Genomic DNA, 57,671 nt, shown 5'->3' with positions numbered 1-57,671 from the left:
GATTTCTAGTGGTTCTATAGTTACAATTAATGCAGGTAATAGTTTAGATTTTAGAATAACAAATATAGAAACTGGAAATTGTAACGAACTAAGAGTACGTGATGTACTAGTGTCAAATACAGCAGATTTTGATGGAGGACTGAACAATGTTAATGGTGGAGTTAAACCAGCACTTTGTAATTTGAATAGTAATCAACAACGTTACCAGCTAGATTTTGAGGTGGAAAATATTAATTCTAATTGTACCACTACAAGCAGTACATTAGTTACTATACGTGTTCGTGATCAAGCAGATTTTGTTTTTACTTTAGAGGTAAATACGGCACCCAAAATATATATAGTTGGGAGTAATAATGGAGATATAAACCATGGCGATATTACAACTTCAGATACCAATGGGACTTCTTTTGGAGTTGTAGAAGAAGGAACATCTGCTACAAGAACATATACTATTAATAATATAGGGAGCTGTCCTTTGGATGTAACATCGGTTTCCAGTTCTAATAGTGATTTTGCAGCGTCTGGTTCGCTACCTGCAACAATTCAACCCAATGATATTGTAACTATTTTAGTTACGTTCACTGCGCCAATGGGAGGGGTTGGAACACAAACATCTATTATAAGTATTAGTAACTCTGATAATACAACATTTAAGTTTACTGTGGGTGCCGAAATGTTTAACGAAAATATTCCTGGTCCAGGAGGTGTTACTGCAAACTTTAAGTTGTGGTTAAAATCTACTAGAGGTATCGTTGAAACAGGGTCTAAAGTTTCAGAATGGCAGGATTTAGGAACCAATGATAAGGATGCTATTCAGACTGACCAAGCAAAACAGCCAACATATTTAGATACCGCTACAGATAATATTAATTTTAACCCAGTTATTAAATTTGAAAACGATGGGGCTTCTTTAGAACAGTATTTGTATAACGATACAAATGGTTTTTATACACAGGACATTTTTATTGTTATGACTCCTGATGCTGCTATGTCGAAATCGTCGTTAAGAAACACTATTTTTTCTGGAGTTTCAACGGGAAATATAGGAGATATTACAGGGATAGGGTTTGGAGATTATACCACAAAATTTACTAATGAAGCTTTGACATGTTTTATAGGTGATGAGGACATTAGCTATTTTATTAGAGCAGGTATTGGTATATTTTCAGGAGCAGGAATAATAAATTTTAAAAATAATGCGGCGGCCTCTCCATCCCGTGAAGATGTTTTGTATAATGCTTCTACTTTATCAACAGGAGCGGCCATAGCTGGTCCTTTTGCAAATGTAGATGGGTCTCCATATTGGATTGGTGGAAATATTGATAGACAAGGCAGTTTAAATGGACGTATTGCCGAGATTTTTACGTTTTCTGAGCTTCTAGATGCTGATGATAGACAAAAAATAGAATCGTATTTGGGAATAAAATATGGTATTACTTTAGGCAGCCGTTCTAGCAATGAGGCCAATAAAAATTATGTCAACTCGTTTGGTACAACAATATGGGATGCTACAGCTAATAGTGGATTTAATTATTTTGTAGCTGGGATTGGTAGAGATTCTAATTCCGATTTAAATCAAAAACAATCAAAATCTTTACACAATGGATATGAAGTAACCATTGGTTTAGGAGATATATATGAAACTAACAGTGCAAATAATAACGAGTTTGCAAAAGATGGCGATTTTTTAGTTTGGGGAACTAATAAAGGTACCTTTTCGGGGACTAATACTAATATTGTAACAATAAGCTCTGGAGTTACTACATCTTTAACTCGTATTGATAGAAAATGGAAAATAGTTGAGTCTAATGAAGATGTAGATGGGGATGTGGAAACAGTGAAGATATCTATTTTATCAATTGTACTTAACTCATTATTTACTAAGTTGGAAACCGAAGAATATGTTTTAATCGTAGCAGATGATCCTAATTTTACAGATGGGAGCATTATTGATGTTTTACCACTTACGTTTGATGGAAACTCTAATTTTGAAACATGGTATGATTTTGATGGGATAAAGTATTTTACTTTCGGTAAAGCAGCTAATTTAACAGAAAATCATGCTATAAATATAGCTTCGGGTGATTACTTAGTTGGAGAACGTAGTGTTAATTTAGAAGGGAACTCATTTTCAATTTCTGCTTGGATTAATTGTGCTGCTAATGCAAGTCATAGAACTATTATGGCAAAAGGGGAAAAGTTTCAAATACGATTGAATACCTCTGGAAATGTTGAGGTATTAGTAGATGATACAACTCCAAAATACACATCGAATATGGATGTTGATGATGGTAAATGGCATCATATAACATTTATATATGATAGTGGAACCATATTGTTATATGTAGATGGGATTTTAGATAAATCGGTACAGAATGTTGTAAGCCCATCTCCAAATGCCAATCATTATGCCATAGGTGCTGTTTATATTGATAAAAATACTATTATTAACCCGCTTTTAGGAGAAATTGATGAGGTTTGTATTTGGGACATCGTGCTTTCTCAAGATCAAATAAGATATTTGATGAACCAGGAAATGGAGCAATTTAAGAGTAACGGAACCAATTATACAAATGGTAAAGTAATACCTCAGGCTATTTTAAAAAATGAGATAGCTAATATACCGTGGGGTAGTTTAAGGGCGTATTATGATTTTAATTCATTATATGGCACATCTGTTAATGATTTATCAGCTAATCAACTTTTTTTACGTTTAAATTGTTTAAACAAAGATAAAACAATAGTAGGAGAACAAACAGCTCCATTGCCGTATACTTCAGCAACTAATGGAACGTGGGACTCTAGTGCTACTTGGAGTTATGGCACAGACCAGATGTTACCAAACTCATTGGGCTTAGATGGTGTAACGATGATAGATTGGAATATTGTTGAATCATTGCATGATATTACTTCAGGAAACAGAAATATTTCGCTTTTAGGATTAAAAAGTAATTCAGGCACTTTAACAATAGCAAACCCCAATGATACCCAAGATGAAACAAATTCAGGACAGGGACTCGTAATCTCACATTATTTAGAATTAGATGGTGTTATAGATTTAGTGGGGGAGTCTCAATTAATACAAACAGAGGGTAGTATTGTTGATGCCGATAGTGGAGGCTATATTGAAAGAGACCAACAAGGTACTGCAAATTCGTATAATTACAATTTTTGGTCATCTTCGGTTAGTACAATAACAGGGAATGCAGCTACAAGAGGAACGGGAGTTCCTAACACTAATTCTAGTTACACAGTATCAGATATTTTAAATGATGGTACTACATCTTCATCATATAAAAATATAACTTTTATGCCGTCTCCCCATGCAGCAGATTCATCTCCAACAGACCCTATAACAATTAGTACATACTGGTTGCTTAAATTTTATGGACCTAATTATGATTATCATTCATGGGAATATATTGATGAAAAACATACCTTGCTACCAGGAGAAGGTTATAGCATGAAAGGGACTTCTAATATGGTATCACTTTTAACCTTACAAAATTACGTATTTAAAGGAGTGCCAAACAATGGAGATATAATGTTAAAAATTGATAAAACATCAGGAGATGTGGATCGATTAATAGGTAATCCATATCCTTCAGCTATCGATGCAACAAAATTTATATTAGATAATATGAGTACAACCGTTGGCGGTAATAATACCACAGGTACTATATTTAATGGCGCTTTATATTTTTTTGATCATTTTGGCGAAGTAAATACACATGATTTAGTAGATTATGTAGCTGGATATGCTACGAGAAATATAATAGGAGGTGCTGTTGCCATTTCAAATGATCATAGAATTAATAATAATCAGGATAGAGGGACGAAAATTCCAGGGCGATACATTCCTGTAAATCAAGGATTCTTTGTAAGTACAAGCATCGAAAGTTTTGAAGATGGAAATGGAAATCCTTTAGCAACTATTGATGGAGGAGATATTGTATTTAATAACAGTCAGCGTGTTTTTGCTAAAGAATATGGTTCGACGTCTTTATTTATAAAACCTTCAAAAGATAAAAAGAACGAAAGCTTTAGTGATAGCAAAGAAAATAATACACCAATAATACGATTAGCGTATGGCTCTCCTTTGGGATATCAGAGACAGTTGGTTTTAGGTTTTGATATGAATGCTTCTGATGGTTTTGATTTAGGATATGACGCCTTTATGGCTGATGTTAGTGAAGAGGATATGTATTGGAATTTTGCAGAAAATAAGTTTGTAATTCAAGGAACAGATTATTTTGATGTTACAAAAGAGTTTCAATTAGGTTTGATTGTTAAAGAATCTGGCCTTGTAAAAATTAAGGTCGATGCTATTGAGAATTTAGATCCTGATGTTCCGCTTTATATTAAAGATAAGCTTACAGGTGAAACCTATAAAATTAATAACACGCCATTTGAGATTTATTTAGATACGGGTGAATACAATGACAGATTTAAATTGGTTTTTCAAAGTAATTCAGATCAGTTGTCTACTGGCAGTATTGATGAAAATACGAATGGATTGTTTATTTATTATAACTCGAAAACTTCTGAAATTAAGGTGATAAATAAGAATAGAATACGTATTTCGGAGATCTCGTTATATACTATCCTTGGTCAGAATATAAAAACAGTAAAATTGAATACAAACGAAGAGAGCTTTTCGACCCCAATGAGTGTTGGTCAAGGTGCTTATATTGTTAAGTTGGATACAGACCATGGTATTATAAATAAGAAGATTATACTGGAGTAGTACGAGACTAAATTTATAAAATATAAAAGATTAGTTTTTAGATAGTAACTCCGATTTCTTTTTTTGCAGATAGCTTTTTTCGAGTTTATTGTTTACCTTGTTTATAGCATAATCAATATTCTTAATGGCTTCTTTGTGGTTGTTTGTAGCGTAATAGTAATCTGATAAAGTACCATAGTATAAATATGCTCTTTGGGAGAAATTGTCTGGTTTAATTTGGCTAAGATATTTTTTAGACGTTTTGTAGTCTTTGTTTTGTAAACAAACAACTGCCATAGTTAATAGATGTGTTGGCATGGGTTGGATGGCATGAAGACATTCATACCAATGAAGTACTTTATTCCAATTAGTATCTTCAAAACGAGGGGCTCGTAAATGTTCAGCAGCAATAGCCGCTTCATAATGGTAACAAGAAAATGTGGATGTGTCAACAGCTTTATTCATCATGGTGTTTCCTAGCTTTATTAAAGGGAAATGCCATAGGCTCCTATCTTGGTTTTTTAAATCCAATAACTCATTCTCAGCATTCGTTTTAGCTTCGATACGTGCCGAATGAAAACACATTAACGCAAATAAGGCGTAAACTTCTGGTGTACGTGTATGTTTGTTTTTTAGAAGCATTTTGCATAAACGCATGGCTTCTCCACACAATTCTTTGCGTACAAGTGTTTCTTCTTTATTGGAATGAAAGCCCTCATTAAAAATGAGATATAGTACTTCCATGACACTTTCTAAGCGCTGAGGTAATAAGTCTCCTTGTGGAATTTGGAATTTTAATTGGGATTGTTGTATGGCTTTTCGAGCACGAGTAAGTCGTTTTTTTATACTGTCTTCTTTTGTTAGTAAAGCAGAAGAGATTTCTTTAATACTAAACCCCGAAACCGTTTTTAAAGCAAACGAAATGCGATCTCTAGGATCTAATTTTGGATGGCAGGCTGTAAAGATCATACGAAGTTGGGCATCCTCAATTTCGGTATCTAAAAAGAGTTCGTGTATTGCAATGGCATTGGTGCCATAAATAATATTAGGTAGGTGTTTTTTTTCGGTATTCAGTTTCCTGAAAATATCTAAAACTCTATTTTTAGCAGCTTTAGTTAACCACGCTTCAGGGTTATCGGGGTGTTTGGTACGCCAAGAAATACTTGCTTTTATAAAAGTATCCTGAACAGCATCTTCAATGATACTAAGATGAGAAAGTCCAAAAATTCGAGTTAAAACGGAGACCATTTTTCCGCTATGGTAGCGGAATAAATGGTCTATAAGTTTTGTTTCCATTAACGATCAAATACCATGATTTCACGAATTTCTACAGTACCTCCCAGATCATAATCAGGATAATCTTCAGCAATTTTTTGAACAGCATCAAAATCGGTCGTCTCAACTATATAGTAACCACCAACAATTTCTTTAACTTCTGCCGAAGTAAGATCTGTTACTGTTCTGTTTGCACCAACAACACGTCGGATAGCAGGAGTTAAAGCATTTCCTCCACGAAGGACACCCGCTTTTTCCATTTTGTCGTTCCAGGAAAACCATTTCCCCATTCTGTTTTGAAGCTCTTCAGGAGATAAACCAAGATCGGTGTAATCTGCTCCCACGAAAATCATCATAAATTCTTTCATAATTATAATATTTTTAATTGTTATATAGTTAAGACGTTTGCTAAATGAGAAAGGGGGACATTATTTTCAAATTTAATAAATTTCTGCCTTTCTTTCGCTCAAGATAAACTTTGGCAGGAATCTTTTATTGGTTTCAAATGCAGTTATAACTATATGCCTTAGTGCATGTCGTTTTCAGCTTCTAAAAACTTTTGACACGAATTTCACCAATTTACAGGAATTCAATTTTACAATGTTTATTATTTTATATTTCGATATTTCACGAAGCAGACTTTCAGCCTGTCAAAACGAATCTATGGACTTTCTGCCCATAGATTCGTTTAGCTAACCTTAGTATAATCGATGCCATTTGACGTACTTCAGTATTTAAGATGGTGAAGAAAATACTTTTTTGAGAATAGTCTGTTCCGACACATCTCTTTTGGTGTTATAGTTTTTATTTCAGAATTAAGGTTAAGAAACTTATCCTTCAATCCAGCCCATAATGGCATTGGCAACAAATCGCGGTTCTGGTGGTAATGAGTAAATATCTTTCTCGTAGTTTTTATTGTATGGCGAAATATTCATAATGTTACCATCAACAACCAAGGTGCTACTACCTCCAGGATCGAAGCCCATGGCTTTATCCATACCGTATTTTAAAAGAATATCTACCATATCAAAATGGGTAGCACCAACAGATTCTCTAATGCGTCCGTTTACCATAAGTACCATAAGTTTACCCGCTTTAGTAATACCTACAGCTATTTTTGGACCGCGCATATCTGTAAAGTCTAATCGGGCCGCTTGTGTTTTAATAGAGTTAGCCGTTTTCCAACCTTCATCTTCCATATTTAAAATTTGCTTGCCACCATCAATTAACATCGGTCCTGCTTCAATAGCATACGATATCTCATCCCATTTGTAAGGGTTTGTTTCTGGCTCTAATAACTGAATATCTAATGGCATGCCTTCTTCAAATTCCCCATTAGCAAACACTTCTAAAGGTATAGACAAGGTAATCCCCACTGGAATAACGGGCACAACTTCATTTGCTTTTGTTTTAATAATTTGCTTTACCGTATGGCCTGCTATTCTTAAAATAACATGACCATCACCTTGTATGGTCTCTTCGGGATAAGACAAATCGTAAAAACAAGGTTCGGTATTGCTGTGTGTATTATAGTGGCTTGGAGCAAATAGGATGTTTTGTTTTCCTTTTACAATAAAGCCTGCTTTGCTGTTTACCTTTCGAATATCTACATCGCCATTTTTATAAATAATGAATGCTGGTTTATTAAAAAGTGGCGGACAAAACACAGTGTTATTCATAATTAATAGACCTAAAGGGGAGCCTATATAGGTTTCTGGCAATCCTAGTTTACCAACCAATTCTGGATTTAATATGTAGCCTCCATTCCAGGCTAGCTCTATTTTATTCGGGTTTTTACTTGCCTTCTTATACTCATTGATAAGGGCAGGTACATTTTTAGGTTCTTTCTTGGCAATATGGGCTGCGAACTTCCAGTTATCTTTTTTGGTATCAATTTCGGCTAATACACCGCTCCAAGGTAAACCATCTTCATAAACGCCTCCAGCAAATGACGCTGTTACTTTTTCAACGGTTTTAGTGTCTTTTAAGTTTTCATTTATTTGCTCTAACAGCTTCGCTATGGGGGTGCCGTTTTCAATAGCATCTTTAGATATAAGTTGCAACAATTCCTTTTCGCCAAGTATTTTTTTAAGCTTTTTATATAGTTTGCTTTTTAAAACATTATCAAAATCTTTGGCTGTTTGTATGGGGGTAGGAAATGCTAAAGTGGTTCTAACTGCTGCTGGTACAAATTGTATAAAACCACTATCCTTAGGGATTCCCATAATCTTAGCAGTCATGCTATGCTGTACCTTTCCTATGTGGAAATGATCTATTTCTATAATGTCGGTCATCATTGCCGCATACTCGCCATTGGTAATTATAAAACCGTTAGATTCTTTAATGTTTCGTAAAATCTTAATTGCTTTGGCTCCCATTTGTGGAAAATGAACCCCTTCAGACCATTGTTTTGTTTTTATTATCTGAACAACGCCTGTTTTAAATAACAACCCTAGTTCAGGTTCCTTTCCACTTTCTAAATACTCCTTAATATTGGCATTTGAAAACCATTTTGTGATTCTTGGTTCGTGTATAAAAATATAGACTTTTTCTAATTCTTTACCTTTTTCTTTAAGGACATCTGCAGTAAGTTCTTCTTCTATTTTAAGCTCAAGTTGTGCCCGAATAGGTTGCAATACAAAATATTCCAATTCATGCTTAATATAACGTCCAGGAAAGTACCCTTTAGGAACATTGTTTTTTAATTTTTTTGTTAAAATTTTTCGATCATCAATTCCTAAAAATTTACTATTGGTTAATTGAAATAATGCCAATTCCCAATCAGCAAAAAATTGTGGTGCCAAAGTTAAATCTGGTAGGTTTTTTGGATTAAAAACATCGCTATAAATCATATTAACCAAACCTGTTACCTCATGATAAGTAAATGCTTGATAGGCATATTGTTTTTTGTTTCTATGCCTGTATGCCAAGGCATGATCGTGTCTTATTGTTAATTCTCCATCTACATATTTAAAAATATCATCTATGGCATTATAATATTTGTGGATTAAATTAAGATTAGTATTTACTAAATCAGGAATGTCATTTTCCATCATTCTGGCATACCCCATTACTTTTCCTTTTATGAGCTGTTCTTCTACTCTAAAAAAACTAGGATCTATTAGAGATTTTAAATACGTCATAAACGACAATCTGCCATAACCAGGTAAGTAATGTCTCGTTTTTTTATTAAGTATAGCATGAAGGTCTTCATTTTCAAAATGTACCATATTTTTGTATGCTTCTAATAAATTAACCACTTGTGGGTTAACGGTATTAGAAATAGCTCCTAACTGCAAATGCAGTCGACCTAGAATATATTGCATGTTTTTTTGCAATGCTTCTATACTATAGCGCTTATTAATAACGCTTCTATTATGTGTAACATCAACCATTCTGTTTTGAGGATAAAACACATGATCACATATTTTTTCCGCCAATCGTTTAGGGATTTTAGAGCCTTTAAATTCTAAAACGTTTAAACGTAAAGACTGATCTAAATGACGACCAATAACTTCATCATAAACTTCTCTTGGTTCGTACTGTCTACAAAATATGGGTGTGCCACAAGCTGCAGCTTCAATAATAGGTAAGCCCCTGCCTTCGGTTTGACTTGGTAATAAAATTAAGGAAGCCACATCATACAGTTGCTCAATATCTAATGGCTTTTTATATTTTTTCTTAAATTCATTTTTATCGAACTCACTAAATAAAAACCCAAGAAGGACTCTTGATTTGAATGTTTTTGGAAGTGCCTTAAGGAACTTTTTAAAATCTTTTTTTAAATCGTGATAGTAATTTTGTTGACCATGTGGGATAGGTCCAGAAACAATTAAGGATAGTTTTAATTGTGGATTTGTGATGAATTTTTCGGCAAATGAATCATAAGAAAATAAGCGCTTAATCAATTTAAAATTAAGCTCGATAGATTTTCTGCTAATTACCCGTGTAGGCTGTAAGAAAACAATATTGTTGTTTACAAAATCAAATTTACGAATGGTTTTATAACCTAATAATATGGGTTTTAATGACCGTTCACTATCGGTATGATGTGCGGCTGTATGAACTGTTATTGTATCTTTTTTGTTAGCAAAAATAGTAGACACTTGCATAAACGCTTTTATAATGTCGCGCTTACTCATTTGATGCATTTTGGTATCTACCGCTGTTCCTATGAGCGCCACATTGGCTGGGTTATGACCATTAATATCTATTAGATGGTTTTGTTGAATTTTATTAATATTTACATGCATCCAAGACCGACTTTCCCATGGGTAAATCATTTCTATGACTGAGAAAAACTCCCCGACATGGGCATTATGAAAAAAGAAATCTCTTGGCCCTTTTTTCAGGCCTTTCTTTTTAATTTCTACTTTTCTATTACCACCTTCCCAATAAAAATCATGATTATTATTAATGACAGGAATTCCTAAATATTCTGAAATTAATACGGTAGCCAATGCCAAGGAAACATTACCAGGATTAGAGCACACATTGATTAAATACAACAGCGAAATATCATTTTCTTCAATATAACGACCCAATTTTTCTACTAATACTAAAACCTCTTTCCAGAACTTACCAATAAGGTTATTGTAGGCTTCACTACCACGTTCCATTTTTATTCTAAAGAAATCATCGTATAACGGCCAGGCATCAAAAGCTTCCATTTCTGGAAATACTTTTTTAAAAGCGTCTTTTGGAATTAATTCATCGGCCTCTTGTTTAATATCTCCTGCTATAAAATGAATGGGAATATTAGGGTAAATCTTCTTAAAAGTTTTGGCATACTTTTCTGTTTCTACCGTAATACCATCTATAGTGAAGTAAAATGTTAAAAAAGCAATGCCTCCTTTTTCAATATGAGCATCAAATGACGGTGCATCACCTTTAAAGGCTGATTTTGAATTTTGTTCTTTAAATCTATCAATAAATAAACCTAAATCAAACCAGGTGTTTATTTTTTCATTTTTAAGTTCATTTAAAATATTCGTGATTTTCGCTGTCTTAGTCATTTGTTCGTTTCTTAAAATGTAAATAAGTTATTTAATTTTTCTTCAAGGACATCAAATGAGAAATATTTTTTACCAAGGTTAAAGTTATATGCGCCAATTTCTAAACATCGTTTTGGATTGTATATGATGTCTGACATTTGTTGAACACTTTTAGTCGTGAGATGTCCGTCTTCTATCATGACTGTTTCAAACCCTTTATTGCCAATGTCTTGCATATATACAGGCTTGTAGTTATTTACAAATATGGGTTTTTTTGCAAGTACAGTTTCAACAAAAGCATTTCCAAAACCTTCATAAGTACTAAAATAAGTACAGGCTCTACCGTGTGCATAAACATCAGATAAATCTTTATGATCTAGTACCTTGTGCGCTGCAAATATGATTTGATTTGATAGATTTAGTTCGTGAATCTGATCAATTAATTCATTATAATATTCTTTATTTTCGTCATCATTATTATTTCCAGTAATAACTAGTTTTAGTTTTTTATCATCTAGTTTATCAATTAAGGAGATTGCTGTTTCAATACCTTTACGCCTAACGATACGTGTTACTTGTAATAATGCAATTTCGTCTTCTGTAATGCCTATATCTTTTAGGAAGAACTGGTTTTCTGGAGTTGGAACACCGTAAACCCGATTAAAATCCATAACATTAGGTACCAAAGTAGCATCTATATTAAATCTGTTTTTAAAGGTTTCTACTCCAAAGGTATTTATGACTGCGTGTTTTACATTGGGTAGTAACAACGGGAAATTATCATCTATATATTGGTTAATTTCAGGGTGTACTGAAACATAACGCTGCCCGCGTTCCCAATGAAAATCATGATCGTGAGTTACTATAGGCAATCCAGTATCTTTAATTAGTTTTTTTATAGCAACCCCCATAGATAAATGACAGGGGAGTGCTGAAGCGTTTTCTGAAAGTATAGCGTCTATTTTTTTATCTGTAACCCATTGAAGCATGGCTTTATAAATCATGTTGGATGCATTTTCAACATGATCTAGTAAAGGGGCTGGGTCTTTATCAGGTTCATAAAAGGCTTTACGTTGTCCCCACTCGGCTTCAACCGAAAAAAAGGATAAGGGAGGAAAGAGATAATCATGCTCATAATCCATATCCCAAGATTCGAATTCTCCAGACATAATAAAGACTTTATGTCCTAATTTTTTTAATACTTCTATCCATTTTTCGGTTTCAAGTGCTACGCCATCTACGCCACCAATTCTACCAATAATAATACCTATTCGCATGTAAATTAAATAAGGGTTCGTGTACCTAAAGATACATTTTTATAAAAAACATGAAAGGTTTTGGAAGGTTATTTGTAATAAATTACCACTTCAAAAATTTTAAGAATATTTAAAAATGAGTTGTGAAATTTACAGTGGTTATTTTGTCAAATCGATAACCCGAAAGTTTCTTTTAATCAAGAAATCGTTCTTTTTAAGTTCTTTAGATGCTGTTTTAACGCCAAAAGTAATGAGAACTACTTTTTTTTCTTTTTCACTATTATTCGTTGCGTAATGGTGCTAATTAAAAACCCTGATTTTTAATAAATTCCCGCTTTTGGCTTCGCTCAAGATAAACTTTGGCAGGAATCTCTTATTTTAATTTTAGTGTAACTGATGTGATTTGAAGTGATTCAATTCTAAATGTGGGTGAAGAAATGATTAATGATTTGGGATAGATATAATAGTTTTTTTAGGATTTTTGTTCGTTTAACGTGTTCCTTTAGTTTGTGATAAATATATTTAAATAGAGAAAGAGGAGAACTATAACGTGTTTTAGAATTACAGGTCCTTTGCAGTGGTTAAACGAGGAACGCCTTATGTGGTTCTTCAACAGCATTCGGCATAAAAAAACTAATTTATTAGGATTTGATCTTGGAATACGTATATGGTTTCGTTGCGATATCACTAAGTTAGCAAAATAAACAAAACCCTTTGTTCAGAAGCGACAGAAATTCCGAATAGGAGTTTCCAAGCAATGAACTATACACGTTAGCCACTGTAATAGTTGTTTTACAGTTAATTTATAATGTTAAAAACATGTTCAAAAGTTTTTCAATTACATACTGCTAAAGTCTTGATTATTAATTATATTTACAATAGCAAATAATGCTTTTAATCAAGAGTAATGCTTATATCCTTTAAGTCAATGCTTATTGTTTAGTTTGTGAAAACAAATTATGTCCATTTAGAGCCGCAGGTATGCACTCTTTAGTTCAAGCCGCAGGATTGCACTTGAGAAATTGGTGTACAAGTTAAAAGTATTATATATAATTCCCTCAATTCCAATGAGGATAGATTATTGCCTTATTAGTTTAGCGACTAGTAAAAATTCTTGAGTAGTTTATATTATTCCATCTCAAGGACGATATGCGGACTAAATACAAGGACGTATTCGGAAAGAAATTAGCTTTAAAGTGCTTAAAAGCATCTGAGTCTCTTCAGATGCTTTTTTGTTTTAACTAATTTTTTTGTCAAAATTATTGATTTGAAAGTTCATATTGTAATCCACACGAACCAGGGATTATGCCTAAACACAACTTTTAGGCATGATCCATACTTTATCATCATGATCGACACATTTATCTCTTTCACAGTTACAAAACCCTTCATAAGCGATATCGGAACGACTAATCCAATATCCGTTGTCAAGTTTAATCATATCTTCAAGTGAATCACGATTAATCTCGTTATTATTTAAGAAACTTTCTATATCTATCTTACTTAAATGATTAAGTTCCATTGCTACTGCAATTTTTGATAAGAGTTTATCTTTATTTGCATTGCTTGTGAAGTTCTTAAAACTTTTTCTGCTTTCTTAATTGTTCTATTCAATATGAATGCGTAAAGTGGAACACAATTTAAAATAGAACTCCCTTTGTTTTGATTACATACTAGGTGTGCAGGAAGCCAATTTTCAAACCCATTTATTCTGAATTTATCATTCAATCCATATATTTCAAATACTTTCTTCTTTTTCTTTTCATCATCGAGAAGTGATTCTGGTAAAATATGATCAATTGTGGTTTCATCTATCCTTAAAGGTTCTTTACAAAGCCAACATCTTTTTTCATGATTTAGCCAAACTGCATACCTTTCATGATATTTATATTTTGCCATGTAGTTTTTTATTGTGGCTAACGATATGATATGAAATCGTTTTAATACTGAAACAAGTTCAATACAGGTTGTTTTATATCTAATGTTAAACGAAGTACGATAATTTTTCTGACAAATAGAATAGTCTCAATCACAAAAGTTTACAAAACAAAAAAGAGACTGTCTTAATTTTAGACAGCCTCTTTATATAAGTTTCTCTACTATGAGATTCCTTCCTTTGGAGGAATTATTCCCCCAAAAAAGGATAGCGATAATCCGTAGGAGTCACAAAAGTTTCCTTAATCATTCTAGGAGATACCCAACGTAATAAGTTTTGAGCACTTCCAGCTTTATCGTTAGTTCCAGAAGCTCTGGCACCACCAAAAGGTTGTTGTCCAACAACAGCACCAGTTGGTTTATCGTTAATATAGAAATTTCCAGCAGCATTTTGTAAAGCTTCAGTTGCTTGAGTCACCGCGTACCTGTCTTTAGATATAATAGCTCCAGTTAAAGCATATTCACTCGTTTCATCTACTAATTTTAAAGTGTCTGCGTAAGCATCATCTTCGTAAACATAAATGGTAATCACAGGACCAAATAACTCTGTACACATGGTGGTGTATTTAGGATCTGTAGTCACTATAACAGTAGGCTCAATAAAATACCCTTTGCTTTTATCATGATTCCCACCAACAATAATTTCGGCATTAGCATCAGCTTTAGCCTGATCTATATATTTTGCTAGCTTATCGAAAGAACCTTCATGAATCACTGCAGTAATAAAGTTGCTCATGTCTTCTGGAGACCCCATTTTAAAAGATTTTACATCTTTTATAACTTTACTTTTAACATCGCTCCATAAACTTGTTGGAATATAGGCTCTTGAAGCAGCACTACATTTTTGTCCTTGAAATTCGAAAGCCCCACGTACAATAGCGGTAGCTACATGTTCTGGATTAGCAGATTTATGAGCAACGACAAAATCTTTACCGCCAGTTTCTCCCACAATTCTTGGATACGTTTTATAGTTGTGGATATTATTTCCTATTTGTTTCCAAAGTTCTTTAAAAATAAAGGTAGAACCTGTAAAGTGTAAGCCAGAAAAATCTGGACTTGCCAGAACTGTATTCGTAATCATAACAGGATCACCAAAAACAACATTGATAACACCAGGAGGTACACCAGCTTCTTCAAAAACATCCATAATTACTTTAGCAGAGTATACCTGACTATCGCTAGGCTTCCAAACCACCACATTACCCATTAATGCCATACATGCAGGTAAATTTCCAGCAATGGCAGTAAAGTTAAAAGGAGTTACGGCGTATGTAAACCCTTCAAGAGGTCGGTACTCAACTCTATTCCAGGCATCACTTGTACTTTCTGGTTGCTCCATATAAATGTCAGTCATAAACTGCACATTAAAACGTAAGAAATCTATAAACTCACAAGCAGCATCAATTTCTGCTTGATGAATGGTTTTAGACTGCGCCATCATGGTTGCAGCATTTATTTTGGCTCTATAAGGGCCCGCAATTAATTCGGCAGCTTTTAAGAAAATAGCAGCACGTTGTTCCCATGGCATTAAAGACCAACTTTTTCTGGCTTCTAATGCTGTAGAAATAGCATCGTCAATATGTGATTTCTCAGCCAGATGATAAGTTCCGACACTGTGTTTATGGTCGTGTGGAGGAGACATCGTTCTGGTATTACCAGTTTCTATGTTTTTTCCGTTTATATATAATGGAACGTTTATTTTACTATTAAACATTTCTTTATATGTTTCTAGTACTGCTTCGCGTTCGGGAGTCCCAGGAGCATAACTCTTAACTGGTTCGTTAACAGCTACTGGTACATTAAAAAAGCCTTTTCCCATGATTCTTGATTTTTTGTTATTGAATTTTCATTAAATAGGGTGCAAATTTACGAATAATTTAATAGTTGCAAGCGTTAACAATGTTTAAAAACAAGTTAAAATTTATTTATTTTTTGTAAGTTGCTAAACCGTATTTAGACTATAAGTTTTATGTGTACAGTAACAATTATTCCAAAAGCTAATAATGGGTTTGTTTTAACTTCAAATAGAGATGAAGCTCCAGATAGAATATCGATTGCCCCAGATTTTTATATGATTAATGATGTTAAAACGTTATTTCCTAAAGATCAGATGGCTGGAGGGACATGGATTGGTTTGAGCGAAAAAAACAGAGTGGTTTGTGTGTTAAACGGCGGGTTTACATTGCATGAACGAAAATTGAGTTATAGGAAGAGTAGAGGCGTGGTTGCTAAAGATTTTATGGTAACTGATGATATAGAGATTACGATTGATGCTTATAATCTTCAAGAAATAGAGCCATTTACTATGGTTATTGTAGATTGGAACGCCACTTTAAAGTTTTATGAATTGGTTTGGGATGGAGAAAATAAGCATTTTAAGCAACTGGCACATGAACCAAAAATTTGGTCTTCTTCGACATTATATTCTAAAGAGATGAAAAGCGAAAGGTTAAATTGGTTTGAGTCTTTTAAAAAAGAGCATGAATTAGATGCGGTTTCTGCATTAAAATTTCATAAAACGGCAGGGAAGGATAATGATGACTATGGCGTTGTAATGAATCGTGGTTTTGTTAAAACAACGAGTGTCACGCAAATAATAAAAACATCTGATTCTGTAAAAATGCAATATGAAAATCTTCAAAATAAAACGATTACAACTAAAACATTCAATCTGCCAGAAGTTGTAAATGGATAATACAGGTATTATTTTAACATTGGCGTATCCAGATACAGTCGTTATGGTTTCTGAAGAATGGTTTTCGCCTTATTTAAGATTTATAGGTGTTGGTAAAAAAAACTATTTAAGAGCAGGGCATGCCGCTTTAGTATTGATTGATAAAAGAACGGGTGTTTTAGAATATCATGATTTCGGACGCTACATTACACCAGAGCCTAATGGAAGAGTACGGGGGAGAGATACTGATAATGAATTAGGTTTTCCAATTAAAGCAGAGATTGAAAACGATTCCATCAAAAACTTAGACGAAATTTTAGAGTTTTTAGGAACGCATCCTAAGTTAACACATGGTGAAGGTAAACTCGTAGCTTCGGTTTGTAATGCTGTTAATTATAAAAAGGCAAGAACACATATTACCAAAATGCAAGAGAAGCATTTTATTAGGTATGCAGCTTTTATAAAGGAGGGATGTAATTGTGCGCATTTTGTAACGGATAGTTTAATTGCATCGGTTACCAATTTAGATATTAAAAAGAAATTAGAAAACTCTAAATGGTTTACACCTAGTACAGTTGGTAATGTATTGCTTTCAAATACCGAAAATTATGTTTTTGAAGTCTCAGAAACGGGTATGATTTCAGAATTTAAAGGATCCCAAAAAAGTGAAAACATTCGTTGCTTTTTAGATAGGTTAAAAGATCATAAACCTAATTTTATAGGTACACTAGAGCCCAGACCTGTAGAAGGTTTAAATGAAAAGGCGCAGTGGTTATCTGGAATTGCTGCTGGTGCGTGGTTTGAATTGTTCCCCGCAGACAGTGAAATTGAATACAGGTTTAGACGTATTTCTCCTTATGGAAATATTGATGTTGATGCTGTTTTTGTAGTTGATGATGATTCTTTTAATTACAATCAGGCATTTGAATTCGTACATTATTCAAATTGCAAATTTTTTCATGTGAAACAAAGTAAGAAGGTTTTTAGGTTTAAACGAAAAGTTTAATCTTTCCGTCATTCTGAGGAGCGTCAAAAGCGCGACGTGAGAATCTGTATTATGTCGTTTGCCTCAATTTATTTTGAGTTATTAATAATATGTTTGAAAACGCTAAATTATTAGCAAAAAGATTGAATGGTCTAATTTATAGCAAAAGGAGCGCTAAGTTTAAAAGTAGGTATAGTTACTTTAAACTTTTTAGTAGTAGTAAAGTTTATCATACTATAATGACCTTGCATAGCTCCAAAAGGAGAGGTAAGCAAACATCCAGAAGTATAAGTGTGAGATTCTCCTGGTTTCAAAACGGGTTTTTTACCAATAACACCTTCGCCAGAAACTATTTCAACATTATTTAAAGCATCCAAAATCTCCCAGTGGCGTGCATTAAGCTGCACAGAATCTTTACTTTGATTTTCAATAGTTACGGTATATCCAAAAGCATACTGCATTTTATAATTTTTATAAAATGAGCCTTCAAAAGTGGTGATCACTGATATTTTTATGCCTCTTGTAACTTGTTGAACCATGCTAATACTGAGTGTACAAAGTTTTTGTTGGTGCTAAAATAATAAATATTAAGTGGTTAGCGATGATTTTTAACGTCTTTGGTAAAAAAAATAGTTAAAACGCACTATTAATTAGAAATATTGATAGAACTTCCTTCACCAAGACCAATAATTTTGTCGTATCGCGCACCTAAATCTCTATAGTAAACAATCACCTTGTAATTGTTTTCTGTTTGATAGAAGTTTCCACTAATAAAACCTTCATCAATACTTTTATTACTATTTACAACAATATACTTATAGTTATAAAAGCCTTGTTTTAGTAACATATCATTTGTATAAACGTTACGAGATTCATCAAAAATCATTTTGGTACTTTCGTCAATAGCATAATTATTAAAATTACCATATATGTGAATGTCTTTGTTTTTTAAAGATTCCGTAGGAAGTAATGAGAAATGCATCCAAACATAATCTGCTTCAATATCTGGATTTTCTGCATCAAGGTTTAGAATAACGTAGTTCCCATTAATATCTGGGTTATAGGTATAAGGTTTATTCGCTCTCTCAAGGTTTGCGTATAAATAATTATGGTATAAATCTTTTAAATCGATACTTTGTATTCCTGTATTTGCAGCCCGTACATCTTTGTTTTCGAAATACAAAAATTCATTACCACCCCAAAAACTAGTTTCTGTATCGTATTTGTAAATTAACTGATTACCAATAGTATATTGCGGTTTTATATTTGAAATGGCTGTTTTTAGATTGTTGTTTTGAACGATAACAGTTTTTACATTTTGTACAGGATTATTAAATTGCATGGTGTTGGAATCAATAACAATCTCAATACGTTGTTTTTCTTGAATAACTCCGATATCGCGTGAACGCTTAACAATAACACCAACATTAGAGGTGTCTTCATAAATCATGAATTTTCTTGAAAAAACAAGGACATCATCATTATCAAAAATAGAAAGCATATAATTTCCTGAGACTTTTAAACGCCTGGTTTGTGTGTTAGGAATAGTGAGTTTATAATGAGAATAAATTTGATAAGTGTTAAAAGAATTCTCGTAATTTCTAATACGTTGGTTGTCAAAACCATCCATGTATTCAGATTTTATTAAAACAGAAGGTGTCCAATCAGCATTAAAATGCTCCACTTTATAATAAAAATCGTCTTCATCACCATTTAGAACATCAAATTCTAAAACAACATATTCACCGAGTTTTAAAATTGGTAATTGTGTTTCTGGGGTATCACCTTTAAAATTGATAGTTTTAATATGATCTGGTGGATTTATTTCTTCTACCTGAGACAAAAGGACTAAAGGGAAAAATATAAAAAAGATGGTTTGTTTAAACTTTAATGGCATTTGTAAGCAGTTTTTTGCATAAAGATAAGCAAAAATGATGCCCGATTTTTAAGTTCTTCAAAAGCATGTAAATTTCTATCAAAATTATTATGAAAACTGTATTTTAAATTCGTATTTTTGCACCGATTTTTAGACAACTAATTTCAATAAAAAAAATATGTCAAACGACATTCGCATTAAAAAAGGTCTAGACATTAAACTTAAGGGTGAAGCTGAAAAAACCTCAGAAAAGGCAATTTTAAGCAACTTTTATACTTTAAGACCTGAAGATTTCCACGGCGTTACTCCTAAATTAATATCTAAAGTTGGTACAAAAGTAAAAGCAGGTGAAACTGTTTTTTTCGATAAGTCTAACGAAACTATCAAGTTTGCTTCTCCAGTTTCTGGTGAAATTTTAGAAATTTCTCGTGGTGAAAAACGTAAAATTTTAGCAATTAAGATTCAAGCAGATAAAGAACAAGCTTACCAGGATAATGGTACGTTTGATGTGGATACTGCCAATTCTGAAACTGTTAAATCACATTTATTAGCATCTGGTTGTTGGCCGTTTATAAAACAACGCCCATACGATGTTATTGCAAACCCAGATAAAATGCCAAAGGCTATTTTTATTTCAGGGTATGCAAGTGCACCATTAGCTGCCGATTTAGATTTTACTTTGCAAGGAAAAGAACCTGAATTACAAGCTGCTATTAAAGCTTTAGGAAAACTTACCGAAGGCAAAGTACATGTGTCTGTTGGAAAAAATGGAAATTCTCCATTAATAGGTTTAGCAGGTATTACATTGCATAAAGTTTCTGGACCACATCCATCAGGGAATGTAGGAACACAAATAAATAAGATAGATCCAGTAAATAAAGGAGAGGTTGTTTGGACAGTAAATCCTCAAGACCTGGTTATTATTGGTGAGTTATTATTAACAGGAAAGTTTAATGCCGAACGTATTGTCGCTTTAGTAGGTTCTTCTGTTCAAAAGCCAAGGTATTTTGTTACCAAGATAGGAAGCGAAGTTGCTACTATGGTTTATGATAAAGGCATTTCTAGAGATACTAACGATCGTATTATTTCTGGAAACGTATTAACGGGAAAACAAATAAAACCAGATGGTTACTTAGATTATTATAGTAATGTTATTTCTATAATTCCAGAAGGTAATGACTACGAATTTTTTGGATGGACTAAACCTGTTTTTAATAAAGTATCTATATCTAGAGCGCTTACTTTTTCTTGGTTAGCCCCTAAAAAAACATACGATTTAAATACCAATACCAACGGTGAACATCGTGCTTTTGTAACTACAGGAACTTATGAAGAAGTTTTTCCTTTAGATATTTTTCCTATGCAAGTTTTAAAAGCATGTTTATATAAAGATTTAGATGAAATGGAAGCTTTAGGAATGTATGAAGTAGCTCCTGAAGATTTTGCATTAACAGAATTTGTATGTGTGTCTAAGCAACCACATCAAAAAATAATAAGAGAAGGTTTAGACTTAATGCTTAAAGAGATAGGATAATGGGTTTAAAAGATAGTTTACATAATTTTAAGGAAAAGAATAAGGACAAGAAGTGGTTACCTGCATTTTCTGCAATCCACACGTTTTTATACTTACCAAACGAGACTACACATAATGGTACGCATATAAAAGCAGCCGATGATTTAAAACGTACCATGAATACCGTTATTATGGCGATGGTACCGTGTTTAATTTTCGGAATGTTTAATGCTGGTTACCAACATAATTTAGAAATCGGAGATATTCAGGCAGCAGCAGGAAGTTTCTTTAGTTCGGAGTTTTGGACTATGGATAATTTCTTGATTGGTTTCTGGAAAATATTACCATTAGTCATTGTGTCTTATGCTGTTGGTTTAGGAATTGAATTCATATTTGCCATCATTAAAGGGCACGAAGTAGAAGAAGGGTACTTAGTAACAGGTATGTTAGTACCACTTATTGTACCAGTAGATATTCCATTATGGATGCTAGCAGTAGCCATTGTATTTGGAGTTGTAATTGGTAAAGAAGTATTTGGTGGTACAGGAATGAATATATTAAACCCTGCATTAACTATTAGAGCCTTTTTATTCTTTGCTTATCCAACATGGATGTCTGGAGATAAGGTATGGGTTGAAGGTGCTGTGGAAAGAGCTAATAACATTGCTGCAGGAGCCAATCTAGATGCTATTTCTGGAGAAACAATATTAGGAAGTCTTGCCCAAGGAAAAGCTGCAGGTTATGAAGTTATGGACATGTTCTTAGGGTTTATTCCTGGTTCTGTTGGAGAAACGTCAACCTTATTAATTGTATTAGGTGGGTTATTCTTAATCTTTGCAAAAATAGGAAGTTGGAGAATCATGTTATCATCTGCTTTAGGTGCTATAGTAATGGGATTAATTTTTAATCAAGTGGTTGATTCTGGTTGGATTACAGAAAGTAGTAAATTCTACGGACTAATGAGTACAACATGGTGGCATCACTTACTTATTGGAGGTTTTGCTTTTGGTACGGTGTTTATGGCAACAGATCCAGTAACAGCGTCTCAAACCAATAAAGGAAAATGGATTTACGGATTTTTAATTGGTTTTATTTCAATTTTAATTCGTGTATTTAATCCAGCATATCCAGAAGGTGTTATGTTAGCGATTCTATTAATGAATGTGTTTGCACCTACAATTGACCATTATGTGGTTCAAGGTAATATAAAACAAAGAATGAAACGTTTAAAAGCAAAAACAGCTTAATCATGAGTAAAAAAACGGATTCAAACATATATACCATACTTTTTGCCATAATCATGGTAATAGTAGTTGGAGGGGTACTAGCGTTTACAGCTTCTGCCCTAAGACCAAGAATTGATAATAACGAGCGATTAGAAAAGCAGCAAAACATTTTGTATGCTATGGGCGTTAATGCAAACGATGAAAGCAGTGCTATTTTCGTTTCTACAGATGAAGCTCCCGAGTTGTTCTCTAAATACATTACTAAGCAATTAGTTATACAAGGTGATGATGTAACAGAAGACTCTGAAGCCTATTTAATTGATGTGAAAAAGGAACAAACCAGTGCTAAAGCAGGTAATAAAAGACGCTTACCATTGTTTGTTGGTACTAAAGATGGAAAAACATTTTATATAGCACCTATTAGAGGTAAAGGACTTTGGGATGCTATTTGGGCATATGTTGCTCTAGATGCTAATATGGTTGTTCAAGGTGCTTATTTTGATCATAAAGGAGAAACAGCAGGCTTGGGTGCTAATATTAAGCAACGTTATTTTATGGATGATTTTATAGGTGAAGATTTAATGAGCAATGGAAGCTTTAAAGGCATTACAGTTGCTAAAGGAAACAATGATCCAAAGAATATAGATAAAAATGATAACGAGGTAGATGCAATTGCGGGAGCCACCATTACTGGTGACGGAGTTTCTGCAATGCTTAAGTCTGAATTAAGACAATATGTACCTTATTTTAAAACATTGAAATAATTATGGGACTTTTATCAAAAAAAGATGTAGCATTAATTAAAGATCCATTAGCAGATAATAACCCGATTACTATTCAAGTATTAGGTATTTGTTCGGCATTGGCAATTACAGCAGAATTAGAGGCGGCCATAGTAATGTCTGTTTCTGTGTTGTTTGTATTAGGAATAGGAAACGTAGTTATTTCTTTAATGAGAAACATTATTCCGTCAAAAATTAGAATCATTGTTCAATTGATTGTAGTGGCAGCCCTAGTAATTATTGTAGATCAAGTGCTAAAAGCCTTTGCTTACGAGTTAAGTAAGACACTTTCTGTATTTGTTGGATTAATTATTACTAACTGTATTATTATGGGACGTTTTGAAGCATTTGCTTTAGCTAACGGACCATGGCGTTCGTTTCTAGATGGTATTGGTAACTCGTTAGGTTATGGTGTTATATTAATTATAGTAGCATTTTTTAGAGAGTTATTGGGAGCAGGTACTTTATTAGGAATTAAGGTTTTAGGAGATCCTATTGAAAAAACGGGTGTCTACCAATATGGCTATGAGAATAACGGATTTATGTTATTAGCGCCTATGGCATTAGTCGTTGTAGGGATTATTATTTGGATACAACGTAGTAGAAACAAAGCATTAATAGAAGATTAAATTAGTATGCAGTTGGCAGTTGCAGTAAGTAGTTACTGAACACTGAACACTGAGATACTGAATACTAGAAAAAATGGAACATATAGAATTATTTTTCAAATCAATATTTATAGATAACATGGTTTTTGCTACATTCCTTGGAATGTGTTCTTACCTAGCCGTATCTAAAAAAGTAAGTACAGCTGTTGGTCTTGGTGCTGCTGTTATATTTGTATTGGCTATTACGGTACCTTTAAACTGGTTATTAGATCAGTATTTATTACAACCTGGTGCATTAGCATGGTTAGGTGAAGAATATGCAACTTACGATTTAAGTTTCTTATCATTCATCATGTTTATTGCAACCATTGCAACGATGGTACAATTAGTAGAAATCGTGGTTGAGAAATTTTCACCATCGTTATATAACTCACTTGGTATCTTTTTACCACTTATTGCTGTAAACTGTGCTATTTTAGGAGGCTCTTTATTTATGCAATCTCGTGAGATTCCAACTTTAGGATTAGCAACAACTTATGGTATCGGATCAGGAATTGGTTGGTTTTTAGCAATTCTTGCTATTGCAGCGATTCGTGAGAAAATAAGATATTCAAACGTACCGCCAGCATTACGTGGTTTAGGAATCACATTTATTATTACAGGTTTAATGGCCATAGGTTTTATGAGTTTTGGTGGGATGCTAACTGGTGGTGATGAAGAAGGAGCTAAAGAAGAGAAAACAGCTTCTGTAGAGACGCATGAAGGTTTAAAAGGAAACGAAAATGTCACGTTGAGTACTACTTCAAATACGCTCAGTATAAATTCAGTCGAAACATCTGAAGAAAAAGTGATAGCTAACAACATAAAAGTAAATGAGTAATATGATCTTAGCAGCAGGAACATTAGGAACAATTATAGTAACCGTAACAGCTTTTTTAATTATTACATTGTTGTTGGTAGCATTGCTATTATTTGTAAAGCAAAAGTTGTCACCATCAGGTCCAGTAAAAATTACCATCAATGGCGAAAGAGAAATTGAAGTAGCCTCTGGAGATAGTTTATTATCTACATTAGGTGCTCAAAAAATATTTTTACCATCAGCTTGTGGAGGTGGTGGAACATGTATTCAATGTGAATGTCATGTATTAGAAGGCGGAGGAGAAGCACTTCCAACAGAAACACCTCACTTTACACGTAAAGAATTAAAGGAAGGCGCACGTTTATCATGTCAGGTTAAAGTAAAGCAAGACATGAATATTACCATTCCTGAAGAAGTTTTTGGTATTAAAAAATGGGAAGCTACCGTTGTACGTAATTATAATGTGGCTTCTTTTATTAAGGAATTTGTAGTTGAAATTCCTGAGGATATGGGGTACAAAGCAGGAGGTTATATTCAAATAGAAATTCCTAACTGTGAAGTTAAGTTTGCCGATATGGACATTACTGCGCACCCAGAAGAACATGAAACACCTGATAAGTTTCAAGCAGAATGGGATAAATTTAACCTTTGGCCTTTAGTAATGAAGAATACCGAAACAGTTGAAAGAGCCTATTCTATGGCCTCTTACCCAGCTGAAGGGCGTGAAATTATGCTAAATGTACGTATTGCGACACCACCATGGGACCGTGCTAAGAACGGTTGGATGGATGTTAACCCAGGTATCGCATCTTCTTATATATTTAATCAAAAACCAGGCGATAAAGTAACTATTTCAGGACCTTATGGCGAATTCTTCATCAACGAGTCTGAAGCAGAGATGCTTTATGTTGGAGGAGGAGCAGGTATGGCACCAATGCGTTCTCATTTATATCACTTATTCAGAACTTTGAAAACAGGTAGAAAAGTGTCGTATTGGTATGGAGGTCGTTCTAAACGTGAGTTGTTCTATTTAGAACATTTTGAAGCATTAGAAAAAGATTTTCCTAACTTTAAATTTCACTTAGCATTATCTGAACCCATGGAAGAAGATAATTGGAAAGTAAAAAAAGATATTAATGATACAGAAGGAGATGGTTTCGTAGGATTTATTCATAATTGTGTTATAGATAATTATTTAAGTTTGCATGAGTCGCCAGAAGATATAGAATTATATTTCTGTGGTCCTCCATTAATGAACAAAGCAGTTCAAAAGATGGGTGAAGACTTTGGTCTTGCTGACGAGAATATTAGATTTGATGATTTTGGAGGCTAGACAATAACTGTCTTTTCATACTTGATATTAAATCATATAAATTAAACCCAATACGAAAGTGTTGGGTTTTTTCGTTTAAGAGTTTATGAAAAAAAGTTTCTTCGTTATTTGTGTCTTAGTACTCACTATGGTTTTAGTATATCAATTAAAACCTGTTAAAAAGAATGTGACAGCTTTAGTCGCTTCAGTTGAACCCCAAAATTTAATAAACGAAGATAGTTTAACGATTAAATCAAGAGTAATAGTTCCTGAAAACTATAAGCGCGTTACCTATTCTAAAGGATCGTTTCAAGACTATCTTAGAAATTATAAATTGAAACCATTCGGGAGTAAGATTATTAATTATGATAATTCAGAATATTATTGGCAACTGGGACACATTGGTATTTTGGAAATTCCTGTGCCTAAAAATGGATTACAACAGTGTGCCGATGCTTTAATTAGAATAAGGAGTGAATATTTATGGGATAATCAAAGAAAAGATGAGATTGGTTTTAATTTCACCAGCGGGCATTACTGTTCCTGGAAGCAGTATGCAAAAGGATACAGACCAAAAATTAAGGGCAATAAGGTCACGTTTCATAAATCAGCATCCGTAGATCATTCTAAAGAAAATTTTTATAAGTATTTAAACTTGATTTATATGTATTCTGGAACACTCTCGTTGTATAATGAATTACCTAAGATAGAGGATGCAAAAGATCTTGAAATTGGAGACATGTTAATTAGAGGAGGAGCTCCTGGACATATTGTTATGATATGTGATGAAGTTGTAAATAGTAAAGGAGAAAAACTATATTTATTATTTCAAGGTAACACACCTGCGCAAAGTGTTCATTTAGTTAAGAATTTAGAGGATTCGAATATGTCGCCATGGTATCAGCTTAAAAAAGATGCTGTAATTCCTGTTTCAAATTACACCTTTGGGAGTTCTAAATTTGTTCGATTTAAATAATTTTCCTAGCTAAAATTAAAAAATTAAAGGCACACAATATTCGAATACCAATATCAATAATACAACAGCTATTAAATTTAGTACAATACCAACACGTGCCATTTCATGCACTTTAATAAATCCGCTAGCAAATACGATAGCATTGGGGGGCGTTGCCATAGGTAACATAAAAGCACAACTACTAGCCATCGTTACAGGAATTAATAAATAGAGAACAGGAATCTCTAATCCGATAGCAATACCCGCCACAACAGGAGCGAGAACAGAAACTAAAGCAACATTGCTCATTAATTCAGTCATAAATAGCATTAAGATTATAAGTAAAGAAGCCATTAATAAAATACTAATATTACTATTCGCAATAGTTGTAGCAACTAAATCTACAATACCACTTGAAGACATACCTTTAGCTAAAGCTAAACCACCGCCAAATAAAATTAAGATGCCCCAAGCTAGTTTTTGAGTATCACTCCAGACTAAAATAAAGTCTCCTTTTTGTATGTTAAAAGGAATTGTAAAGAGAGCTAAAGCTCCAAAAATACTAATCATAGTATCTGTTAACTCTAAACTAGGAATGAAAGAGTTAATAACAGTCCTGAATATCCAAAGAGCTACCGTAATTCCAAATATAACAAGCACATGTTTTTCCTTTGCCGATGTTTTACCAAGCTTTTTTAATTCTGAATCTATAACGTTATGAGACGTTTTAAACTCTAATCCCGTATTGGGAAACATCCCTTTTACCATAACTAAGTAAATAATGGAGATTAAAAGAATAGAAAAAGGGAGTCCTAAAACCATCCAGTTAAGAAATGATATTTCAATACCATATTCATTTTCAAGTAATCCTATTAAAACAGAATTTGGAGGTGTACCAATAACAGTAGCAATACCACCTGCATTAGCAGAAAAAGCAATGCCAAGCATAACACTAATTGCAAAATTTTGATCCTTCTTAGTGAAACCATCTTCATCATCAATAAGTAATTTTATAACCGACATGGCGATAGGAAGCATAACAACGGTACTTGCAGTGTTGCTAATCCACATGCTCATAAAAGCTGTAGCAATCATAAATCCTAAAATAACTTTATTGGGGGTTGTGCCCGTCCTTTTTATAATGTTTAAAGCAATTCTTTTATGAAGGTTTACTTTTTCTAAAGCTAATGCAAGAACAAAGCCCCCAAAAAATAAAAACACAATAGGGCTCCCGTAATTTGCGCCAACATCACCAATAGGCATTACTTTAAGCAAAGGAAATAGAAGTAAAGGTAGTAATGCTGTTACCGAAATAGAAACAGCTTCCGTAACCCACCAACTAACCATCCATAACGCTATTGCTATAACATGATCTCCTTTTTCGGAAACAAGCTCAAAGGATAATAATTGAATAATAATGAAAAATAGAGGTCCTAAGAATAGACCTATTTTTTTAGAAACCGGAAACTTGATCATTGAGATATTTTAGAGAAGAATTTAATTTTTTTGAATTCATTTGAATTTTAATGATTTATAAAGTTAACCATTTTTTTATTTTAACATAAGTAGAAAAATATTAATTTTGTTACATGAGCAAACCACTTACGAAACAGGAATTACATAATTTAGCTATGAACCATGTTGGAGAAGAGTTAGTGGAACAAGGTTTTGAATTTATAGCTGTAAACAGTAAGCTTAAAAAGCATCCACAGTTTGTTTGTATCGATAAAAACAAGCAGTATTATTTTGTTATAGTAAGAGCTGTAGTATTGCCAGAAAATCCTAATAATTATGATGTCGTTTGGATGGAGTCGTTTAAAAAGCATGCTCGTGAAAAGAACGCAAAAGTTTTATATGCAGGTGTTGGATTAGGTAATGCAAATGGCGAAAAAGGCCCCATATTTTTAGATGAAGAATACCTTTTAGAGTATAATGGGATACAGGTTTTAGAAACAAATTTTAACTAAATGAAACATCTTACAAGTCTATTAATTGTTTTCGTTTTAATGTCTTGTAAAAAGGAACCAAAAAACACAAAACTTTCTGGAACCATTTTTGGAACATTTTATGAGGTAACCTATAGTTCTGATGTGAATTATGAAAAACAGGTTGATAGCTTATTTTATGTGATTAATAAATCGATGTCTACGTATCAAGCAAACTCAGATATTTCTAAATTAAACAGAAACGAAACGATTGAAATTGATGCCCATTTTAGAAACGTATACGACGTTTCTAAAACAATTTATAAAGAAACCGAAGGTGCTTTCGATCCTACCATTGGAGCTATTGTAAATGCATGGGACTTTGGTCCAGAAGGTAAAATTGTAAACTTAGACAGTTTGAAAATTGATAGCTTGATGCATACCGTTGGCTTTAATAAAGTACATAGAGATCATAATACTATTACTAAACCAAAAGGAACATTTTTAGATTTTAATGCGATAGCAAAAGGCTATGCGGTAGATGTTATTGCAAGCTTTTTAGATACTAAACATACTCATAACTATATAGTTAATATTGGAGGGGAGCTTCATGCCAAAGGACTTAATGTTGAAAAGAACAGTGGTTGGAAGGTCGGTATTGAAAACCCTAATTTTGATGATACCCAGTCCCTTTCCAGAACACTTGTTTTAACGAATGAGGCTATGGCAACTTCTGGAACGTACAGAAAGTTTAAAATAGATGAAAATGGAAATCGGTACGCCCATATTATTGATACTAAAACGGGCTATCCAAGTAAAACTAATTTGCTAAGCATTTCTGTTATTGCAAAAGATTGTATAACAGCTGATGGGTATGCTACGGCATTTAAAGCTATGGGTGTTGAAAAAGTAAAAGCGTTTTTGAGATCACATCCAGAATTTAAAGTGTATCTTATTTTTGAAAATGATAAAAAAGAGTTGGAAACCTTATCTTTAAATGGGTTTCCTGAAGAGTAACTGATTTTTAGTTTTATAAAGCGTTAATTAGTAAAAGGAGCCAGCCAATAACTAAAAGTAAACCACCTATTGGAGTAATAGGACCTAAAAACCGCAACTTTTTTCCTTTAGCGTCTGATAATACTAACCCATAAATACTAAAAGAGAATAATATAATTCCCAAGGTAAAACACCAGTAGACCGCAGAAGTTAGGCTGTTAGAATTTAAACCTATAGCTAATAATACAATAGCATGATACATTTGGTATTTTACACCAACTTCAAAACTATGTAACTGTTCGGTAGATAAAATTTTTTTTAAGGCATGAGCTCCGAAAGCTCCAAAAATTACAGATAGCATACCAAATAAAGCACCTGTAGCAATTATAATTTGTTGTGTCATGAAAAAATAGATTTAATATCTTATTATTTATAAACTACGGGAATAATTTCACCTTTTGCTAAACAATACTTTTCAATAGCTTCATTTGAAAGGTTAGCTGTGTAATCTACTTCTTCAACCTTAAAACCAATACTACGGAGTTTATCAAAATAATCACGGCCATATACACGTACATGATCATATTGTCCGAAGATTTTAGCACGCTCTTTTTTATCTGTTATCGTATCATCTTCAAAAGTGTTTTCCCTTGATAAATCTTGTGGAATTTGGAGAATCCCCATGCCTCCAACTTTTAATACCCGATACAATTCTTGCATGGCTTTGGTATCGTCTGGGATATGTTCTAAAACGTGATTACAAAGAATAATATCAAAAGTATCATTTTTAAAAGGCAGATTACAAATATCGGCTTTCACATCAGCCAAAGGAGAATTTAAATCGGTGGTTATATATTCAAGATGATTCATCTTTCTAAACCGTTTGTAAAAGGCTTGCTCTGGAGCAAAATGTAATACTTTTAAAACGTCAGGTTGAAAGAACTTAGTTTCGTTTTTTAAATACAACCACAATAACCTATGACGTTCTAAGGAAAGCGAAGAAGGTGATAGTACATTATTACGTTGTTTACCATAACCATAAGGCAAAAAGCTTTTAAAGCTTCTGCCATCTATAGGATCGGTATATGTGTTGCCTTTTAAAAAATACGCTAAAACAGGACGAATAACGTAACTCAACCTAATGAGTAAAGGTCTTGGGATAAAATTTAGTATGAATTTAAAGAGTTTTTTCAATTTGTTACGCTGAGTTACACAGAGAATTCGCAGAGATTCACTGAGGGGTGTTTATAAATCGTTTAATGCCGTTTTTTAAAAGTTTGGTATGGAAGTTTATTAATAATCCTAAAGGATACTTCCCTAATTTCATATAAGTTAATATTTGAGCAAAATGGACATCGCTAAAAGTTTCAACTGTTTTAAGTTCTACCACAATTTTATTCTCGACTAATAAGTCAATTCTATAACCATGATCTAATTTTAGATCTTTATATATTATGGGAAGAGCCACTTCTTTAGTAACATTTAAACCTAAATATTTTAATTCAAAAAGTAAACATTCTTGATATGCAGACTCTAATAATCCAGGGCCTAAGGTTCGATGCACTTCAATGGCAGCTCCTATAATTTTTTTAGTAAGATCATTATTCATTAATTTTCTCTGTGTATCTCAGTGAATCTTCGCGCATCTCAGTGTAATAACCTATAACACCAAAGCATTCTGAAGTAACATTTAAACCTAAATATTTTAACTCAAAAAGCAAACATAATTTTTTCAGTAAGATTAATTACTATTCATTAATTTTCTCTGTGTACCTCAGTGAATCTTCGCGCATCTCTGTGTAATAACCTATAAGACCAAAGCAGTCTGAAGTAACATTAAACCTAAATATTTAAACTCAAAAAGCAAACATAATTTTTTCAGTAAGATTAATTACTATTCATTAGTTTTCTCTGTGTATCTCAGTGAATCTTCGCGCATCTCTGTGTAATAACCTGTAAACCTAAATATTTAAACTCAAAAAGCAAACATTCTTGATATTCAGACTCTAATAATCCAAAACCTAAGGCTCGATGCACTTCAATACCAGCATCTATAATTTATTACTATCTATTAATTTTCTCTGTGTATCTCAGTGAATCTTCGCGCATCTCTGTGTAATAACCTATAACACCAAAGCAGTCTGACGAAATTCATCCTCCTCATGACTCACAATACCTAAAGCCTCATGTACATAAGCAAAAGTCGATAGTATTTCTGGTTTTCCGTCTACAATAGCCACATCATGTTCAAAGTGGACACTAGGTTTTCCGTCTTGTGTAACAATAGTCCACCCGTCTTTTAATTGTCTTACCTTGTGTGTGCCTCCATTTATCATAGGTTCTATGGCTACTACCATACCTTCAATAAACTTTTTACCACGACCACGACGGCCATAATTAGGCATTTCTGGATCTTCATGCATTTTTCTACCTAATCCATGACCAACTAATTCTCGAACAACGCCATACCCATGCACTTCACAATGCTGCTGTATAGCGTGGCCTACGTCTCCTACGCGATTGTTAATTTTAAGTTCTTTGATACCAACATAAAGAGACTCTTTAGTTATTTGTATCAGCTTTTTAGTTTCAGGATCTACATCACCAATCTCAAAAGTATACGCATGATCTCCGTAAAACTCGTTCATTAAAGCACCGCAGTCGATGGAAACAATATCCCCATTTTTTAAAGGTGTTTTTGTTGGTAAACCATGTACTACAGCTTCATTCACACTACAAAGTAAGGTAGAAGGGCAGTCGTACAATCCTAAAAAACCAGGTAAGGCACCTTGGTCTCTTATAAATTCTTCAGCAAGCTTATCAAGTTGCATTGTGGTAACACCTTCCTTGACTTCTTTAGCAAGCATGCCAAGCGTTTTTGAAACTATTAAAGCACTTTTGCGCATTAACTCTATTTCCTCTTTTGTTTTTACTATAATCATATTTGAAAAATAATGGCAAAGATACTTAAAATTAAGCATTAATATTTTTATGATAATATGACTTTTGACATTTTTTAGGAGTCTGCTAATGAATACATTTATTGTGATAAATAAAACGAGATGTATAAAATTGTTAGTGCAGAAGAAGCCGTTAAAGTCGTTAAAAGTAATGATAGAATTTATATTCAGGCAGCTGCATCAGCTCCGCAATTATTAATGAATGCCTTAACAGAACGTCATCAGGAATTAAGAAATGTTGAGGTTTGTCATTTACATGTTGAAGGCGACACGGGGTATGCAAACCCAGAGTTAAGCGATAGTTTTCATGTAAATTCATTTTTTATTGGAGATAATGTAAGACATACATTAACAGCAGGAAATGGGTCTTATACGCCCGTTTTTTTAAGTGAGTTACCATTATTATTTAAAAGACATATTTTACCATTAGATGTGGCATTAATTCATGTATCTGTTCCAGATAAGCATGGGTATTGTTCGTTAGGCGTTTCGGTAGAAGCTACTCTGGCAGCTATAGATAATGCAAAAATTGTAATCGCGCAAGTAAATGAGCAGATGCCAAGAATTCATGGAGACGGTATTATTCATATTGCAGAGATCGATTTATTTGTTGAATGTAATGAACCGATACCTACACATGTGTATGGGACTCCATCGGCTATTGAAAATAAAATTGGAGATTATGTTGCTAGTCTAATTGAAGATAAAAGCACATTGCAAATGGGCATTGGAACAATTCCTAATGCCGTATTATCTCGTTTAACGAATCATAAAGATTTAGGATTACATACTGAAATGTTTTCTGATGGCGTTATTGATTTAATTCTGAAAAATGTGATTAATGGAAACTTTAAAGGTGTTAATCCAGGGCGTGCATTAGCTACTTTTTTAATTGGCTCTAAACGATTGTATGATTATGTTGATGATAATCCGTTTGTAGAAGTGCGTGCTTCAGATTATGTGAATGATGTTTCTATTATTAAACAAAACCCAAAAATGGTTGCTATTAATTCTGCTATTGAAGTAGATGTAACAGGTCAGGTTTGTGCAGACTCTATAGGAGCTAAAATGTATTCGGGAGTAGGAGGGCAAATGGATTATATAAGAGGCGCATCTTTGAGTGATGGCGGGAAAGCTATTATAGCATTGCCTTCTATAACAAAAACGGGTATTAGTAGGATTGTCCCATCTTTAAAATTGGGAGCAGGTGTTGTTACGACCAGAGCGCATGTACATCATGTGGTGACCGAATATGGTATAGCTAACTTATATGGGAAAACCATTAAAGAAAGAGTTAAAGCGTTAGTGAATATTGCGCACCCAGACCATAGAGAATCTATCGATAAAGCCTATTACCAATTAATTTGAAAAGAAAATCAAGATAGGTTCAAAAGAGCCTACTTTAGAAAACCGAACAGGCCTTTCTTTTTTTGAATTTTAGGAGGGCTTGTATTAGTAAGCATTTGGTATATTTCACCCCAACCTAAAAGCCCTCCAATATTTCTATCGTCAATAAATAAATCAGCATTAATTTTTCTGCTTACATTATTAGTATATTCCTCTTCTGGAAAACTATTGTTTACAGCATAAAAAATGATACCATGATCTTCACAGAATTTAACGGCTTCTTTTAATCTTCTGCCAGATCTGTAAGTCCATAAAATAAGTCGGTGTCCATCATCTTGTAACTTTGTTAAAGTTTCAAAAGCAAACAATATTGGCTTTCCTATTTTTGGGTATGCATCCTCAACAATAGTTCCATCAAAATCTATTGCAATAATAAGTTGGTTGTTAAATTTCATTTAAGTTACAAACTTGGGTTTATAACAAAAGTACAACAAATTATTTTTTTGTTTAAACTAAAGGATGTTGTGTCATAGATTCTGGTTGTTCAATACCTATTAATTTTAAAATAGTAGGAGCCATATCACCCAAAATACCATCTTTGATCGTTTTTAATTCCTTATCTATTAAAATTACAGGAACGGGATTTGTTGTGTGCGCTGTATTTGGTGAGCCATCTGGATTTATCATGGTTTCACAATTTCCATGATCTGCTATAAGCAATGTCGTATAGTCATTTTCTAAAGCTGTAGTGATAACGTCTTCAACACATTTGTCTACTGCTTCGCAAGCCTTTATAGCTGCTTCCATAACTCCTGTATGACCTACCATGTCGCCATTTGCAAAATTTAAACAAACAAAATCAACATCTCCTTTTTGTAGTTCAGGAATCAATGCATCACGTAATTCGTAAGCACTCATTTCTGGTTTTAAATCGTATGTGGCTACTTTTGGTGAGTTTCTTAGGATTCGCGTTTCTCCATTAAAAGGTTGTTCTTGTCCTCCTGAGAAAAAGAATGTAACGTGTGGATATTTTTCTGTTTCAGCAATACGAATTTGCTTTTTATTATGTTTTTCTAAAACTTCACCTAGTGTTTCGGTTAAATTATCTTTATTGAATATAACGTTTACATTTTTATAAGTCTCATCATAATTTGTAAGCGTAACATAATGTAAATCCAATTTGTGCATGTTTTGCTCATGAAAATCGGTTTGAGATAAAGCTTCGGTTAATTCTCTACCACGGTCTGTTCTAAAATTAAAAAAGATAACAACATCACCTTCTTTGATACTTGCTTGAGGATTACCAGATTCATCAACCATGATAATTGGTTTTATAAACTCATCAGTAATATCATTTTTATAACTTTTTTGAATGGTCTCAGTAACGTTAGTAGATTTTTCTCCAATACTATTAACTAATCCATCATAAGCTAATTTTACACGTTCCCAGCGTTTGTCCCTATCCATAGCATAGTAACGCCCCGTAACGGTAGCCAGTTTGCTATTTGTTTTTTCTAAATGACTTTCTAATTCGGTAAGGAAACCATATCCCGATTTTGGATCTACATCGCGCCCATCTGTAAATGCATGCACAAAAGTTTTGGTTAAACCAAAATCGTTAGCAGCATCTAATAGCCCTAATAAGTGGTTTATATGTGAATGCACACCACCGTCACTTAATAATCCTAAAAAATGAACATCTTTGTTGTTAGTTTTTGCATAATTAAAGGCATCTACCAACACTTTTTCGTTATTTAATGTTTTGTTTTTTACAGCTAAATTAACTTTTACTAAATCTTGATAGACAATACGTCCTGCGCCAAGATTCATATGACCAACCTCGCTATTCCCCATTTGACCTTCTGGTAACCCTACATGTAACCCATCAGTTCTCAATGTAGCGAATGGATATTTTTTATAAAGGGAGTCTATAAAAGATGTGTTTGCATGGTCGATAGCAGACACCTTAGGATCTGGAGAATTACCCCACCCATCAAGTATCATTAAGATAACTTTTTTGTTCATTTTTTTAAATTTTAAGACAAAACAAAGATAAAGAAGTTAAATAAAACATCTTTAAAAATACTAGGTTTTTAAAGGCTTTTTGCGAGTTTTTTAGAAAAGAATAGATCGACTAATTATTTGTGAAAAAAAAGTTAAAAATGTGTTATTTTTTCTTTTTTATGTAACAGATTAGAATTATTGTCGTCTCTTTAGTATATCAGAAAACTAAATCAATAAATTAAATCTTTCATCATGAAAAAAACAATCATTATTACAACCATGGCATTATGTTTCTCTATTGTAGCCGTTAATGCCAAAACTATTACAGAAAACACTAATAATACGAATGTTGAGTATGTATTTAAAGTGAACTCATTTTGTGTTTCAATTGCAAAAGGAGATTTAGAAACAGTAAAAAAACTTATTGACAGAGGTGCAGACGTAAATGAAAAGTCTAATGGAATGACCCCAGCAATGTATGCTGCTAAATTTAACAGAACAGATATTTTAAAGCTTTTAATTGCTAAAGGCGCTAATTTAAAAGCAAAATCTGCTAAAAAAATGACAGCATTAAAATATGCAGAATTGCACGGAGCAAAAGATGCTGCAGCAATTATAAAAGAAGCTATATTAAAATCAAAAAAGAAAAAATAATTATAAAATAAATAATTATTTTGAGTTAGTCGCTCATAAAAAAAACCTTGAAAATCAAGGTTTTTTTTATGAGTTCATGCTTCTATTGCATGGCAGGTAAATCCTTCTTTTTGAGGGATCTGGATTTAATCCTTTTTATTTCTGTGTTTTTCTATGGCTTCTTGAATTTTTTCAATTCTATTATCGGGGTCTGGATGCGTGCTTTGAAATTCTGGAACTCGATTAGGACCAGCTGCGGCTTTCAAAATCTCCATAACACCAATCATCTCTTCAGGGTTATAACCAGCCTTAATCATAAAAAGAACACCAAGATCATCACTTTCTAATTCATCATCTCTTCCATTAGTAAGTAGTGTGTTTTGTCCAATACCACTTATCAGTCCTCCCATATCTGCACCAACAGATCCTGCGGTTGTTAGTCCTTGCCAATATTCACTTTCCGCTATTCTTTCTGCACTATGGCGCCCTAAAACATGCCCGATTTCATGTCCTAGTACTCCAGCCAATTGGTCTTCGTTTTTTAATTTAGAGAATAACGCATAGGTTATAAATATTTGTCCTCCAGGTAACGCAAAAGCATTGATCGTGTTTGGATCGGCCAATAAATGAAACTCATATTGGTACGGTGTATCTTTAGCTATACTGTTATTAACTAGTTTGTTCCCAACATTATCAACCATAGCTTGGTATTCGTTCTTAGGGTGTAATCCACCATGTTGCTGTGCCATTTGAGGCGCATTTTGTAATCCAATAGCAATTTCCTTATCAGGAGTCATAGATATGGTTTGGGTTCTTCCTGTGTAAGGATTCACTTCTTGTTGGCTACACTTTTTTAAAACAAAGAATATTGCAATGGCAGCACCAATTAATAAACGGACTTTAAGATTTTTTCCTCTCATTTTTAATCTAAAAATTCTCCGATCCTTGGATCGGGCCTGCCTGGACAGGCTGGGTTTCCAATTCACCTCTCTCCTTTGAAGAGGTCAGAACTGCCTTTTTTTGCAGTTCTGGGTGATGTAAAATACAAAAAAGATTTTTTTATTTAACGCAACTAAAAATATAAAATTTTAATACATATAGCTGGTTCATTTGGAATTAATATAATTCTAAACAAAAACTAATTACTTGTTAGACCCCATATTTTATTACGAGTCACTAGTCGTAATTATAAAAAATAGAATTAATTTTAGGCAGTCGTTTTAAATAAATAATCTATGTCTTTCATATTTAAAATTATAGAAAAAGAAAATATAAATTCTGTTATTCCTTTAGTGTATAAGCTAAATGAAGATAAAGTTCCTTATGCTATTTTAGAACAGCGTTTTTCTGAAATGATTACTCAAAATTATGAATGTGCAGTAATATATGACAATAATAAAATAATAGGAGTAAGTGGTTTGTGGTTTTGCACAAGGCATTATTCAGGAAAGAGCGTAGAAGCAGATCATGTTTATATAGATGATGCTTACCGAGGTAAAGGTTTAGGGAAGCAGTTTTTTGAATGGATCTATAATTATGTTTTAGAAAAAGGTTGCGAAACTGTTGAGTTAAACACATATGTAGGCAATAATCCTTCTCATAAGTTCTATTATAATGAGGGGTTTAACATTTTAGGATATCATTTTTTGAAAAAGTTATAATTTTTTCTTGCATAAGAGTTAACAGTTTGTATATATTTGCACCCAGTAATGCGAGAGTAGCTCAGTTGGTAGAGCGTCAGCCTTCCAAGCTGAATGTCGCCAGTTCGAACCTGGTCTCTCGCTCTTAAAAGCTTCATAGAAATATGGAGCTTTTTTATTTTAAATGGTCTAACTCTGTTTCTGGATTAACCTCATAAGGCGTTTTATTATATTCGAAAATACGCGCAGTTAAATGTCCTTTTAAAATAATCGAATCATTTTTAACTTCTAGCCAGCTACCTTCTCGTAAGCCTATAACAGGCTGGTTGTTAAAGTTATGGAATTCTTTTATTCTAGTTTCTCTGGTTTCACCCATATGCTTACTGCCCTTATCTGGATCTAAATAATGCGGGTTAATGTTGAAAGGAACAAACCCTAAAGCATTAAAACTTGGAGGGTATACTATAGGCATATCGTTCGTCGTTTTTATAGTAAGTCCACAAATATTACTGCCTGCACTTGTGCCTAAATAGGGGATTCCATTTTTTATAGCCGTTTGTAAGGCGCCTATTAAATTGTTTTTATAAAGTTGATTTGTTAAAACAAATGTATTACCACCGCCAATAAAAATAGCTTTGGCTTTTTTTATGGCTTCAATAGGATCTTCATAAGTATGGATGCCTTTTACTTTTTTATTAATTTTTGCAAAAGCATTAGTAACCGTTTTGGTATATTCATCATGAGATATACCACTGGGTCTAGCATAGGGGACAAAAAGAATCTCTTCGGTTTCTTTAAATAAAACGGTTAAATCATCTAAGATGTAATCTAAATAACCGCTACCATGAATTGTTGAAGTACTTGCAATAATTATATTTTTCATATTGAACACATCTTATTTTTTTGTTTTTTAAAGCCTAGTTGTGATAGGCTATGATAATATCCACATCTTTTTAAGTTATTTTTCCTATCGGTTTTATAGAATTTTAATCTATATAAACTACGACTACAAACTAAACTCTGAGCATCAAACTATAATTAAGACACGAATTGCACAAATTTACACGAATAAAATGAGGTCTCTATGTTTATCATAAACACGAATCAGACTTTCAGTCTATGCTACCATGTCTTTGGCTTGGTAAACAGGTAGGTAGAAGAATTAGTGAAATTAGTGTCTGCTTTTTTATATAATATTATTTTTAATTTTGTCTTGTAAAAAGTCTCTCACCTGAACAAATTTTATCTCATTTTCGGTTAATAACAAAAAGAAACGATGGGTTTATTAAAAATTTTGCACGACAAAATTAAATGAAATATTATGTTTAGGAAAATTTTTGTGGCTTTAGGTATTGGAAAGTCTAATAAAAATGGTATTTTCAATAAAAAATAACATGAAAAAAGCCATTTTCTTTTTTGCATTATTATCTACAATGCATGTGATGTCTCAAGGTATTAAGCGCATACAAATTAGCGGAAAAATAATTGTTGAAAGTAGTGATGTTGCTGGTATTACAATTTACAATGCGTCATCAAATAAAGGGACTATTACTGATGGAAATGGTGCATTTACATTGCGTGTAAAGCAGGACGATTTAATAGAAGTAAGCGCCTTACAATATCAAAATATTAATTTTGAAATTAATGAAGCAATTATTCAATCTAAATCCATGAAACTTTTTTTAATTGAAGAAATTTATAAGCTTGATGAGATTGTTGTTTCAACAAAAGGATTATCAGGGAACTTAAATACCGATATACAGAATACCAATACATTTAAACCCAAATTAGATGCTTTGTATTTTGGGGTTAAATACAGTGATAATCTTGATCTTAAGGATGATTACAGACCTAAAACAAAGAACATGACTATGAATACGCAGCGCCAAAGGATGATTAATGGGCTTAATGTGGTAAATGTGGTCGATCAATTATTACTACCATTATTTAGATCTGGGATTGCAGATAAAAAGGGATCGGGTATTCCCGATGTTCCTGTAGAATCTATTAAGTATTATTTTGGGTCGGAGTTTATAGTTGATAATTTTAATATCCCAACGCACCGAGTTGAAGAATTTATAAGGTTTGTTGAAAGTAAAGATTTTGACTTTTCGTTACTTAACTACGGAAAAGAAATGGAGTTTCTTGAATTATTGAATAAAAAAAGTACTGAATTTTTAAGTTTAGATAAGAAAAAATAATAAAACTGTTTTAAGTTTTAAAAGCTGTTTTAACAAAAGTTTAAAACAGCTTTTTATTTTATTTAAGATTTGAAAGCCGTTCTTTATGCTTTAATTTAAGCAGCTTGAAACTAGTACTAACCCCTTTTATATTCATTTTTTTATCACTTTATGCCAGTGGTCAATCAATCGATAGAATAGAAATAAATGGAATTATTCTTTCGACTGATAATGATGTTGAAGCTGTAACAATCTTTAACACGTCATCGAATAAAGGTACGATCACAAATGAAAAAGGCGTTTTTGTTATTAAAGCTGCATTACGTGATATTATTGAGATCTCAGCATTACAATTTCAAACCGTTTCAATTACTATAGATGCAGACGTTATTAAAACGCAACAATTAAAAATACACTTGGTTCAACAAGTTAACCGATTAGATGCTGTTGTACTTTCGTCTGGTCTTTCTGGAAACATATTAACAGATGTAGCAAATGTTAAAACCATTAAACCTATATATATTGATATGGGTAATATGGATGTGGATTTTGAATATAATGATGTTAAAGCATTCGACAATGAGGTTGTTGTTAATCATTTAAAAGCTATAATTAATCCAGAGGCACGTAATTTTATGCCTGATATTGTGAAAATTTTCAAATTATTAACTAAGAAGGATTTGCCTCTTAAAGTAAATCTATTAAAAGAAAAAGTAAAAGAAAGGCCAGAACAAAAAGATCTTTTAGATGTTTATGATCATAAAGCTATAAGTACCATTTTTAACTTGCCCTTAGAACATGTTGGAGATTTTGTGGCTTTTGTGGAGGAAAAGGGGATAAATTCAGAGCTTTTTAAGCGTGAGAATGAAATGTATCTTATCGAGTTTTTAATAAAACAAAACGAATTGTTTTTAAAACTTCAGAATGTTGAAAATTAAACTTTATAGTACCATACTCTCTTTATTTTGTTTTCAGGGCGTTCTTTCTCAAACGGTAGAAATATTCGGAAAAGTTGAAAGTAAGTCGGATATTGAAAATATTCATGTAATTAATAAGACAGCACAAGTTTTTACAATAACAAATAAAGATGGGGAGTTTAATATGGATGCTAACTTAAATGATACTTTAGTGTTTTCATCTATTCAACATAAACTAAAAGAGGTTGTTGTTTCAAAAAATGTTATTTCTACAAAAGTGATTCTAGTAACATTAGACGAGCAAGTTAATGAGTTGGATGAAGTTGTAGTTGGTAAGGTTTTAACTGGAAATATATTTATGGATATTAAAAACATGGAAGGTAAGCCTCCTGTTAATTTTTTTGACTTAGGTATTCCAGGTTATACGGGTAAATTAGCAACACAAAGTGAAAGACGATTGGACGAAGCGCGTGGTGGTGGTATTAAATGGTATCAGCCTTTAACAGGTTCAGTTCCTTTAAATCCTATATTGAATGCGATTTCTGGAAGAACTAAGATGTTGAAAAATCGTGTAGAAATCGAAACTAAAGAACCATTGATGCAAAGTATAAAATCAAGATTATCAAAAGATTTTTTAGCATCAAATCCATTGGAAGAAAATTTAGTAGCGGACTTTTTCTATTTCTGTGCAGATGATGAAAATTTTATTAAGCGTTGTAAAAACCAAACCGATTTTAACATATTGGTTTTTTTAAGATATAAGTATAGACAGTATATGGAAAATTTAGAAGAAGGTAAAGATTAAGAAACTGTTTAAATTTTATCCTTTAGTTTGTTTTGTAGTCTTAAGTGCTCATTCTGCAGCAAAATTTCTTTAAATAGCGATGCTATTCGCATTTATTTTGTGTTGACTTGAGAACTTAATCTTCCCAAACAGTTTCTAATGCTTTTTGGAATGCTTTTTGAAACATATATTACTAAAGCGTATTTTTATTGTGTATTCATTATATGAATGTTATACCACATATTATAAAACAATAAAGACTAAGCAAGTTAAGTACCAAAATAATTACTTTAGCAAAAAATATATAGATGAAATTAATTAAACCCTTTTTGTTCTTTTTAATTATACCATTTTTTGCATTTACTACACTGCATAAATATTATATAAGTGTGACTCAAATTAATTTTATTGAAGAGAAGCAATCTGTACAAATAACAACAAGAATTTTTATTGACGATTTTGAAAGCCTGTTACGAGAACGCTATGACGAAACTATTACGTTAGCAGGTAAAGACGAACCAAAAACAAACGACACCTATATTGATAGCTATTTAAATGAAAAAATAAAAGTTAAGATTAATGATGAAGAAGTCAATCTTGTTTTTATAGGTAAAGAATATGATGCAGATATTATGCGTTGTTATTTGGAAATAGAACGTGTTGATACTATTAAATCTTTTGAAATTAGCAATAAAGTCTTATTTGATTTATTTGAAGAACAGCAAAACATTATAAAAACAAAAATCAATTCCAAACAAAAAAGTTTTATACTGACTTCCCAAAATGATAATTCATTGTTAAAGTTTAACTAAAAATAAGTTAAAGCATTTTCAGATTCATTATTTTCGAACGTTTTTTGTAATAATAATTCAGTTATTATTCAAATATTCAGTTTATTAAATAAAATATAAAATTGATAATGAAAAAGTTTAAGTATTATTTCCTTTCTGTTGTTTTTATTTCTACGACTATTTTTGCACAAGAACAAGAAAAGGCTAAAGTTCAGGGTCACACAGATCAGAACAAATTCAGACAATTGAAAGATGTGTTACCTACGCCAAGTAATACCAGAACAGCTTCAGGAGCACCTGGTTATCAGTATACGCAACAAAAAGTTGATTACGTCATGGATATTCGTTTAGACGAATCTAAAAATCAGATTTTTGGAAACGAAAAAATAACATATCATAACAATTCTAAAGATTATTTAGATTATTTATGGGTGCAGCTTGATCAAAATATGCGAGCTAAAGATTCAAAAACTCCAGAGGTAGAATCAGAAAATTTCAATGCGACATTTAATGGCCCAGTAAATTTCACTAAAACAAATTTAAAAAAACGTTTTGATGGTGGTTTTAATATTGAGGCTGTTAAAAAATCTGATGGTTCAGATTTATCTTTTATGATAAATCGAACGATGATGCGAATTAATTTACCAAAACCATTAGCTCCAGGTGGAGAATTTAAATTTCAAATAAAATGGTGGTATAATGTTAATAATCATGTTGCAGATGGAGGACGGTCTGGTTATGAGTCATTTCCAGATGGAAATAGTAATTATGTAATAGCTCAATTTTATCCAAGACTTTGTGTTTACGATAATGTTGAAGGGTGGCAAAATATGCAGTTTTGGGGACGTAGTGAGTTTGCTTTAGAGTTTGGAGATTTTGATGTTAAATTAACAGTTCCCGCAGACCATAAATTAGAAGCAACAGGTGTATTGCAAAATGAAAAGGACGTTTTAACAAAAGAGCAGATTAAGCGTTTTGAGTTGGCTAAAAAATCATATAAAGATCCTGTCTTTATTGTAACGCAGGAAGAAGCTGAAAAAGCAGAGAAAGAAAGAAGCACAAAAACGAAAACATGGCACTTTAAAGCAAATAACGTTAGGGATTTTGCTTTTGCAACTTCAAGAAAATTTTTATGGGATGCCATGGCTGTAGATATAAATGGTAGAACTGTTATGGCAATTTCATTATATTCTAAAGAAGGAAATCCACTTTGGGAAGAACATTCAACAAGAGTTGTAGCAAATACATTAGAAGAGTATTCTAAGCTTACTTTTGATTATCCATACAATAAGGCTGTTTCTGTACACGCAGAAATGGGAATGGAATATCCTATGATTTGTTTTAACTACGGAAGGCCTAATCCAGATGGAACTTATTCAAAACGACTTAAAAGAGGTATGATTGGTGTAATTACCCACGAAATTGGACATAATTTTTTTCCAATGATTGTAAATAGTGATGAGCGCCAATGGACATGGATGGATGAAGGTTTAAACTCGTTTGTAGAAACATTAGCAGAGTTAGATTACGATCCTAATTATGAAACAGGTAATTTACCTAAAGATATTGTGCCCTATATGGGAGGAGACCAAAGTTATATTTCTCCAATTATGTCGCAAGGGGATTATGTTTATCAATTTGGACCGAACGCTTATACTAAACCAGCGGCTGGTTTGTATATGTTAAGGCAAACCATTATGGGACCTGAGTTATTTGATTATGCTTTTAGAACATACTCAAAACGTTGGATGTTTAAACACCCAACACCTGCAGACTTTTTTAGAAGTATGGAAGATGCCTCTGCTATGGATTTAGATTGGTTTTGGAGAGGATGGTTTTATACAACAGACTATACCGATATAGGAGTTAAAGAAGTTAAGAGCTTTTATTTAACAGATAAACCATCTGAAAAAGATGAAAAAATTGCTAAGCGATACAATATAAACCTTGATGATTATAAGGATAAGCTGATTTATTTTGCCGAAGTAAAAGAAGGGAAAACGCCAGAAGATGCAAAGAAAGCTTCAGATTTTGAATTCTTAAATAATTATTTAAACAGTTTAAGTGATGAAGAAAAAGCACAGTTAGATGATGCTCCAAAATATTTTTATGAAGTTACTTTTGAAAAACCAGGAGGATTGGTAATGCCAATAATTTTAGAGCTAACCTATGAAGATGGTACTAAAGAGAGAAAAACATATCCAGCACAAATTTGGAGGCATAATGATAGTGAAGTAAAAAGGGTTTTCAAAACTCAAAAAGCAATTACTAATATTATGATAGACCCAGATTTAGAAACCGCCGATGTAGATACGTCAAATAATTCGTGGCCAAGAAAAGTAAAGAAAAATGACTTTGATCAATTTAAAGAAAAGGTTAAAGGATAAAAAAAGAATATTTAAATTAAAAGCCGATTTTATAATCGGCTTTTTTTTATTCTAACAAAACAACTCACTATATTTGCATTGTGATACAATCAGCTACATTTTTATTTATTAGTGGTGCCGAAATAGCAGTTATACTATTTGTTGTTATTATGGTTTTTGGTGCAGATAAGTTGCCAGAAATAGCTCGTGGTTTAGGAAAAGGGATGCGTACTCTTAAAGATGCTACCAACGATATTAAGCATGAAATTACTAAAACTGCTGAAAAAAATGGTATTGATACGAGTATCAAAGACGATGTTAGTAAAGAACTTAACAAAGTTAAAGACAATTTAGATGATTTTACAGGCTCAGTAAAGCGTAAATTTTAATTTACCCCCTGTAGCCTTTTATTTCACACCTTACCTATAAACGTTTTAATTAGTGTTTTCATCGAATATTTTCAATTTCTCATACATTGAAAAATATATTGCGTTACCAAATCTAAAACCCTAACCAAATGAAAACGAGCCTACTTGTATGTTTTCTATGTATTATAACTTCCTCTTTTTCTCAAGACGAGAAAGATATTATTTTTCAAATTGATAGTTTAAATTCAAATGCTTTGATGTTTTATGATAACAACGAAATAATAAATTCGTTATTATCAATTAAGCAATCTAAAAACTTATCCGAATCAATTAATGATATTTATGGTTATGCTTTAGCAAATTTTATTCAGGGACAAATTTATAGTTCTATGCAGGAGTATGATGCAGCCGAAAGGCGATTTGTTACATCGCTTAAATCTTCGTTAGAAATTGATGATAATTATTTAATAGCAAATTCCTTTTTAAGCTTAGGAAAGTTATATAAACAAAAGAAATCATTTGATGAGGTACATCCTTATTTTAAAAATGCTCTAAATTTTGCTTCACTGGGAGATCTTAAAGATCATAATAACCTTGATAAAGAACAGAAAGTTCTATTTGATATTCAAATTAATTTGTGTCAGATATATTTAGAGAATAACTTAACAGGAAAAGCATTAATATATCTTATAAGAGCGGAAGAAAATTTAGATAATTACGACAGAGCAAATTCAGAAAACTATGCGAGTTTAAAGTATGTTCAAGGGTTATATTTTATTAAAAAAGGATTGTTTAATAATGCGAATAAAAAATTTAATGAAGCACTAACATTATTAGAAGAAAACTATAAAAATAATAGTCAAGATTCTAATTTGCTTTTACTTCATGTTTATAAAAAATTAGCCTCGTCTCTAAGTAAACAAGATTTAGATAAGCAAGCTTATAGTGCGCTATTGGAGTATAATGAACACATGTATAAATATATGCATAAAGCGCAATCTGAAAGAAAATTAATTACTGAGTCAAAGTTTCTTATTGAAGATTATAAAAAGGATGCTCAAATAGCAAATTCGGAAAGAATACATCAAGTTGAGGTTACTAATAAAGTAAAAAACTTAAATATTATTATTACGATAGCATTATTTCTATTTCTTGTATCGTTAATAACAGTTTATAAAAGTTATGTTTCTAAAAGAAGGCTGACTAATATTTTAAAAAATCAGAATGAAGAATTGGAGCTTGCTCGAAATGAAGCTGTGAAATCATCAGAATTAAAAACGAAATTTATATCGAATGTAACGCACGAATTAAGAACTCCTCTTTATGGAGTTGTTGGTATAACCTCATTACTTCTTGAAAATAGTGATTTGAGGGAAAGTGATAGTAAACTTATAAATTCACTTAAGTATTCGGGAGACTATTTATTAAATCTTGTTAATGATATTTTGCAAGTAAGTAAAATTGAATCGCAAAAAATAGAATTAAAAAATACTTCTGTTTGTTTAAAAGTACTAATAAAAAACATTGTAGATTCTTTTGATTTTAGATTAAAAGAAACTAATAATAAGATTAACGTATTAATAGATGAGAGTCTTCCAGAATACATAAAATGTGATAATGTAAGATTGTCACAAATTTTAATTAATTTAATAGGAAATAGCATAAAATTTACTGAAAGCGGACGTATTAGTCTTCGTGTAATAATGTTAAATACAAATACAAAAGAAGTTAATATACGTTTTGAAATTGAAGATAATGGCTGTGGAATTCCGCAGCACAAATTCGATGCTGTTTTTGATAATTTTTCACAATTAGACGAAAATAATAATATAAATTACCAAGGTACAGGCTTAGGGCTTTCCATTACTAAAAAATTAGTGGAGTTATTTAATAGTAAAATTGATCTTGTAAGTGAGGTAGGGGTAGGTAGTATATTTAGTTTTAATGTAGCTTTTGAAATAGATAAAGAAGGGGGAAATCAATTAGAATCGAAAAATCAAATAGAAACGAAGTCTTTAAATAGGTATAAGATTTTGGTGGCAGAAGATAATAAGATAAATCAGATAGTTACACAAAACTTATTAAAAAAGGCTAATTATGAACCTGTTATTGTTTGTAATGGATTAGAAGCATTAAATGCAGTTAAAGAAGATGAGTTTGATCTTATTTTAATGGATATTAATATGCCGATTATGAACGGGCAAGAGTCAACCATTAATATTAGAAAATTTAATACTCATATTCCTATAATAGCTTTAACCGCATCAGATGTTGATGATAGTGTAAAAAAGGATAGTGATGGTAATGATATTGGTTTTAATGATATTATTTATAAACCATTTGATAATTATGAATTTTACCAAATAATTGAAACAAACATTCAATTTAGTAAATCAGAATTGTCTAAAAATAATAAATTCATTAATGATGCTTTAATAGCCTAAATTGGTATAATTAAATCTTTCGGCTAATTGTTAATCCATCTCTAATAGGTAAGACTACAGTTTCAACTCTGTTATCATTTTTTAAAAGCGTATTGTATTCCAACAAGGCTTTTGTGGATGTGTCATCAGGTTTTAAATCTTCAAGTACTTTTCCGCTCCAGAGAACGTTATCAGATAAAATAATACCTCCAGTATTTAGTTTATCAATAACTATATTAAAATAGTTAGGATAGTTTTCTTTATCGGCATCAATAAACACCAAATCGAAAGTTATATCTAGATTTGGAATAATTTCCAGAGCGTCCCCTACATGCTGAGAAATTTGATTTCCATAATCAGATTTGTTAAAATACTTACTTTGAAAATCTACTAATTCTTCATTCACATCAATAGTATGCAATTCTCCAGAAGTTTGCATGCCTTCAGCTAAACATAAGGCAGAATACCCTGTGTAAGTTCCTATCTCTAAAACATTTTTAGGGTTAACCAGTTTTGAAATCATACTCAAAACACGTCCTTGGTAGTGTCCGCTAAGCATGCGTGGTTGTAATATTTTTTGATAGGTTTCTCTGCTGAGTTGCTGTAATAATTCTGGTTCGTTTTCAGAATGTTTTACAACATAATCGTCTAATGCTTCAGGTATAAAATGCATGAATATTCATTAATGAAACCAGATATTATCTTTTTAATAACTGGCGAAATTGGTATAGCAAATATACCAATAATCATATAGATACTGTGTTTTAATGGGATACTTCAGTCGTTTTAATTAGCTAGAATTTTATGTATCAATTCTTGTTTCGCAATGGCATCATCACCAAATAACCAGCGTAATATATTGTCTTCCCAGATATCGTCGTATTGTTTTTTATTGATTATGTTCTTTTCTATAGCTAAGTCTAATAATTTGCCAGGATACGAAGATTGTGCATCGCTTTCCATTTCGCCTAAAGGGTAGGGGTCATCTAAGCCCATAATCACTTGATTGCTGCCTTGGCGGTCTATCATGAGCTTTAAGGAGTCGGTATCATGTACTAAGGTATCAAAATAAATATTTGGATGTCCAACAGCTTTTCTTGGGTGGTGCTTTCCTTTAAATAAATCTGGTCTGCCATCAAAGCCTTGAATACGTCTTCCTAAGTTCATTTGTGCTAGTTGTCCGCCATGAGCAAAACAAGTTCTTATACTAGGAAAGCGTTCTTGCATACCATTTAATGTGTAAAAATGATATGCATCACCGCATTGTGCTAACATCCATATTAAATGAAATCGCCATGAGGAATTTTCTAAATTTATCATTTTGTCACCGTCGTAAGGATGTATTTCAATAGCTAATTTATATTTATTAGCCAGTTCAAAAATAGCATCATTTTCTTTGTCGAAAACAGATCGCCACTGTCCGATAGAATCCATAAAATGTGTTGGTAAACACAGTACTTTCATATTTAATTGTTCAACACAACGCTCAATTTCGTATAGTGCGCCGTGTATAAATCCTGGGTGTACTACAAAACCACAGGTGAATTTTTCAGGATGATCAGACTGTACTTTTGCATTAAAATCATTTTGAAAACGGAGTGCTTTTTTCATTTCTTCTAAGCGCAACCCATTACCATAAAGCTGTGATAGGTTTAAAACAACAGCATGATCTAATCTGTTGCGCTCCATCCATTCTAATTTTTCATGTAGAAAGAAACTGGAATCTGTTACAGGTCTTCTCCAGCCTTTTTGAAGCATGTATTTGCGTTCATCATCTACCCAGAAAATTTCTTTTTCTTTCATGAATTGAGGGATTTCCTCGGGGTAAGGAAGTAAATGTGAATGCCCATTAATGCGGAGTTTACGTGCCATATTTTTATTTAAACTTTTTTTGGAGCTTCCATTTTTGTACCACACTTATTACAAGTGCATTTTTTTTCGTTAGAGTAGTATTTGTTAAAAATCTTTGGCATATCAGTTTCTATATTATCAAGCTTGAATTTTTTTCTATACAATAAATTATTGCAGTTTTCGCAGTACCACTCTAAGGCATCTTTCATTTTTTTAGAACGTGGATACTCAATAACCAAACCAACGGTATCAGCAACGCGTTGTGGGGAATGTGGTACTTTGGGAGGTAGTAAATAAATATCACCTTCCTTAATGTGTACATCTTTTGGGATTCCTGCGTCTATGATTTTTAAAACCATATCACCTTCAACCTGATAGAAAAATTCTGGAGTCTCGTTATAATGATAATCTTTTCTATTATTAGGGCCACCAACAACCATCACAATAAAATCACCATCTTTCCACACGCATTTATTGCCTACAGGCGGTTTTAAAAGATGTCTATTTTCTTCAATCCAAGTTTTAAAGTTTAAAGGGGAAACTAATTTATTCATAAAAAGCCCTTCTTAATCTCCTCTATGGGGGAGAAACTCAAATCGGGTATTTGAATTTTTGTTAAACATAGTATTTTATATAAAGATAATATATTCATATAATTTTTCCTTCCCTTTGGGAGGGTAGGGTCGCTTTTACAAGCTTTTTGTTCGTCCGCCATCAACAGGCACGTTAATTCCATTAACATAACTAGCAGCTTCACTTGCCAAAAAAGTAATTACATTAGCTGTTTCTTCTGGTTTAGCAAAACGTTTCGCTGGGGTATGGTTTTTCATGATTTCAGTCATTTCTTCAACCGATATGTCTGCACCATTCGCTTTAACTTTAATAATGTCTGCTAAACGCTCGGTTTCTGTAAAGCCTGGAAGCACGTTGTTTACGGTAATGCCAAAAGAACCTACTTCGGTAGCCAAAGTTTTACTCCAATTACCAACTGCACCTCTAATTGTATTACTAACACCGAGACCAGGGATGGGCTCTTTAACAGATGTAGAGATAATGTTTATAATTCTTCCAAAGCCTTCTTCTTTCATAAACGGAATAGTGGCTTGAGCCAGTACATGATTACATTTAAGATGTTGTATGAAAGCATTCTCAAATTCTTCTAAACTGGCTGTTAAAATATTGCCGCTTCTTGGACCGCCCGTATTATTTATAAGAATATGAAACCCATGATTATTGTTTGTAAACTTGATTACTTTCTCTTGCAAATCTCTAGGATCTGAAAAATCGGCCACAATAAACCTATGGTTTTTATTTTTTGGTAATTCTTCTAAAACGGCTTTAAGTTTTTCTCTGTTTCTGGCTACTAGTGTTACATTTGCGCCTTCTTGTGCTAATGCTATGGCTGTTGCTTTACCAATGCCTTGTGTACTTCCACATACTAAAGCGTTTTTATTATTTAAGTTTAGATTCATATTATTCGTAAATTATTTTAGCGCGATCGCTTAATTTTTCCATTAATTTTTCAGGACTTTTAATTCCTGTAAACCCAAATTTTTTATAAAGTGTGTGTGCGTCTTTCGTGGCCAACATCCATTTATCAATAGCTTTTAATTCTGGAAAGTTTAATATTTCATCGATTAATAATTTTGAGTAGCCTTTTCCTTGGTATGTTTCTATAACAAAAACATCTAAAAGGTAGGCAAAAAATACTTTATCTGTCATCACTCTGCTGTATGCAATTTGATGTCCTTCATGAAACAAACCAAAATTTATAGTATTTTCCATGGCCATTTTTTGTTCTTCGAGGGTTCTTGATTCTCCCCAATAAGAGTTTTTTATAAAGGTATAGATAAGATCTAAATCCATATCATTGGTTTCAGATGAAAAAAATATACCTTTTTTTATTTCAATCATTGTTTCTTTTGTATTATTAAGATGCTGAATCATGTTTTGACTATGTTTATTTGGGGTTTAGCATGAGAGCTAGTTGTTAATATTTTATACATACATTTTTTGCTTCGGTAAAAAACCTTAAAGCTTCAAAACCGCCTTCACGGCCAATACCAGAATTTTTTATACCTCCAAAAGGAGTTCGTAAATCGCGTAGCATCCATGTGTTTACCCATACAATACCAGATTGTAATTGATTGCTCATGCGCATGGTTCGTTTTAAATTGTTTGTCCATAGTGTTGCTGACAGACCATATTTTACTTTATTAGCCATTTGTAAGACATCATCTTCACTGTTAAATGGCATTATCGTTACTACAGGGCCAAAAATTTCTTCTTGATTTACTTTGCATTCATCTGTTGACACTTCAATAACTGTCGGCTCTAAATAATAGCCATTTTCGTAACCCTTAACAATAACCTTGTTGCCTCCGTAAAGAATTGTTCCATTATCTTCTTTAGCAATATTGATATATTGCATCACTTTTTCCAGATGTGGTTTAGAAACTAGAGCACCTATATTTGTTGATGTTTTGGATGGATGCCCCACTTTAAGTTGTTTTACTTTTTTTATAAAATCAGTTTTAAAGGTTTCATAAATGGATGCTTCAACAAAAATGCGACTCCCACATAAGCAGATTTGTCCTTGATTAGCAAAAGAAGATCGTACTGTTGTTTCCAACATATCGTTATAATCGCAATCTGCAAAAATGATATTTGGGTTTTTGCCTCCAAGTTCCAGAGATAATTTCTTAAACATAGGGGCGGCTATTTTTGCAATGTGTGCACCTGTTGCAGTACCCCCTGTAAAGGAAATGGCTTTAATATCTGGGTGTTCTATAATGGCTTGTCCTGTTGTAGTGCCTAAACCATGAACAATGTTTAAAACGCCTTTGGGTAAACCCGCTTCGTTACAAATTTCACCTAACAGGTAAGCGGTAACGGGTGTGATTTCACTTGGTTTGGCAACGACACAATTTCCTGCTGCTATGGCTGGAGCAATTTTCCAAGTAAAAAGATAGAGTGGGAGGTTCCAAGGTGAAATACAAGCTACCACACCAATAGCTTGTTTAAGTGTATAGTTAATGGCATCCTGCCCTATGCTTTCATGACTCTCGCTAGCAAATTGAGTGATGGCATTGCCAAAAAAACGAAAGTTGCTTGCTGCTCTTGGAATATCGATGGCTTTTGCTAAACTAAGCGGTTTGCCGTTATCTTTACTTTCGGCTTCTGCAAAGCGCTGTGAATTGGCTTCTAGTAATTCTGAAATTTTAATTAGGATTCTGCTTCGTTCTTCCAGAGTGGTTTGCGACCAACTTGGGAAAGCAGATTTTGCTGCTATGTATGCGTTTTCTACATCGTCTTTTGACGAGTTTGGTATGCGTCCATAAACTTCTCCATTTGATGGATTGTAATTGTCAATCCAATTGTTTGATGATGGATTATGAAATTGACCGTTTATGTAGTTTTGGATGTTCATTGGTTTGTCTGGCCGAGCGCAGTCGAGACTTATTTGGTTTTTAAATTATACTTTAAATGTGTCGCATTTCTGCATTCTTTGTTTAACTCTCTTTGATGTTCGTTAAAACGTTTTGATAAATTATTTGTACCTCCAGTATAAGTTAGATCGTCATTACACTTTAATATATAAACATAATAGTTTCTCATTATTAACTTCTCGTTAAGCTTTGCTAAGTATCTTCAATATAAAACATATTTTATATTTCAATAATGCTCGAGAGGACATTTAGTTAAAATTATTCTTTTTATAAGCCACAACCTTAATTTCTACTACTAAATCTGGGTGTGGCAATTGGTGTACTGCAACAGTGGTTCGCGTAGGACCTGTTTCTATATCAAAGAATTCTGCGTAGGCTTTATTGTAACCCGCAAAATCATTCATATTTACTAAAAAGGATGTGACATCTACTACATCTTTTAATGTTGCATCTTCTTTGGCTAAATTCTTTGCTATGTTTTGTATTACTTCTCGGGTTTGAACCTCAATATTTAAATGTTTGGTTCCCATTTCGTCAATAATATCGACACCAGCAATCGTATTATCTGCTCTACGGGAACTAGTGCCTGATATAAATATAAAATCGCCCACACGTTTGGTGTGTGGATAGGCGCCTCGTGGTGTTACATTGTTTGTTTCTTCCATATTTTTTATTCCTGTCTTCCTTAAAAAAGGAAGGTGTCGTTTTTGTAATGCTATTTTAGTCCAGCAATTTTGTCTTCTTCTAAAATCTCTTGAGTTTCAGTTTTTACTTTCTCTAAAATAGCTTTTAATTTCTCTTTTGTCGCATGGTGTCTTTCGTCTTCACCCAAGAGAAAATCTGTTGAGATGTTACCATCAGCAAGCATATTTAAAATGGCTTTGTCTTGGGCGCGCCCTTTTAACATGGCTTCTCTATAACCTATATTTTCATTGAATGTTACTAATGAATATTTTGATGCATAGTCATTTGGAAAATTTTGTTCTAAAGCCATCTCTAATTTACGCTTTTCTTGAAATATAGGGTTGGCAACATGGTCTTTCATTTCATGAAAATTATCTATAGCTAGATCTGCAATAGCGTCGGTGTCTTTTTTGCGAGTTTTCTCATAGGTTTTAAATACAGTTTCCCAATTACCTAACTTTTGATCTAAAACGGCATCAAATTCAACCACATCTTCAAAAGAGGCATTCATACCTTGTCCGTAAAACGGCACAATGGCATGGGCAGAATCCCCCATTAAAAGCGTATTGCCTTTATAATGCCAAGGCGAACATTTTACAGTACCTAATGCTGCTGTTGGATTATTAAAGAAATCTTCAATAAGGTTGGGCATTAATTGTAAGGCATCTGGAAATTCTTTTTGAAAGAATTCTGAAACTATTTCTGGTGTTGTTAAATTATTGAAATTGTATTTTCCTTCGTCGTAACTTAAAAATAATGTGACTGTAAAACTACCATCTAAATTAGGTAAAGCTATTAACATAAAAGTACCGCGAGGCCATATGTGTAATGCGTTTTTATGCGTTTTATAATCGCCAGTTTCAGTTGGGTGAATACTTAATTCTTTATAGCCATGTGTTAAATAGTCTTGTGAAAAACTGAATAAGAATTTTTTGCCTAAATAGTAACTTTTTCGCATTGCAGAACCAGCACCATCTGTGGCAATAATAGCATCGGCATCTTCTATGAATTCAGAGTTTGTTTCGTAGTCTTTAAATAATGCGGTTGTTTTTTTGAAATCTACCGATTTACATTTTTTATTGAAATAGATGGAGACGTTTTCATGTTTTTCTGCTTCGTCTAAAAGTAATGCGTTGAGTCCGCCACGAGACACGGAATTGATGTATTCATGGTCGCGTCCGCTATAATTTGATAAAAAGGTGTTGCCTTCTTTATCATGGATCATACGTCCGTTCATAGGGATGCAGAGTGCTTTTACTTTATCTTGGATACCAACCAATTTCATGGCTTTGTTACCACGATTTGAAAAGGCTAAATTTATGGAACGTCCAGCACTTATATCTACTTTGCGTAGGTCGGAGCGCATTTCGTAAACCGAAACATTATAACCTCTTTGACCTAAGCGTAAGGCAAGGAGGGAACCGCAAAGTCCAGCGCCTATAATGAGTATGTTTTGTTGTTTATTCATATTTGGTACCCTGAACTTGTTTCAGGGGTTATTTCTAATCAATTTATAAATGAGTTCTTAGATACTTCAAAAACGAGTGTAATAACTCTTTTATTGGCTTCAATTGTAGTTAAAACTATATGTTTTACTGTATTTCGCTTTAAGCTTCTAATAAATTTTGACACGGATTTTCACGAATTTACACGAACTCAGTTTTACAATGTTATTCTTTTTTTATGTTTATCAAGTAGTCAGATTTTTTACGTTTTAAAAAATAAAATTCCTAAAAGAGGTTTTTTGTCAGCCATTAATATTTTTTGTTTTTTAGACAAGATCTATGCTATTTAATATTTCTTTTAATTTATCAACCATACGATAAACGTCTTCAAATGAATTATAAAGGGGTGTGGGTGCACAACGAATCACATCAGGTTCTCGCCAATCGCTTATTATTCCTGCTTCTGTTAATTTATCATGTAATGTTTTATCTGCATTTAAAACTTGAATAGATAATTGGCAACCACGTGCTTCTGGGTTTTTAGGTGTTATTATTTTAATAGTATCTTCTCCTAATTGGTTTAACAAAAATTCAAAGTAGCCTGTTAGCTTTTTAGATTTATCGGTCAGTTTTTTGATGCCTACTTCATTAAAAATATCTAAAGAGGCTTTAATGGCAGCCATCGATAAAATTGGCGGGTTACTAAGTTGCCATCCTTCTGCTCCTGGGAGTACATCAAACTCGTGACGCATATTAAAACGTGTTTGCTTGTTATGGCTCCACCAGCCTGTAAACCGATTTAAATCCTTGTTATATGCATGTCTTTCATGTACAAAGCAACCAGATAAGCTTCCTGGTCCAGAATTTAAGTATTTATAGGTGCACCAAACGGCAAAGTCTGCCCCAGAATCATGTAAATTAAGTGCCACATTTCCAGCGCCATGAGCGCAATCAAATCCAACGATACAATCATGATTATGTCCAAGTTTTGTAATGCGTTTTAAATCGAAATATTGCCCTGTGTAATAATTTACACCACCAATCATGACTAATGCTACTTCGTTGCCCTGTTTTTTAAGAATAGTTTCTAAATCTTCGTAGCGTAACAGGGTTTCATTTTTTCTAGGTTTCCAAAGAATTAGTCCTTCTTTATCATCAAAACCATGATGTCGTAATTGAGATTCTACGGCATATTTATCGGATGGAAACGCATCGCTTTCAATAATTATTTTGTAGCGTTTTTTAGTCGGTTTATAAAACGATACCATCATAAAATGAAGATTAGCGGTCAACGTGTTCATGGTAACCACTTCTATAGGTTTAGCACCAACAACGTTTGCCATACTTTTGGTTAAAAATTCATGGTATGGTAACCAAGGGTTTTTAGCTTCGGTATGTCCGTCTACGCCTAAATTTGCCCAATCTTCAAGTTCTTGATTTATATATGCTTTTGTTTGTTTTGGCTGAAGTCCGAGTGAGTTTCCTGTCATGTATATCAATTCATTTCCATTTTTGTTTTTAGGGATATGAAATTGATTGCGATAATTAGAAAGTTCATCTAATTCATCTTGAAGCTTTGCGTAATCTAATGTTGATTTATGCATCTTAAAGCTAGTGATTTAATGTTTTATTTATAATTATACTAATGAAAAAATTGCTTTTGTTTTGCAAAAAACCACAAATCGTTTCATTATATGAAACATCGTTTCAAAAATAATACTTATTTTTGAATAATAAAAATTATTTTAGTTCTCTAAACAAGAGCGTGTTTAGTGGTTATATTTTATGAAAGAAGGTAGTAAAGATCTAAATTTATCAGTCATCAAAGCTTTTAAGCTTTTAGATGTGTATTTAACTGAAAAACAGGAATGGGGTGTGCGCGAATTAGCAAAAAAAACGGGTTATAATAAAACGACAACCTATCGCTTATTG

The 57,671-nt window shown here is 32.7% G+C and carries 52 protein-coding genes and 1 tRNA gene (2 of these 53 cut by a window edge); 24 read left to right on the top strand and 29 right to left on the bottom strand.

Going from position 1 to position 57,671, the window contains the following annotated elements:
- A protein-coding gene (locus Q4Q40_RS21835) for a DUF8202 domain-containing protein (RefSeq protein ID WP_303304179.1) crosses the window boundary here: on the top strand, positions 1–4,747 show its 3' portion. Its footprint begins 116 nt before the window's first position; only the last 4,747 of its 4,863 coding nucleotides appear in the window; its start codon lies off the left edge, out of view; the stop codon is at positions 4,745–4,747.
- Between the two features lie 30 nt (positions 4,748–4,777).
- Here Q4Q40_RS21835 and Q4Q40_RS21830 read toward each other — a convergent pair whose 3' ends face one another.
- The 7 genes from Q4Q40_RS21830 to pruA all read right to left on the bottom strand — a co-directional run bounded on the left by Q4Q40_RS21830 (position 4,778) and on the right by pruA (position 16,005).
- Complete coding sequence (locus Q4Q40_RS21830; protein WP_303304178.1) at positions 4,778–6,022, bottom strand: RNA polymerase sigma factor; 1,245 nt, start codon at positions 6,020–6,022, stop codon at positions 4,778–4,780.
- Complete coding sequence (locus tag Q4Q40_RS21825; RefSeq protein WP_303304177.1) at positions 6,022–6,369, bottom strand: YciI family protein; 348 nt, start codon at positions 6,367–6,369, stop codon at positions 6,022–6,024. The genes Q4Q40_RS21830 and Q4Q40_RS21825 overlap by 1 nt, the downstream gene beginning before the upstream one ends.
- Positions 6,370–6,831: 462 nt before the next feature.
- Complete coding sequence (locus Q4Q40_RS21820; protein WP_303304176.1) at positions 6,832–11,016, bottom strand: phosphodiester glycosidase family protein; 4,185 nt, start codon at positions 11,014–11,016, stop codon at positions 6,832–6,834.
- A gap of 11 nt (positions 11,017–11,027) precedes the next feature.
- On the bottom strand, positions 11,028–12,272 hold the full coding sequence (locus Q4Q40_RS21815; protein WP_303304175.1) for a glycosyltransferase: 1,245 nt from the start codon (positions 12,270–12,272) through the stop codon (positions 11,028–11,030).
- 1,288 nt (positions 12,273–13,560) lie between these two features.
- Entirely contained in the window at positions 13,561–13,692 is a 132-nt protein-coding gene (locus Q4Q40_RS21810; RefSeq protein ID WP_303304174.1) for a hypothetical protein, read from the bottom strand.
- Positions 13,693–13,775: 83 nt separating this feature from the next.
- The gene (locus Q4Q40_RS21805) at positions 13,776–14,150 is read right to left on the bottom strand and encodes an HNH endonuclease (RefSeq protein ID WP_303304173.1); all 375 of its coding nucleotides are present in this window, start codon (positions 14,148–14,150) and stop codon (positions 13,776–13,778) included.
- Between the two features lie 226 nt (positions 14,151–14,376).
- Entirely contained in the window at positions 14,377–16,005 is a 1,629-nt protein-coding gene (gene pruA / locus Q4Q40_RS21800; protein WP_303304171.1) for an L-glutamate gamma-semialdehyde dehydrogenase, read from the bottom strand.
- A 150-nt stretch (positions 16,006–16,155) separates the two neighbouring features.
- Between pruA and Q4Q40_RS21795 the strand changes: the two genes are divergently transcribed.
- Complete coding sequence (locus Q4Q40_RS21795) at positions 16,156–16,881, top strand: NRDE family protein (RefSeq protein ID WP_303304170.1); 726 nt, start codon at positions 16,156–16,158, stop codon at positions 16,879–16,881.
- Entirely contained in the window at positions 16,874–17,866 is a 993-nt protein-coding gene (locus tag Q4Q40_RS21790; protein ID WP_303304169.1) for a DUF6695 family protein, read from the top strand. The genes Q4Q40_RS21795 and Q4Q40_RS21790 overlap by 8 nt, the downstream gene beginning before the upstream one ends.
- Before the next feature lie 131 nt (positions 17,867–17,997).
- On the opposite strand, the gene apaG is transcribed toward Q4Q40_RS21790, so the two are convergent.
- Positions 17,998–18,384 carry a Co2+/Mg2+ efflux facilitator ApaG/CorD gene (apaG, locus tag Q4Q40_RS21785; protein ID WP_303304168.1) on the bottom strand — a complete coding sequence of 129 codons (387 nt, stop codon included), beginning with the start codon at positions 18,382–18,384 and terminating at the stop codon, positions 17,998–18,000.
- Positions 18,385–18,491: 107 nt separating this feature from the next.
- Complete coding sequence (locus tag Q4Q40_RS21780) at positions 18,492–19,742, bottom strand: type IX secretion system plug protein (RefSeq protein ID WP_303304167.1); 1,251 nt, start codon at positions 19,740–19,742, stop codon at positions 18,492–18,494.
- 157 nt (positions 19,743–19,899) lie between these two features.
- Between Q4Q40_RS21780 and Q4Q40_RS21775 the strand changes: the two genes are divergently transcribed.
- From Q4Q40_RS21775 to Q4Q40_RS21745, 7 genes are all read left to right on the top strand, one after another.
- Positions 19,900–21,255, top strand: coding sequence for a Na(+)-translocating NADH-quinone reductase subunit A (locus tag Q4Q40_RS21775; protein ID WP_303304165.1), 1,356 nt, complete (start codon positions 19,900–19,902; stop codon positions 21,253–21,255).
- Positions 21,255–22,481 carry an NADH:ubiquinone reductase (Na(+)-transporting) subunit B gene (locus Q4Q40_RS21770; protein ID WP_303304164.1) on the top strand — a complete coding sequence of 409 codons (1,227 nt, stop codon included), beginning with the start codon at positions 21,255–21,257 and terminating at the stop codon, positions 22,479–22,481. The genes Q4Q40_RS21775 and Q4Q40_RS21770 overlap by 1 nt, the downstream gene beginning before the upstream one ends.
- A gap of 2 nt (positions 22,482–22,483) precedes the next feature.
- Positions 22,484–23,224, top strand: coding sequence for a Na(+)-translocating NADH-quinone reductase subunit C (locus Q4Q40_RS21765; RefSeq protein ID WP_303304162.1), 741 nt, complete (start codon positions 22,484–22,486; stop codon positions 23,222–23,224).
- Positions 23,225–23,226: 2 nt separating this feature from the next.
- Positions 23,227–23,871, top strand: coding sequence for an NADH:ubiquinone reductase (Na(+)-transporting) subunit D (locus tag Q4Q40_RS21760; RefSeq protein WP_303304160.1), 645 nt, complete (start codon positions 23,227–23,229; stop codon positions 23,869–23,871).
- 73 nt (positions 23,872–23,944) lie between these two features.
- On the top strand, positions 23,945–24,730 hold the full coding sequence (gene nqrE, locus Q4Q40_RS21755) for an NADH:ubiquinone reductase (Na(+)-transporting) subunit E (protein WP_303304159.1): 786 nt from the start codon (positions 23,945–23,947) through the stop codon (positions 24,728–24,730).
- Position 24,731: 1 nt separating this feature from the next.
- Positions 24,732–26,042: an NADH:ubiquinone reductase (Na(+)-transporting) subunit F gene (gene nqrF, locus Q4Q40_RS21750; RefSeq protein ID WP_303304264.1), complete on the top strand. Its 1,311-nt coding sequence runs from the start codon at positions 24,732–24,734 to the stop codon at positions 26,040–26,042.
- Positions 26,043–26,127: 85 nt separating this feature from the next.
- The gene (locus Q4Q40_RS21745) at positions 26,128–26,997 is read left to right on the top strand and encodes a DUF4846 domain-containing protein (RefSeq protein WP_303304158.1); all 870 of its coding nucleotides are present in this window, start codon (positions 26,128–26,130) and stop codon (positions 26,995–26,997) included.
- Positions 26,998–27,012: 15 nt separating this feature from the next.
- On the opposite strand, the gene Q4Q40_RS21740 is transcribed toward Q4Q40_RS21745, so the two are convergent.
- On the bottom strand, positions 27,013–28,452 hold the full coding sequence (locus Q4Q40_RS21740) for an SLC13 family permease (RefSeq protein WP_303304157.1): 1,440 nt from the start codon (positions 28,450–28,452) through the stop codon (positions 27,013–27,015).
- A 113-nt stretch (positions 28,453–28,565) separates the two neighbouring features.
- On the opposite strand from Q4Q40_RS21740, the gene Q4Q40_RS21735 reads away from it, so the two are divergent.
- Both Q4Q40_RS21735 and Q4Q40_RS21730 read left to right on the top strand, forming a co-directional pair.
- Positions 28,566–28,943, top strand: coding sequence for a DUF8840 domain-containing protein (locus Q4Q40_RS21735; RefSeq protein WP_303304156.1), 378 nt, complete (start codon positions 28,566–28,568; stop codon positions 28,941–28,943).
- Positions 28,944–29,918 (top strand): FAD:protein FMN transferase, encoded by a 975-nt coding sequence (locus Q4Q40_RS21730; protein WP_303304155.1) that lies wholly within the window; start codon positions 28,944–28,946, stop codon positions 29,916–29,918.
- Positions 29,919–29,931: 13 nt separating this feature from the next.
- On the opposite strand, the gene Q4Q40_RS21725 is transcribed toward Q4Q40_RS21730, so the two are convergent.
- The 5 genes from Q4Q40_RS21725 to map form a co-directional block, all read right to left on the bottom strand.
- On the bottom strand, positions 29,932–30,300 hold the full coding sequence (locus Q4Q40_RS21725; protein ID WP_303304154.1) for a DUF423 domain-containing protein: 369 nt from the start codon (positions 30,298–30,300) through the stop codon (positions 29,932–29,934).
- Between the two features lie 23 nt (positions 30,301–30,323).
- Positions 30,324–31,091, bottom strand: coding sequence for a class I SAM-dependent methyltransferase (locus Q4Q40_RS21720; RefSeq protein ID WP_303304152.1), 768 nt, complete (start codon positions 31,089–31,091; stop codon positions 30,324–30,326).
- 37 nt (positions 31,092–31,128) lie between these two features.
- Positions 31,129–31,506, bottom strand: coding sequence for a GxxExxY protein (locus tag Q4Q40_RS21715; protein ID WP_303304151.1), 378 nt, complete (start codon positions 31,504–31,506; stop codon positions 31,129–31,131).
- A 311-nt stretch (positions 31,507–31,817) separates the two neighbouring features.
- Positions 31,818–31,952: a GxxExxY protein gene (locus Q4Q40_RS21710; protein ID WP_303304263.1), complete on the bottom strand. Its 135-nt coding sequence runs from the start codon at positions 31,950–31,952 to the stop codon at positions 31,818–31,820.
- Between the two features lie 68 nt (positions 31,953–32,020).
- Complete coding sequence (gene map, locus Q4Q40_RS21705) at positions 32,021–32,839, bottom strand: type I methionyl aminopeptidase (RefSeq protein ID WP_303304150.1); 819 nt, start codon at positions 32,837–32,839, stop codon at positions 32,021–32,023.
- A gap of 120 nt (positions 32,840–32,959) precedes the next feature.
- Between map and Q4Q40_RS21700 the strand changes: the two genes are divergently transcribed.
- The gene (locus tag Q4Q40_RS21700; protein WP_303304149.1) at positions 32,960–34,225 is read left to right on the top strand and encodes an acetyl-CoA hydrolase/transferase family protein; all 1,266 of its coding nucleotides are present in this window, start codon (positions 32,960–32,962) and stop codon (positions 34,223–34,225) included.
- Between the two features lie 29 nt (positions 34,226–34,254).
- On the opposite strand, the gene Q4Q40_RS21695 is transcribed toward Q4Q40_RS21700, so the two are convergent.
- Together Q4Q40_RS21695 and gpmI are read right to left on the bottom strand one after the other, a co-directional pair.
- The gene (locus Q4Q40_RS21695) at positions 34,255–34,659 is read right to left on the bottom strand and encodes a BT0820 family HAD-type phosphatase (protein WP_303304148.1); all 405 of its coding nucleotides are present in this window, start codon (positions 34,657–34,659) and stop codon (positions 34,255–34,257) included.
- Positions 34,660–34,711: 52 nt separating this feature from the next.
- A complete protein-coding gene (gene gpmI / locus Q4Q40_RS21690; protein ID WP_303304147.1) occupies positions 34,712–36,229 on the bottom strand; it encodes a 2,3-bisphosphoglycerate-independent phosphoglycerate mutase in 1,518 nt (505 codons plus the stop codon).
- A gap of 231 nt (positions 36,230–36,460) precedes the next feature.
- Between gpmI and Q4Q40_RS21685 the strand changes: the two genes are divergently transcribed.
- Positions 36,461–36,862 (top strand): ankyrin repeat domain-containing protein, encoded by a 402-nt coding sequence (locus Q4Q40_RS21685; RefSeq protein WP_303304146.1) that lies wholly within the window; start codon positions 36,461–36,463, stop codon positions 36,860–36,862.
- A gap of 125 nt (positions 36,863–36,987) precedes the next feature.
- Here Q4Q40_RS21685 and Q4Q40_RS21680 read toward each other — a convergent pair whose 3' ends face one another.
- Positions 36,988–37,761 carry a M48 family metalloprotease gene (locus tag Q4Q40_RS21680; protein WP_303304145.1) on the bottom strand — a complete coding sequence of 258 codons (774 nt, stop codon included), beginning with the start codon at positions 37,759–37,761 and terminating at the stop codon, positions 36,988–36,990.
- Positions 37,762–38,076: 315 nt separating this feature from the next.
- Here Q4Q40_RS21680 and Q4Q40_RS21675 point away from each other — a divergent pair, with 315 nt between their 5' ends.
- Entirely contained in the window at positions 38,077–38,502 is a 426-nt protein-coding gene (locus tag Q4Q40_RS21675; protein ID WP_303304144.1) for a GNAT family N-acetyltransferase, read from the top strand.
- 50 nt (positions 38,503–38,552) lie between these two features.
- A tRNA-Gly gene (locus tag Q4Q40_RS21670) sits at positions 38,553–38,625 on the top strand.
- A gap of 31 nt (positions 38,626–38,656) precedes the next feature.
- On the opposite strand, the gene pepE is transcribed toward Q4Q40_RS21670, so the two are convergent.
- A complete protein-coding gene (gene pepE, locus Q4Q40_RS21665; RefSeq protein ID WP_303304143.1) occupies positions 38,657–39,364 on the bottom strand; it encodes a dipeptidase PepE in 708 nt (235 codons plus the stop codon).
- Between the two features lie 511 nt (positions 39,365–39,875).
- On the opposite strand from pepE, the gene Q4Q40_RS21660 reads away from it, so the two are divergent.
- From Q4Q40_RS21660 to Q4Q40_RS21630, 7 genes are all read left to right on the top strand, one after another.
- The gene (locus Q4Q40_RS21660) at positions 39,876–40,682 is read left to right on the top strand and encodes a carboxypeptidase-like regulatory domain-containing protein (protein WP_303304142.1); all 807 of its coding nucleotides are present in this window, start codon (positions 39,876–39,878) and stop codon (positions 40,680–40,682) included.
- Positions 40,683–40,786: 104 nt separating this feature from the next.
- On the top strand, positions 40,787–41,599 hold the full coding sequence (locus Q4Q40_RS21655; protein ID WP_303304141.1) for a carboxypeptidase-like regulatory domain-containing protein: 813 nt from the start codon (positions 40,787–40,789) through the stop codon (positions 41,597–41,599).
- Complete coding sequence (locus Q4Q40_RS21650; protein ID WP_303304140.1) at positions 41,586–42,383, top strand: hypothetical protein; 798 nt, start codon at positions 41,586–41,588, stop codon at positions 42,381–42,383. Before Q4Q40_RS21655 ends, Q4Q40_RS21650 begins: the two co-directional genes overlap by 14 nt.
- Positions 42,384–42,670: 287 nt before the next feature.
- Positions 42,671–43,174 (top strand): DUF6702 family protein, encoded by a 504-nt coding sequence (locus Q4Q40_RS21645; protein WP_303304139.1) that lies wholly within the window; start codon positions 42,671–42,673, stop codon positions 43,172–43,174.
- 107 nt (positions 43,175–43,281) lie between these two features.
- Positions 43,282–45,540: a M1 family metallopeptidase gene (locus Q4Q40_RS21640; RefSeq protein ID WP_303304138.1), complete on the top strand. Its 2,259-nt coding sequence runs from the start codon at positions 43,282–43,284 to the stop codon at positions 45,538–45,540.
- 80 nt (positions 45,541–45,620) lie between these two features.
- Entirely contained in the window at positions 45,621–45,908 is a 288-nt protein-coding gene (locus Q4Q40_RS21635) for a Sec-independent protein translocase subunit TatA/TatB (RefSeq protein ID WP_303304137.1), read from the top strand.
- A gap of 128 nt (positions 45,909–46,036) precedes the next feature.
- Positions 46,037–48,331 carry an ATP-binding protein gene (locus Q4Q40_RS21630; protein WP_303304136.1) on the top strand — a complete coding sequence of 765 codons (2,295 nt, stop codon included), beginning with the start codon at positions 46,037–46,039 and terminating at the stop codon, positions 48,329–48,331.
- 10 nt (positions 48,332–48,341) lie between these two features.
- Here the strand turns inward: Q4Q40_RS21630 and Q4Q40_RS21625 are convergent, their stop codons facing one another.
- From Q4Q40_RS21625 to kynU, 10 genes are all read right to left on the bottom strand, one after another.
- Complete coding sequence (locus Q4Q40_RS21625) at positions 48,342–48,983, bottom strand: O-methyltransferase (protein WP_303304135.1); 642 nt, start codon at positions 48,981–48,983, stop codon at positions 48,342–48,344.
- A 113-nt stretch (positions 48,984–49,096) separates the two neighbouring features.
- Positions 49,097–50,182 (bottom strand): amidohydrolase family protein, encoded by a 1,086-nt coding sequence (locus tag Q4Q40_RS21620; protein WP_303304134.1) that lies wholly within the window; start codon positions 50,180–50,182, stop codon positions 49,097–49,099.
- Positions 50,183–50,190: 8 nt separating this feature from the next.
- Positions 50,191–50,715 carry a 3-hydroxyanthranilate 3,4-dioxygenase gene (locus Q4Q40_RS21615; RefSeq protein ID WP_303304133.1) on the bottom strand — a complete coding sequence of 175 codons (525 nt, stop codon included), beginning with the start codon at positions 50,713–50,715 and terminating at the stop codon, positions 50,191–50,193.
- A gap of 135 nt (positions 50,716–50,850) precedes the next feature.
- Positions 50,851–51,633, bottom strand: coding sequence for an SDR family oxidoreductase (locus tag Q4Q40_RS21610; protein ID WP_303304131.1), 783 nt, complete (start codon positions 51,631–51,633; stop codon positions 50,851–50,853).
- A 1-nt stretch (position 51,634) separates the two neighbouring features.
- Complete coding sequence (locus Q4Q40_RS21605; RefSeq protein WP_303304129.1) at positions 51,635–52,108, bottom strand: GNAT family N-acetyltransferase; 474 nt, start codon at positions 52,106–52,108, stop codon at positions 51,635–51,637.
- A 43-nt stretch (positions 52,109–52,151) separates the two neighbouring features.
- Positions 52,152–53,591 (bottom strand): aldehyde dehydrogenase, encoded by a 1,440-nt coding sequence (locus Q4Q40_RS21600; protein ID WP_303304127.1) that lies wholly within the window; start codon positions 53,589–53,591, stop codon positions 52,152–52,154.
- A gap of 29 nt (positions 53,592–53,620) precedes the next feature.
- Complete coding sequence (locus Q4Q40_RS21595; protein ID WP_303304126.1) at positions 53,621–53,779, bottom strand: GIY-YIG nuclease family protein; 159 nt, start codon at positions 53,777–53,779, stop codon at positions 53,621–53,623.
- Positions 53,780–53,858: 79 nt separating this feature from the next.
- Positions 53,859–54,275 (bottom strand): RidA family protein, encoded by a 417-nt coding sequence (locus tag Q4Q40_RS21590; protein WP_303304125.1) that lies wholly within the window; start codon positions 54,273–54,275, stop codon positions 53,859–53,861.
- Between the two features lie 50 nt (positions 54,276–54,325).
- On the bottom strand, positions 54,326–55,762 hold the full coding sequence (locus Q4Q40_RS21585; protein ID WP_303304124.1) for an FAD-dependent oxidoreductase: 1,437 nt from the start codon (positions 55,760–55,762) through the stop codon (positions 54,326–54,328).
- A gap of 303 nt (positions 55,763–56,065) precedes the next feature.
- Positions 56,066–57,343 carry a kynureninase gene (kynU, locus tag Q4Q40_RS21580; RefSeq protein WP_303304123.1) on the bottom strand — a complete coding sequence of 426 codons (1,278 nt, stop codon included), beginning with the start codon at positions 57,341–57,343 and terminating at the stop codon, positions 56,066–56,068.
- Between the two features lie 181 nt (positions 57,344–57,524).
- Between kynU and Q4Q40_RS21575 the strand changes: the two genes are divergently transcribed.
- A protein-coding gene (locus tag Q4Q40_RS21575) for an IclR family transcriptional regulator (RefSeq protein ID WP_303304122.1) crosses the window boundary here: on the top strand, positions 57,525–57,671 show its 5' end (the start). 624 nt of this gene lie beyond the right edge of the window; the window shows 147 of its 771 coding nt (coding positions 1–147); its start codon is at positions 57,525–57,527; its stop codon lies beyond the right edge, outside the window.

The organism is Flavivirga jejuensis (assembly GCF_030540765.1).
Taxonomy (GTDB): domain Bacteria; phylum Bacteroidota; class Bacteroidia; order Flavobacteriales; family Flavobacteriaceae; genus Flavivirga; species Flavivirga jejuensis.
Note: the sequence above shows the minus strand (reverse complement) of the source record. Positions and strands in the feature narration are given on the sequence as shown.

What these genes read in the sequence shown, in the direction of transcription:
- Q4Q40_RS21830 (WP_303304178.1), bottom strand. Translation starts at nt 6,022, where the DNA reads ATGGAAACAAAACTTATAGACCATTTATTCCGCTACCATAGCGGAAAA.
- Q4Q40_RS21825 (WP_303304177.1), bottom strand. Translation starts at nt 6,369, where the DNA reads ATGAAAGAATTTATGATGATTTTCGTGGGAGCAGATTACACCGATCTT.
- Q4Q40_RS21820 (WP_303304176.1), bottom strand. Translation starts at nt 11,016, where the DNA reads ATGACTAAGACAGCGAAAATCACGAATATTTTAAATGAACTTAAAAAT.
- Q4Q40_RS21815 (WP_303304175.1), bottom strand. Translation starts at nt 12,272, where the DNA reads ATGCGAATAGGTATTATTATTGGTAGAATTGGTGGCGTAGATGGCGTA.
- Q4Q40_RS21810 (WP_303304174.1), bottom strand. Translation starts at nt 13,692, where the DNA reads ATGATTAAACTTGACAACGGATATTGGATTAGTCGTTCCGATATCGCT.
- Q4Q40_RS21805 (WP_303304173.1), bottom strand. Translation starts at nt 14,150, where the DNA reads ATGGCAAAATATAAATATCATGAAAGGTATGCAGTTTGGCTAAATCAT.
- pruA (WP_303304171.1), bottom strand. Translation starts at nt 16,005, where the DNA reads ATGGGAAAAGGCTTTTTTAATGTACCAGTAGCTGTTAACGAACCAGTT.
- Q4Q40_RS21795 (WP_303304170.1), top strand. Translation starts at nt 16,156, where the DNA reads ATGTGTACAGTAACAATTATTCCAAAAGCTAATAATGGGTTTGTTTTA.
- Q4Q40_RS21790 (WP_303304169.1), top strand. Translation starts at nt 16,874, where the DNA reads ATGGATAATACAGGTATTATTTTAACATTGGCGTATCCAGATACAGTC.
- apaG (WP_303304168.1), bottom strand. Translation starts at nt 18,384, where the DNA reads ATGGTTCAACAAGTTACAAGAGGCATAAAAATATCAGTGATCACCACT.
- Q4Q40_RS21780 (WP_303304167.1), bottom strand. Translation starts at nt 19,742, where the DNA reads ATGCCATTAAAGTTTAAACAAACCATCTTTTTTATATTTTTCCCTTTA.
- Q4Q40_RS21775 (WP_303304165.1), top strand. Translation starts at nt 19,900, where the DNA reads ATGTCAAACGACATTCGCATTAAAAAAGGTCTAGACATTAAACTTAAG.
- Q4Q40_RS21770 (WP_303304164.1), top strand. Translation starts at nt 21,255, where the DNA reads ATGGGTTTAAAAGATAGTTTACATAATTTTAAGGAAAAGAATAAGGAC.
- Q4Q40_RS21765 (WP_303304162.1), top strand. Translation starts at nt 22,484, where the DNA reads ATGAGTAAAAAAACGGATTCAAACATATATACCATACTTTTTGCCATA.
- Q4Q40_RS21760 (WP_303304160.1), top strand. Translation starts at nt 23,227, where the DNA reads ATGGGACTTTTATCAAAAAAAGATGTAGCATTAATTAAAGATCCATTA.
- nqrE (WP_303304159.1), top strand. Translation starts at nt 23,945, where the DNA reads ATGGAACATATAGAATTATTTTTCAAATCAATATTTATAGATAACATG.
- nqrF (WP_303304264.1), top strand. Translation starts at nt 24,732, where the DNA reads ATGATCTTAGCAGCAGGAACATTAGGAACAATTATAGTAACCGTAACA.
- Q4Q40_RS21745 (WP_303304158.1), top strand. Translation starts at nt 26,128, where the DNA reads ATGAAAAAAAGTTTCTTCGTTATTTGTGTCTTAGTACTCACTATGGTT.
- Q4Q40_RS21740 (WP_303304157.1), bottom strand. Translation starts at nt 28,452, where the DNA reads ATGATCAAGTTTCCGGTTTCTAAAAAAATAGGTCTATTCTTAGGACCT.
- Q4Q40_RS21735 (WP_303304156.1), top strand. Translation starts at nt 28,566, where the DNA reads ATGAGCAAACCACTTACGAAACAGGAATTACATAATTTAGCTATGAAC.
- Q4Q40_RS21730 (WP_303304155.1), top strand. Translation starts at nt 28,944, where the DNA reads ATGAAACATCTTACAAGTCTATTAATTGTTTTCGTTTTAATGTCTTGT.
- Q4Q40_RS21725 (WP_303304154.1), bottom strand. Translation starts at nt 30,300, where the DNA reads ATGACACAACAAATTATAATTGCTACAGGTGCTTTATTTGGTATGCTA.
- Q4Q40_RS21715 (WP_303304151.1), bottom strand. Translation starts at nt 31,506, where the DNA reads ATGAATAATGATCTTACTAAAAAAATTATAGGAGCTGCCATTGAAGTG.
- map (WP_303304150.1), bottom strand. Translation starts at nt 32,839, where the DNA reads ATGATTATAGTAAAAACAAAAGAGGAAATAGAGTTAATGCGCAAAAGT.
- Q4Q40_RS21700 (WP_303304149.1), top strand. Translation starts at nt 32,960, where the DNA reads ATGTATAAAATTGTTAGTGCAGAAGAAGCCGTTAAAGTCGTTAAAAGT.
- Q4Q40_RS21695 (WP_303304148.1), bottom strand. Translation starts at nt 34,659, where the DNA reads ATGAAATTTAACAACCAACTTATTATTGCAATAGATTTTGATGGAACT.
- gpmI (WP_303304147.1), bottom strand. Translation starts at nt 36,229, where the DNA reads ATGAACAAAAAAGTTATCTTAATGATACTTGATGGGTGGGGTAATTCT.
- Q4Q40_RS21685 (WP_303304146.1), top strand. Translation starts at nt 36,461, where the DNA reads ATGAAAAAAACAATCATTATTACAACCATGGCATTATGTTTCTCTATT.
- Q4Q40_RS21680 (WP_303304145.1), bottom strand. Translation starts at nt 37,761, where the DNA reads ATGAGAGGAAAAAATCTTAAAGTCCGTTTATTAATTGGTGCTGCCATT.
- Q4Q40_RS21675 (WP_303304144.1), top strand. Translation starts at nt 38,077, where the DNA reads ATGTCTTTCATATTTAAAATTATAGAAAAAGAAAATATAAATTCTGTT.
- pepE (WP_303304143.1), bottom strand. Translation starts at nt 39,364, where the DNA reads ATGAAAAATATAATTATTGCAAGTACTTCAACAATTCATGGTAGCGGT.
- Q4Q40_RS21660 (WP_303304142.1), top strand. Translation starts at nt 39,876, where the DNA reads ATGAAAAAAGCCATTTTCTTTTTTGCATTATTATCTACAATGCATGTG.
- Q4Q40_RS21650 (WP_303304140.1), top strand. Translation starts at nt 41,586, where the DNA reads ATGTTGAAAATTAAACTTTATAGTACCATACTCTCTTTATTTTGTTTT.
- Q4Q40_RS21645 (WP_303304139.1), top strand. Translation starts at nt 42,671, where the DNA reads ATGAAATTAATTAAACCCTTTTTGTTCTTTTTAATTATACCATTTTTT.
- Q4Q40_RS21640 (WP_303304138.1), top strand. Translation starts at nt 43,282, where the DNA reads ATGAAAAAGTTTAAGTATTATTTCCTTTCTGTTGTTTTTATTTCTACG.
- Q4Q40_RS21630 (WP_303304136.1), top strand. Translation starts at nt 46,037, where the DNA reads ATGAAAACGAGCCTACTTGTATGTTTTCTATGTATTATAACTTCCTCT.
- Q4Q40_RS21625 (WP_303304135.1), bottom strand. Translation starts at nt 48,983, where the DNA reads ATGCATTTTATACCTGAAGCATTAGACGATTATGTTGTAAAACATTCT.
- Q4Q40_RS21620 (WP_303304134.1), bottom strand. Translation starts at nt 50,182, where the DNA reads ATGGCACGTAAACTCCGCATTAATGGGCATTCACATTTACTTCCTTAC.
- Q4Q40_RS21615 (WP_303304133.1), bottom strand. Translation starts at nt 50,715, where the DNA reads ATGAATAAATTAGTTTCCCCTTTAAACTTTAAAACTTGGATTGAAGAA.
- Q4Q40_RS21610 (WP_303304131.1), bottom strand. Translation starts at nt 51,633, where the DNA reads ATGAATCTAAACTTAAATAATAAAAACGCTTTAGTATGTGGAAGTACA.
- Q4Q40_RS21605 (WP_303304129.1), bottom strand. Translation starts at nt 52,108, where the DNA reads ATGATTCAGCATCTTAATAATACAAAAGAAACAATGATTGAAATAAAA.
- Q4Q40_RS21600 (WP_303304127.1), bottom strand. Translation starts at nt 53,591, where the DNA reads ATGAACATCCAAAACTACATAAACGGTCAATTTCATAATCCATCATCA.
- Q4Q40_RS21595 (WP_303304126.1), bottom strand. Translation starts at nt 53,779, where the DNA reads ATGAGAAACTATTATGTTTATATATTAAAGTGTAATGACGATCTAACT.
- Q4Q40_RS21590 (WP_303304125.1), bottom strand. Translation starts at nt 54,275, where the DNA reads ATGGAAGAAACAAACAATGTAACACCACGAGGCGCCTATCCACACACC.
- Q4Q40_RS21585 (WP_303304124.1), bottom strand. Translation starts at nt 55,762, where the DNA reads ATGAATAAACAACAAAACATACTCATTATAGGCGCTGGACTTTGCGGT.
- kynU (WP_303304123.1), bottom strand. Translation starts at nt 57,343, where the DNA reads ATGCATAAATCAACATTAGATTACGCAAAGCTTCAAGATGAATTAGAT.